Annotated in this window: 59 protein-coding genes, 1 tRNA gene and 2 pseudogenes; 25 read left to right on the top strand and 37 right to left on the bottom strand. The window is 32.7% G+C overall.

Annotated elements, in window-relative coordinates:
• Window positions 1-224 precede the first annotated feature (224 nt).
• On the bottom strand, window positions 225-656 hold the full coding sequence (tnpA, locus tag AAGD19_RS02850; RefSeq protein WP_341748254.1) for an IS200/IS605 family transposase: 432 nt from the start codon (window positions 654-656) through the stop codon (window positions 225-227).
• Window positions 657-1,017: 361 nt separating this feature from the next.
• Here tnpA and AAGD19_RS02845 point away from each other — a divergent pair.
• Window positions 1,018-1,094 (top strand) — tRNA-Asp (locus tag AAGD19_RS02845).
• Here the strand turns inward: AAGD19_RS02845 and AAGD19_RS02840 are convergent.
• The gene (locus tag AAGD19_RS02840; protein ID WP_341748253.1) at window positions 1,083-1,403 is read right to left on the bottom strand and encodes a hypothetical protein; all 321 of its coding nucleotides are present in this window, start codon (window positions 1,401-1,403) and stop codon (window positions 1,083-1,085) included. The two genes, AAGD19_RS02845 and AAGD19_RS02840, sit on opposite strands and share 12 nt — an antisense overlap.
• An 88-nt stretch (window positions 1,404-1,491) precedes the next feature.
• Complete coding sequence (locus AAGD19_RS02835; protein WP_341748252.1) at window positions 1,492-2,577, bottom strand: recombinase family protein; 1,086 nt, start codon at window positions 2,575-2,577, stop codon at window positions 1,492-1,494.
• A 354-nt stretch (window positions 2,578-2,931) separates the two neighbouring features.
• Between AAGD19_RS02835 and AAGD19_RS02830 the strand changes: the two genes are divergently transcribed.
• On the top strand, window positions 2,932-3,915 hold the full coding sequence (locus tag AAGD19_RS02830) for a transposase (protein ID WP_341747233.1): 984 nt from the start codon (window positions 2,932-2,934) through the stop codon (window positions 3,913-3,915).
• Window positions 3,916-4,119: 204 nt separating this feature from the next.
• On the opposite strand, the gene AAGD19_RS02825 is transcribed toward AAGD19_RS02830, so the two are convergent.
• Window positions 4,120-5,103: a transposase gene (locus tag AAGD19_RS02825; RefSeq protein ID WP_341747601.1), complete on the bottom strand. Its 984-nt coding sequence runs from the start codon at window positions 5,101-5,103 to the stop codon at window positions 4,120-4,122.
• Between the two features lie 211 nt (window positions 5,104-5,314).
• Between AAGD19_RS02825 and AAGD19_RS02820 the strand changes: the two genes are divergently transcribed.
• Together AAGD19_RS02820 and AAGD19_RS07465 are read left to right on the top strand one after the other, a co-directional pair.
• Window positions 5,315-5,518, top strand: coding sequence for a hypothetical protein (locus tag AAGD19_RS02820; protein ID WP_341747850.1), 204 nt, complete (start codon window positions 5,315-5,317; stop codon window positions 5,516-5,518).
• Window positions 5,509-5,871 carry a hypothetical protein gene (locus AAGD19_RS07465; protein ID WP_410520824.1) on the top strand — a complete coding sequence of 121 codons (363 nt, stop codon included), beginning with the start codon at window positions 5,509-5,511 and terminating at the stop codon, window positions 5,869-5,871. The genes AAGD19_RS02820 and AAGD19_RS07465 overlap by 10 nt, the downstream gene beginning before the upstream one ends.
• A gap of 183 nt (window positions 5,872-6,054) precedes the next feature.
• On the opposite strand, the gene AAGD19_RS02810 is transcribed toward AAGD19_RS07465, so the two are convergent.
• The 7 genes from AAGD19_RS02810 to rpsU form a co-directional block, all read right to left on the bottom strand.
• On the bottom strand, window positions 6,055-6,399 hold the full coding sequence (locus AAGD19_RS02810; protein WP_341748251.1) for a hypothetical protein: 345 nt from the start codon (window positions 6,397-6,399) through the stop codon (window positions 6,055-6,057).
• Between the two features lie 239 nt (window positions 6,400-6,638).
• Entirely contained in the window at window positions 6,639-7,082 is a 444-nt protein-coding gene (locus AAGD19_RS02805; RefSeq protein WP_341748250.1) for a transposase, read from the bottom strand.
• A gap of 29 nt (window positions 7,083-7,111) precedes the next feature.
• The gene (locus tag AAGD19_RS02800; RefSeq protein ID WP_341748249.1) at window positions 7,112-7,396 is read right to left on the bottom strand and encodes a nucleotidyltransferase domain-containing protein; all 285 of its coding nucleotides are present in this window, start codon (window positions 7,394-7,396) and stop codon (window positions 7,112-7,114) included.
• 270 nt (window positions 7,397-7,666) lie between these two features.
• A complete protein-coding gene (locus tag AAGD19_RS02795; protein WP_341748248.1) occupies window positions 7,667-8,728 on the bottom strand; it encodes a zinc-dependent alcohol dehydrogenase family protein in 1,062 nt (353 codons plus the stop codon).
• A gap of 56 nt (window positions 8,729-8,784) precedes the next feature.
• Window positions 8,785-9,768 (bottom strand): transposase, encoded by a 984-nt coding sequence (locus tag AAGD19_RS02790; RefSeq protein ID WP_341747233.1) that lies wholly within the window; start codon window positions 9,766-9,768, stop codon window positions 8,785-8,787.
• A 460-nt stretch (window positions 9,769-10,228) separates the two neighbouring features.
• Window positions 10,229-11,407, bottom strand: a complete 1,179-nt coding sequence (locus AAGD19_RS02785) for a hypothetical protein (RefSeq protein WP_341748247.1) — start codon at window positions 11,405-11,407, stop codon at window positions 10,229-10,231.
• Window positions 11,408-11,801: 394 nt separating this feature from the next.
• Complete coding sequence (rpsU, locus tag AAGD19_RS02780; protein WP_341748434.1) at window positions 11,802-12,002, bottom strand: 30S ribosomal protein S21; 201 nt, start codon at window positions 12,000-12,002, stop codon at window positions 11,802-11,804.
• Between the two features lie 97 nt (window positions 12,003-12,099).
• On the opposite strand from rpsU, the gene AAGD19_RS02775 reads away from it, so the two are divergent.
• On the top strand, window positions 12,100-12,729 hold the full coding sequence (locus AAGD19_RS02775; protein ID WP_341748246.1) for a COQ9 family protein: 630 nt from the start codon (window positions 12,100-12,102) through the stop codon (window positions 12,727-12,729).
• 16 nt (window positions 12,730-12,745) lie between these two features.
• On the top strand, window positions 12,746-15,931 hold the full coding sequence (ileS, locus tag AAGD19_RS02770) for an isoleucine--tRNA ligase (protein WP_341748245.1): 3,186 nt from the start codon (window positions 12,746-12,748) through the stop codon (window positions 15,929-15,931).
• Window positions 15,932-16,101: 170 nt separating this feature from the next.
• Here the strand turns inward: ileS and AAGD19_RS02765 are convergent, their stop codons facing one another.
• From AAGD19_RS02765 to AAGD19_RS02750, 4 genes are all read right to left on the bottom strand, one after another.
• On the bottom strand, window positions 16,102-16,545 hold the full coding sequence (locus AAGD19_RS02765) for a hypothetical protein (RefSeq protein ID WP_341748244.1): 444 nt from the start codon (window positions 16,543-16,545) through the stop codon (window positions 16,102-16,104).
• A 387-nt stretch (window positions 16,546-16,932) separates the two neighbouring features.
• Window positions 16,933-18,693 (bottom strand): class I poly(R)-hydroxyalkanoic acid synthase, encoded by a 1,761-nt coding sequence (locus AAGD19_RS02760; protein WP_341748243.1) that lies wholly within the window; start codon window positions 18,691-18,693, stop codon window positions 16,933-16,935.
• 238 nt (window positions 18,694-18,931) lie between these two features.
• Entirely contained in the window at window positions 18,932-20,422 is a 1,491-nt protein-coding gene (locus tag AAGD19_RS02755) for a UbiD family decarboxylase (RefSeq protein WP_341748242.1), read from the bottom strand.
• Complete coding sequence (locus tag AAGD19_RS02750; RefSeq protein WP_341748241.1) at window positions 20,419-21,501, bottom strand: LptF/LptG family permease; 1,083 nt, start codon at window positions 21,499-21,501, stop codon at window positions 20,419-20,421. Before AAGD19_RS02750 ends, AAGD19_RS02755 begins: the two co-directional genes overlap by 4 nt.
• A 525-nt stretch (window positions 21,502-22,026) precedes the next feature.
• On the opposite strand from AAGD19_RS02750, the gene AAGD19_RS02745 reads away from it, so the two are divergent.
• From AAGD19_RS02745 to AAGD19_RS02735, 3 genes are read left to right on the top strand one after another with little or no spacing between them, the layout of a single operon-like run.
• Window positions 22,027-22,494: a hypothetical protein gene (locus tag AAGD19_RS02745; protein WP_341748240.1), complete on the top strand. Its 468-nt coding sequence runs from the start codon at window positions 22,027-22,029 to the stop codon at window positions 22,492-22,494.
• Window positions 22,406-22,963: a tetratricopeptide repeat protein gene (locus tag AAGD19_RS02740; RefSeq protein ID WP_341748239.1), complete on the top strand. Its 558-nt coding sequence runs from the start codon at window positions 22,406-22,408 to the stop codon at window positions 22,961-22,963. The genes AAGD19_RS02745 and AAGD19_RS02740 overlap by 89 nt, the downstream gene beginning before the upstream one ends.
• The gene (locus tag AAGD19_RS02735; protein WP_341748238.1) at window positions 22,963-23,340 is read left to right on the top strand and encodes a hypothetical protein; all 378 of its coding nucleotides are present in this window, start codon (window positions 22,963-22,965) and stop codon (window positions 23,338-23,340) included. Before AAGD19_RS02740 ends, AAGD19_RS02735 begins: the two co-directional genes overlap by 1 nt.
• Window positions 23,341-23,736: 396 nt before the next feature.
• Here the strand turns inward: AAGD19_RS02735 and tgt are convergent, their stop codons facing one another.
• The 3 genes and pseudogenes from tgt to AAGD19_RS02715 form a co-directional block, all read right to left on the bottom strand.
• Window positions 23,737-24,822, bottom strand: coding sequence for a tRNA guanosine(34) transglycosylase Tgt (gene tgt / locus AAGD19_RS02725; RefSeq protein WP_341748237.1), 1,086 nt, complete (start codon window positions 24,820-24,822; stop codon window positions 23,737-23,739).
• 2 nt (window positions 24,823-24,824) lie between these two features.
• Window positions 24,825-26,055, bottom strand: a pseudogene (locus AAGD19_RS02720) (acetyl-CoA C-acyltransferase).
• A gap of 277 nt (window positions 26,056-26,332) precedes the next feature.
• Window positions 26,333-27,322, bottom strand: a complete 990-nt coding sequence (locus tag AAGD19_RS02715) for an alpha/beta fold hydrolase (protein ID WP_341748236.1) — start codon at window positions 27,320-27,322, stop codon at window positions 26,333-26,335.
• Between the two features lie 170 nt (window positions 27,323-27,492).
• Here AAGD19_RS02715 and AAGD19_RS02710 point away from each other — a divergent pair, with 170 nt between their 5' ends.
• The 6 genes from AAGD19_RS02710 to AAGD19_RS02685 all read left to right on the top strand — a co-directional run bounded on the left by AAGD19_RS02710 (window position 27,493) and on the right by AAGD19_RS02685 (window position 34,759).
• Window positions 27,493-28,992: an Npt1/Npt2 family nucleotide transporter gene (locus tag AAGD19_RS02710; protein ID WP_375331860.1), complete on the top strand. Its 1,500-nt coding sequence runs from the start codon at window positions 27,493-27,495 to the stop codon at window positions 28,990-28,992.
• Window positions 28,993-29,246: 254 nt separating this feature from the next.
• Complete coding sequence (locus AAGD19_RS02705; protein WP_341748235.1) at window positions 29,247-29,498, top strand: CopG family antitoxin; 252 nt, start codon at window positions 29,247-29,249, stop codon at window positions 29,496-29,498.
• A 17-nt stretch (window positions 29,499-29,515) separates the two neighbouring features.
• On the top strand, window positions 29,516-29,788 hold the full coding sequence (locus AAGD19_RS02700; protein WP_341748234.1) for a hypothetical protein: 273 nt from the start codon (window positions 29,516-29,518) through the stop codon (window positions 29,786-29,788).
• A gap of 361 nt (window positions 29,789-30,149) precedes the next feature.
• Window positions 30,150-31,661, top strand: coding sequence for a leucyl aminopeptidase (locus tag AAGD19_RS02695; RefSeq protein ID WP_341748233.1), 1,512 nt, complete (start codon window positions 30,150-30,152; stop codon window positions 31,659-31,661).
• Window positions 31,651-32,469 (top strand): division plane positioning ATPase MipZ, encoded by an 819-nt coding sequence (locus AAGD19_RS02690; RefSeq protein ID WP_341748232.1) that lies wholly within the window; start codon window positions 31,651-31,653, stop codon window positions 32,467-32,469. The genes AAGD19_RS02695 and AAGD19_RS02690 overlap by 11 nt, the downstream gene beginning before the upstream one ends.
• A gap of 64 nt (window positions 32,470-32,533) precedes the next feature.
• A complete protein-coding gene (locus tag AAGD19_RS02685) occupies window positions 32,534-34,759 on the top strand; it encodes a Sca4 family protein (RefSeq protein ID WP_341748231.1) in 2,226 nt (741 codons plus the stop codon).
• On the opposite strand, the gene AAGD19_RS02680 is transcribed toward AAGD19_RS02685, so the two are convergent.
• Window positions 34,756-36,000: an AmpG family muropeptide MFS transporter gene (locus tag AAGD19_RS02680; RefSeq protein ID WP_341748230.1), complete on the bottom strand. Its 1,245-nt coding sequence runs from the start codon at window positions 35,998-36,000 to the stop codon at window positions 34,756-34,758. The two genes, AAGD19_RS02685 and AAGD19_RS02680, sit on opposite strands and share 4 nt — an antisense overlap.
• Before the next feature lie 239 nt (window positions 36,001-36,239).
• Here AAGD19_RS02680 and ykgO point away from each other — a divergent pair, with 239 nt between their 5' ends.
• Window positions 36,240-36,365 (top strand): type B 50S ribosomal protein L36, encoded by a 126-nt coding sequence (gene ykgO / locus AAGD19_RS02675; RefSeq protein WP_094648811.1) that lies wholly within the window; start codon window positions 36,240-36,242, stop codon window positions 36,363-36,365.
• A 59-nt stretch (window positions 36,366-36,424) separates the two neighbouring features.
• Here ykgO and AAGD19_RS02670 read toward each other — a convergent pair whose 3' ends face one another.
• The 6 genes from AAGD19_RS02670 to grpE form a co-directional block, all read right to left on the bottom strand.
• Entirely contained in the window at window positions 36,425-38,287 is a 1,863-nt protein-coding gene (locus AAGD19_RS02670; RefSeq protein WP_341748229.1) for a pentapeptide repeat-containing protein, read from the bottom strand.
• The gene (locus tag AAGD19_RS02665; RefSeq protein ID WP_341748228.1) at window positions 38,277-38,855 is read right to left on the bottom strand and encodes a biotin transporter BioY; all 579 of its coding nucleotides are present in this window, start codon (window positions 38,853-38,855) and stop codon (window positions 38,277-38,279) included. Before AAGD19_RS02665 ends, AAGD19_RS02670 begins: the two co-directional genes overlap by 11 nt.
• A complete protein-coding gene (locus AAGD19_RS02660; protein WP_341748227.1) occupies window positions 38,839-40,254 on the bottom strand; it encodes a sigma-54-dependent transcriptional regulator in 1,416 nt (471 codons plus the stop codon). The genes AAGD19_RS02665 and AAGD19_RS02660 overlap by 17 nt, the downstream gene beginning before the upstream one ends.
• 147 nt (window positions 40,255-40,401) lie before the next feature.
• Window positions 40,402-41,064, bottom strand: coding sequence for an HdaA/DnaA family protein (locus AAGD19_RS02655; protein ID WP_341748226.1), 663 nt, complete (start codon window positions 41,062-41,064; stop codon window positions 40,402-40,404).
• A gap of 9 nt (window positions 41,065-41,073) precedes the next feature.
• Complete coding sequence (locus AAGD19_RS02650; RefSeq protein ID WP_410520823.1) at window positions 41,074-42,120, bottom strand: AI-2E family transporter; 1,047 nt, start codon at window positions 42,118-42,120, stop codon at window positions 41,074-41,076.
• 19 nt (window positions 42,121-42,139) lie between these two features.
• Window positions 42,140-42,721 carry a nucleotide exchange factor GrpE gene (grpE, locus tag AAGD19_RS02645; protein WP_341748225.1) on the bottom strand — a complete coding sequence of 194 codons (582 nt, stop codon included), beginning with the start codon at window positions 42,719-42,721 and terminating at the stop codon, window positions 42,140-42,142.
• 92 nt (window positions 42,722-42,813) lie between these two features.
• Between grpE and rph the strand changes: the two genes are divergently transcribed.
• The 7 genes from rph to AAGD19_RS02610 all read left to right on the top strand — a co-directional run bounded on the left by rph (window position 42,814) and on the right by AAGD19_RS02610 (window position 47,606).
• Complete coding sequence (gene rph, locus AAGD19_RS02640; protein ID WP_341748224.1) at window positions 42,814-43,539, top strand: ribonuclease PH; 726 nt, start codon at window positions 42,814-42,816, stop codon at window positions 43,537-43,539.
• A 20-nt stretch (window positions 43,540-43,559) separates the two neighbouring features.
• On the top strand, window positions 43,560-44,240 hold the full coding sequence (locus AAGD19_RS02635; RefSeq protein ID WP_341748223.1) for a hypothetical protein: 681 nt from the start codon (window positions 43,560-43,562) through the stop codon (window positions 44,238-44,240).
• A gap of 219 nt (window positions 44,241-44,459) precedes the next feature.
• Complete coding sequence (locus AAGD19_RS02630; protein ID WP_341748222.1) at window positions 44,460-44,783, top strand: hypothetical protein; 324 nt, start codon at window positions 44,460-44,462, stop codon at window positions 44,781-44,783.
• The gene (locus tag AAGD19_RS02625; RefSeq protein ID WP_341748221.1) at window positions 44,761-45,558 is read left to right on the top strand and encodes a patatin-like phospholipase family protein; all 798 of its coding nucleotides are present in this window, start codon (window positions 44,761-44,763) and stop codon (window positions 45,556-45,558) included. The genes AAGD19_RS02630 and AAGD19_RS02625 overlap by 23 nt, the downstream gene beginning before the upstream one ends.
• A gap of 205 nt (window positions 45,559-45,763) precedes the next feature.
• On the top strand, window positions 45,764-46,609 hold the full coding sequence (locus AAGD19_RS02620; RefSeq protein WP_341748220.1) for a transposase: 846 nt from the start codon (window positions 45,764-45,766) through the stop codon (window positions 46,607-46,609).
• A complete protein-coding gene (locus AAGD19_RS02615; protein WP_341748219.1) occupies window positions 46,609-46,746 on the top strand; it encodes a hypothetical protein in 138 nt (45 codons plus the stop codon). The genes AAGD19_RS02620 and AAGD19_RS02615 overlap by 1 nt, the downstream gene beginning before the upstream one ends.
• Before the next feature lie 47 nt (window positions 46,747-46,793).
• Window positions 46,794-47,606, top strand: a complete 813-nt coding sequence (locus AAGD19_RS02610) for an IS982 family transposase (protein WP_341748218.1) — start codon at window positions 46,794-46,796, stop codon at window positions 47,604-47,606.
• 249 nt (window positions 47,607-47,855) lie between these two features.
• Here AAGD19_RS02610 and AAGD19_RS02605 read toward each other — a convergent pair whose 3' ends face one another.
• The 9 genes and pseudogenes from AAGD19_RS02605 to AAGD19_RS02565 form a co-directional block, all read right to left on the bottom strand.
• On the bottom strand, window positions 47,856-48,836 hold the full coding sequence (locus AAGD19_RS02605; protein WP_341748217.1) for a pyruvate dehydrogenase complex E1 component subunit beta: 981 nt from the start codon (window positions 48,834-48,836) through the stop codon (window positions 47,856-47,858).
• An 8-nt stretch (window positions 48,837-48,844) separates the two neighbouring features.
• Window positions 48,845-49,825, bottom strand: a complete 981-nt coding sequence (gene pdhA / locus AAGD19_RS02600) for a pyruvate dehydrogenase (acetyl-transferring) E1 component subunit alpha (RefSeq protein WP_341748216.1) — start codon at window positions 49,823-49,825, stop codon at window positions 48,845-48,847.
• 67 nt (window positions 49,826-49,892) lie between these two features.
• A pseudogene (locus tag AAGD19_RS02595) lies at window positions 49,893-50,507 on the bottom strand (septal ring lytic transglycosylase RlpA family protein); the annotation flags it as partial.
• 72 nt (window positions 50,508-50,579) lie between these two features.
• Window positions 50,580-51,182, bottom strand: coding sequence for a BON domain-containing protein (locus AAGD19_RS02590; RefSeq protein WP_341748215.1), 603 nt, complete (start codon window positions 51,180-51,182; stop codon window positions 50,580-50,582).
• Window positions 51,183-51,718: 536 nt separating this feature from the next.
• Window positions 51,719-52,270 carry a GNAT family N-acetyltransferase gene (locus tag AAGD19_RS02585; RefSeq protein WP_341748214.1) on the bottom strand — a complete coding sequence of 184 codons (552 nt, stop codon included), beginning with the start codon at window positions 52,268-52,270 and terminating at the stop codon, window positions 51,719-51,721.
• Window positions 52,271-52,434: 164 nt separating this feature from the next.
• On the bottom strand, window positions 52,435-52,845 hold the full coding sequence (locus AAGD19_RS02580) for a hypothetical protein (protein WP_341748213.1): 411 nt from the start codon (window positions 52,843-52,845) through the stop codon (window positions 52,435-52,437).
• Window positions 52,846-52,897: 52 nt separating this feature from the next.
• Window positions 52,898-53,137, bottom strand: coding sequence for a hypothetical protein (locus AAGD19_RS02575; RefSeq protein WP_341748017.1), 240 nt, complete (start codon window positions 53,135-53,137; stop codon window positions 52,898-52,900).
• On the bottom strand, window positions 53,058-53,930 hold the full coding sequence (locus tag AAGD19_RS02570) for a transposase (RefSeq protein ID WP_341748212.1): 873 nt from the start codon (window positions 53,928-53,930) through the stop codon (window positions 53,058-53,060). The genes AAGD19_RS02575 and AAGD19_RS02570 overlap by 80 nt, the downstream gene beginning before the upstream one ends.
• 56 nt (window positions 53,931-53,986) lie before the next feature.
• Entirely contained in the window at window positions 53,987-54,220 is a 234-nt protein-coding gene (locus AAGD19_RS02565; RefSeq protein ID WP_341748211.1) for a hypothetical protein, read from the bottom strand.
• Window positions 54,221-54,228: 8 nt separating this feature from the next.
• Here AAGD19_RS02565 and AAGD19_RS02560 point away from each other — a divergent pair, with 8 nt between their 5' ends.
• Window positions 54,229-54,429 (top strand): hypothetical protein, encoded by a 201-nt coding sequence (locus AAGD19_RS02560; RefSeq protein WP_341748210.1) that lies wholly within the window; start codon window positions 54,229-54,231, stop codon window positions 54,427-54,429.
• Here the strand turns inward: AAGD19_RS02560 and AAGD19_RS02555 are convergent.
• Both AAGD19_RS02555 and AAGD19_RS02550 read right to left on the bottom strand, forming a co-directional pair.
• Window positions 54,412-54,729 carry a hypothetical protein gene (locus tag AAGD19_RS02555; RefSeq protein ID WP_341748209.1) on the bottom strand — a complete coding sequence of 106 codons (318 nt, stop codon included), beginning with the start codon at window positions 54,727-54,729 and terminating at the stop codon, window positions 54,412-54,414. The genes AAGD19_RS02560 and AAGD19_RS02555 overlap by 18 nt on opposite strands.
• 388 nt (window positions 54,730-55,117) lie before the next feature.
• Window positions 55,118-55,465 carry a hypothetical protein gene (locus AAGD19_RS02550; RefSeq protein ID WP_341748208.1) on the bottom strand — a complete coding sequence of 116 codons (348 nt, stop codon included), beginning with the start codon at window positions 55,463-55,465 and terminating at the stop codon, window positions 55,118-55,120.
• A 681-nt stretch (window positions 55,466-56,146) separates the two neighbouring features.
• Between AAGD19_RS02550 and AAGD19_RS02545 the strand changes: the two genes are divergently transcribed.
• On the top strand, window positions 56,147-56,482 hold the full coding sequence (locus AAGD19_RS02545; RefSeq protein WP_341748207.1) for a hypothetical protein: 336 nt from the start codon (window positions 56,147-56,149) through the stop codon (window positions 56,480-56,482).
• 412 nt (window positions 56,483-56,894) lie between these two features.
• Here AAGD19_RS02545 and AAGD19_RS02540 read toward each other — a convergent pair whose 3' ends face one another.
• On the bottom strand, window positions 56,895-57,308 hold the full coding sequence (locus AAGD19_RS02540; RefSeq protein WP_341748206.1) for a helix-turn-helix domain-containing protein: 414 nt from the start codon (window positions 57,306-57,308) through the stop codon (window positions 56,895-56,897).
• Window positions 57,309-57,671: the final 363 nt, after the last annotated feature.

The following is a 57,671-nucleotide window of genomic DNA, read 5'->3' as shown; positions in this document are numbered from 1 at the left end:
CTTAAGGTAGTTTGATATCTGCTCATACCAGCCGATTCCGGTGGACCTACCACCATGTTAAGTACAGCACCACTCCTCACTTCTACAGTGACTCGTACTCTTGGCACACCGAAGATAAGTCGCGAGTTTGCTAAAGATATCTAATATAAGCAATCAAGTCAGAACGCTCTCGCTAAGCGAGGGGCTTGACGGTATTGAGCAGCCCAAAGGGCTGCCATTGTTAATTAAAATTCTCCTGTTTCGTCAGAACCTAGACTATCAAGTTGCTCTTGGTTCTTAATGTAGTGTTTGATCTGATTCTCTTCAAATCCCACAGTTGAGACCGCATAACCTCTAGCCCACAACTTCTCTCCATTAAAATTACGCTTTCGTCCACCAAACTGCCTAGCAACAGCTATAGCACTTTTCCCCTTGATATAACCTATTACTTCGGCTACAGAATATTTAGGAGGAATTTTGATGAGCATATGGACATGATCTTGTACCATATGACCTTCTATGATCTTACTCCCTCGTTGAAAAGCTAACTCATGGAATACGTTTCCAAGATATTTTCTAACCTTCCCGTACAATTCTCTTTTTCGACACTTTGGAATAAACACAATATGATATTTGCAATCCCATTTAGAATGATTTAAACTTTCGTATGTTGTCATATATTTTCTCCTTTGACCGTCAAGCCAAAGAAGTTATATATGATAACTTCTTATTTTATACTAAATCTAAAGGTCAAGCCTTGATGGTCTCACTAGTCAAACTAGTGCCTTACCTATCATTGAGTTAAATTAGTTACTGATGAGTTCTTGACAGGGGAGTTGACTTTATATATATTACGGCTTACCTATATATACTCGATGAAAATCAAGAATTGCGTTGTCGTCTTCAGGGATCGTAGGTAGCCACGTACTAAATGTACTCTCCGCTCCTTGACCCTTCGACTCCTTCTACTATCATAATTTTGATCTTCGTCTATCAACTCTTCATTTACGAGTAGTATATCATAGTAAGCCTGGTAAAGGGGGTGTAGCTCAGTTGGTTAGAGCGTCTGCCTGTCACGCAGAAGGTCGCGGGTTCGAGTCCCGTCATTCCCGCCATTCGGTACAAGTTGTCGTTTTTTCAAAAATATCGAACGGGAAACGTAGGGAGGTCTCAAGTTTTTTGCCCCTTAGTTTGAGGTTCTGAAATACGAAATTTATCATTTTGCGTTTTTGAGGGCTTTCAGAACCTTTAAAAGTTTCATAGGCTTCAGATGCTAGAGTTATTAGCGTTGTAGCGGTATCAGTAAATTTATCGTCTGCTTCCTCATAAACTTTAATTAAACGAGCAATTTCATATTGGCGATCTTTTAATTGTTGTTTTTTTCTTTGAAATTCTTCTGTACTAAGTTCTCCATTGAGTCGCAAATCTATTAATGAATTTAATCTATTCTCATTTTCGGTATGTTCTTTCTTTAAAGCAGCTGTTGCTTGTCCATGCTCATCTTTCTTTAGCTCATTTGTGTTTTTTAAATAGGCTAGAGTCTCTTTTCTTTATACCTATTCTTTTAAAAACCTCTTCTACCTGCTTTAAAACCTCATCTTCTCTTACATAAATCTTCTTGTTTGGATTCTTTGGATCCCATGTACCTAAATAAGTCCATTCGTCCACTTTGCCATCTGAATATGTTTTACTATGAATTTCAGCTGTTACCATTTTGCCAGTTACTGCACAGGTGATTAATCCTCTAAAGAGGAAACCTTTCCCACCATATTTGAATGGCTTCTTCTTCCAACCTAAACGTACATCTTTACATGCCATAAAAATCTCTCTTGTTATAATAGGTTGATAACCATGTGACCACATCTCTCCTTTTACTCTCATCTCACCGTAATAAAATGGTTGTTGTATTAAACGATGTATAACAGTTTTATTTAGGTGACAATTCTTTTTACTTCTTAAGCCTAATTCTTTAGCCATGTTTACCATAGACCTAAGAGTATACATTCCTGTTGCATATTCTTCAAAGAGTTTTTTTATGATAGAACCTCTTAAAGGATCGAGAATTACTATACTGTTTCCTCTTTCATCTCGACTATTTAGGTAACCAAGAGGAGCTGGCCCTATCCACTCTCCTTTACGCAATTTATGATCTAGGCTTCTTTTAACGTTATCACTTAAACTATCAACGTAAGATTGTGCCATCAATACGTTCATCCCCCACATTAGCTTTGCATGAGACTGAGAATCTTTATCTATTATGTAACCTTCTGTTCTAAAATGTAATTCTATCTTACCAGCTTTTATTGGTTCTTCTAGTAATGAAATTTCTGAGATTCTTCTTTGTACTCGATCTACTTTATCAGCAACTATAGCAATTGTTTCTCTATGGCTTTTAGCAAATTTGATCATCTCTTTAAATTGTTTGCGATCACCTCTGCTTGAAGATTCGATAATTTCAAAAGTTTCGATAACTTCAAGATTTTTACGTTGGCAATATTCTACTAATCTATATTTTTGAGTTTCAATTGAATACCCTTCTTCTTGCTCCCTTGTTGAAACACGAACTAAAATTATTGATTTTGTTGCTTTGTCTGGCATATTTTTTCCTTTGATAATAAATTTTGCTTTAATTAGAAAGTAGTATCTACTCAAAGAGCAGAGATATATCAAGCACCGCACAAGTCAAGTTGAATTATTATTAAATTACCCCATCTCCTTCAGTATTAGAGCCAAGTGTCACATTTTTTTAGCATTAATAATTTTTGGTTATTGTAAAAATAATTGTTTTAACTCGTAGCAAGAGTAACTTTATCAAGTGGTTTATCATACAAAACTTACGCTATGAGAAAAAAAATGGTACATTATGTTGAGTATAATTTACAAATGCCAAGAGGATAAAATTGCAAGCAATACCAGTTAATAAATAGGACAGATTACTGTCAATTTCTAATAGTGAGTCAAAAGAATTATAGTTTGACCTACTATGCTGAACATGCCAAAAAATGTAGCCATGATGTTATTAATAGATTTTTAAAAAATGAAAAATATACACCTTCTTTGTTATGGGAACATATTAAGGATGATGTTATTTTATCGCCTAACGGATATACAATATTTGATGATACGGTGTTAAATAAAAGAAATACCAAGAAAATAGAAATTGCTAGATCACAGTACAGTGGGGCTACAGGTGGTATTACTACTGGTATAGGAGTAGTAAGTTTGGTATATTATAATCCGGATATTAATAAGTTTTGGGTAATAGATTACCGAATTTTTTCGCCCGAACATGATGGAGCTACAAAAGTAGAACACCTATTAAATATGTTAAATAATGCTGTGTATAGCAAAAAGATTCCTTTTCAAACTGTGCTTTTTGACACATGGTATGCTACGCATAAAATTATGCAACATGTTGATTCCTTGGGTAAATATTATTATGCTCCTATTAAAGCAAATAGAAACGTTACTAAAACTTCCTCTTCTAAGCCTTATAAAGCTGTTAGCAAGTTAACGTTTTCAGATGAGGAAATTAAGAGCGGAGTGGAGATTCATATAAAGGGCTTTGCAAAAGATAAGCATGTTAATTTGTTTAAACTTACTGTTTCTACCAACAGAGTTGATTATATTGTTACCAATAACAAAACTCAAAAATCTTCTAAAGCCGTACAAGATGAGTGTGGCTTTCGTTGGGTAATTGAGAGCATGCATAGAGAAATCAAGCAACTTACCGGTATAGAACGATGCCAATGCAGAAAACAACGCATCCAGCGTAATCACATTAGTTGTGCATTTTTAGTGTGGGCTTTTCTAAAAAGAACTGCACACAAAATAGGTAAGACGGTTTATCAAATAAAGTTAGGGCTTTTAGATCATTATATGCAACAGCAGTTACGTTCACCCTCTTTACGCTATTTAGAACCTTACATAGCGTAAGTTTTGCATAGATATCCATATTTATTATTTTAAGGCTATTACACGGCTTTTTAGTATCATTATGGTATAGGGGGGGACCTAGTTTTTGAATTATTACGCTCTAAGTCTAAATATGGGCTTTTTTATTTATATGGGTTTGCTTTAAAATAGATAAGTTAAAAACTTAACCGAATGTCATTGTTTACATCGAACACCTTACAAAACTTACGCTATGTAAGGTTCTAAATAGCGTAAAGAGGGTGAACGTAACTGCTGTTGCATATAATGATCTAAAAGCCCTAACTTTATTTGATAAACCGTCTTACCTATTTTGTGTGCAGTTCTTTTTAGAAAAGCCCACACTAAAAATGCACAACTAATGTGATTACGCTGGATGCGTTGTTTTCTGCATTGGCATCGTTCTATACCGGTAAGTTGCTTGATTTCTCTATGCATGCTCTCAATTACCCAACGAAAGCCACACTCATCTTGTACGGCTTTAGAAGATTTTTGAGTTTTGTTATTGGTAACAATATAATCAACTCTGTTGGTAGAAACAGTAAGTTTAAACAAATTAACATGCTTATCTTTTGCAAAGCCCTTTATATGAATCTCCACTCCGCTCTTAATTTCCTCATCTGAAAACGTTAACTTGCTAACAGCTTTATAAGGCTTAGAAGAGGAAGTTTTAGTAACGTTTCTATTTGCTTTAATAGGAGCATAATAATATTTACCCAAGGAATCAACATGTTGCATAATTTTATGCGTAGCATACCATGTGTCAAAAAGCACAGTTTGAAAAGGAATCTTTTTGCTATACACAGCATTATTTAACATATTTAATAGGTGTTCTACTTTTGTCGCTCCATCATGTTCGGGCGAAAAAATTCGGTAATCTATTACCCAAAACTTATTAATATCCGGATTATAATATACCAAACTTACTACTCCTATACCAGTAGTAATACCACCTGTAGCCCCACTGTACTGTGATCTAGCAACTTCTATTTTCTTGGTATTTCTTTTATTTAACACCGTATCATCAAATATTGTATATCCGTTAGGCGATAAAATAACATCATCCTTAATATGTTCCCATAACAAAGAAGGTGTATATTTTTCATTTTTTAAAAATCTATTAATAACATCATGGCTACATTTTTTGGCATGTTCAGCATAGTAGGTCAAACTATAATTCTTTTGACTCACTATTAGAAATTGACAGTAATCTGTCCTATTAACTGGTATTGCTTGCAATTTTATCCTCTTGGCATTTGTAAATTATACTCAACATAATGTACCATTTTTTTTCTCATAGCGTAAGTTTTGCTTATTGATATTCTGTATCAGATATGATACAATTGAGTCATAACAAATAAATCTTATGGCAGCTAAACGATTATTATAGCACTTAACATATATGTTCATATTAGGTAAAAGAGATTTTGTATTTGAGGCAAGTTATAGAACGTTAAAAATAATGTATGAATCCCTATCTAAAGTAGCAAAAGGTCTTATTATAACTAGTCTAGAACTTCAAGAGGACAAAATATTAGCTAAATTAGCAGATGAAAGGATAGGTAATACTAAGGAATGGATTAGTCATACGGACACTTGGAAATAATAGACCTCCTTCGAAACTCTACTTCTGCTGGTGATTTGTACGTCGATGCGGTACTCGAATCCGTAACGGAATTAGAGTACGCTGCGGTTCGAGGTGAAGCGTCTCCTTCAAATCCCTCAGCACAAGCGAGTTTCGAAAGAGGTCTATTGAAAAACGAGAAGCAAAGATTTCAATCTATTGAAATCAAGAAAATCTGGGGTTCTACGTCAGAACGCCAAATAATTATAAAGTCGTTAACAAATCATCATGTCAAAGTTTCCGAAAGATTAGCTTTTTATAGCAAAAAATTTACTCCAAAAATCAACTCCCCAAATTTTATGCAAAAATTTTTTGTTAAGGTTTTAATTTTTTGATTTATTCTTAATTCTTAGCATTTCTGACGGAAAGACTATCTACTATACTTGCAAAAATACAAGTGCCAAAAGCTATGTAGCTGATAAAAATAGGTGGTTTATTGAAGTTACAACAGCCTACTTCTTTATATCAACTTTTAAGCTAACTGTAAGTAAATGTAACAGAACTAATGAGCTTACTTACTACATATCCTTGTTGATACCGTTCCGAACAAAGGCCTTGTAAACTAGATTTTTCAATCTGCTATATACAAGAAAACATACATGAGATAACTCTGCTATTAAAGCAAATAATAATCCAATCAACATAGCTTCATTTCGATCAACATCTATTTCGTATGCATTGTGAATATAATCCTTAAATTCTTGAGAATTAGCAAACTGTCTTAAATCTATCTGTAACATACTATCGTATGTACTAGGATTAGTTTTTGCATATTCTAAACGGTTATTGAGTTCTAACTCTTTAAAAATTTCTAATCTTTTATAAGCATCATTAATTACACCACCTCCTCCAATTGCCAACACTATACCAATGATTATTATCAATATACAATAATATAAACAAGAATAGACTGGCTTTTTAAATAACAATTTTCGGAATACAAGTATTATAAATGTCGATTTCATAGCTAATATACATGACCCTGCCCCATCATTATCAGAACAAAAATTAAAAATACTATGGATCATATTTACTTTTTTAAATTACTTGTACTGACTTCTTTGTCAGTTTACTTCTTGTACAAGATTGTGTAGAAATCAAGTTATGTTGATATTAAATCACCAAATACTTCTGTTTGATATATTTCTTCTAAATGCCCTCGGATATCGCTAACTGTCATCCCTCGTCCATAAAGAGATATCACCTTCTCATCAAATCCATTAAATCTCCTTAGCCCTTTAGGGATTAATTGCGGATTATATTCTCCTTCCCGATCTCTTGGTGTTTCTACTGTCAGCTTGCGACCATCGCCATCAATAACTGTCTTCTCATAGTTACCATTACGACGATTATTATCTACTTTTGGCACTTTGCTATGTTTTGAATATCCTAATTCATGATCCAACTCACTTGCTAATATTTTCTCAACTATTTGCTTTTTAAGCTGTTGAAATAACCCATCTTGACCAAATAACTCTGATGGATATGCTTTTGATAGGAGCTCTTCTACTAACTGACTATTTACCGTCTTGATTGATTCTAGCACTAAAGTTACCCATAACTCAAAAGGACTTCTTAATGATTTTTTTCTAACCTTTTTTCTATTTTATCTTCTATTGCTAACCCGGCAAGACCGGCATGTTTGCCTTTCTTCATGACTAACATAATATCGAGATCACTTTGATAGCTATAGGTAATATGACCTTTTTTATACTCATCTTGTACCCAATCTCCTCTAGCGTAAGAGCCAAATAAAATAATCATCGCAATCTTGTGCTTTGATACAGCGAGAATTTCTTTGACGATATTATCAAGTCTTTCTTGAATTATCAGGGAGCGTTCAGGTAAAACAGTTTTCATATATTTGTAATGCAGCTATCTATAATGTAGATTACTACAATCGGCATAGATATTGCAAAAAGAATTTTGCAAATTCACCTATATACAAGAAATCTTTTCTATAATATTTAAGATTTCATTTGAGTACCGTGATATTGTTGTAAGCAAAACATGCTCTTTTCTAGTGTAATAGATACCTTTTTAATTGCATCAATATTATTTACTATTTGTAACAAGGTCTATGAATTACACAAGCCCAAACTCCCTTATGAATCATATACTTCATAGTTCTCACCAACAATAGTACATGCATTTTTCTGCGGTATCGCTACTTGTATTAAGCTCAAAATTAAGTAGGATTTTACCATTTCTTCCCTCGGATTCTGCCATAGTAACAGCTTCTGCAATTTGATCTATATTGTACTCAGTATCTATAGGCATTTTTATATCTGCCATAACAAAACTCTCTATCATTTGTTTAAATATTTGCTGTCTATAGCTTACTGGTTCACTATACACCCAATCTCGCAAATGATAAAATTCAAATTGTACATTTTTCTCCATTGCGTCAGTAAAGAAAGAGGCTGGAAGTTGTTGTCCAGACATTAAACCATATTGCAAGAATTTACCACCAGGATTAACTGCTTTTAACAGTGTTGCTCCTGCATCACCACCAATTGCATCTAAAGCATAATCAACCCCTTTGTTATTTGTAAATTTTAAAATAGCCTTAGTAATATCTTCTTCGTTTGAGTTAATCACTTTCTTCAAACCAAGTTGTTCCAGTTTAACTTTATTCTCAACACTCCTTACAATTGAAATCAAATCAAAACCCAAGCTTTTAGAAAAACCAGCAATAATATGTCCACAAATTGAATTTCCAGCATTTATTACAAGAGTGTCACTTTTATCAATTTTTAATTTATCAACTAACATTAACCAGCAAGTAAGAGGGTTAATATATAATTGTGCTGCTGTTCGATTATCAATTTCATCAGGTATTAAAATAGCTTCTTGAGCTGGAATAATGTTATATTCTTGCCAAGTACCTTTTCCTTTTAACGCCAGTACCCTTTTACTAATTAGGTGATTATTATTAGCATTACCAGCAACACAAACAGTTCCAACTCCTTCAAAACCAGCTATTTTAGGGAACTCTACTCTGTCAGGATATCTTCCTCTAATAGTTAGTAAGTCCGAAGGATTAATAGCACATGCATGCATTTGAACTAATATTTCATTATCCTGAAGTGTTGGTATTTCTAATCTAACAATTTTTAATACCTCAGACGGATTACCAAACAAATTATACATGACTGCTTTATAGGTTTGGGGTAGGTTAAAATTCTTCATAGTCAATTTCTCACTCCATTTTCTATTTAATCTCTAAATTTTAAAAGATGCAAAACTTACGCTATGTAAGGTTCTAAATAGCGTAAAGAGGGTGAACGTAACTGCTGTTGCATATAATGATCTAAAAGCCCTAACTTTATTTGATAAACCGTCTTACCTATTTTGTGTGCAGTTCTTTTTAGAAAAGCCCACACTAAAAATGCACAACTAATGTGATTACGCTGGATGCGTTGTTTTCTGCATTGGCATCGTTCTATACCGGTAAGTTGCTTGATTTCTCTATGCATGCTCTCAATTACCCAACGAAAGCCACACTCATCTTGTACGGCTTTAGAAGATTTTTGAGTTTTGTTATTGGTAACAATATAATCAACTCTGTTGGTAGAAACAGTAAGTTTAAACAAATTAACATGCTTATCTTTTGCAAAGCCCTTTATATGAATCTCCACTCCGCTCTTAATTTCCTCATCTGAAAACGTTAACTTGCTAACAGCTTTATAAGGCTTAGAAGAGGAAGTTTTAGTAACGTTTCTATTTGCTTTAATAGGAGCATAATAATATTTACCCAAGGAATCAACATGTTGCATAATTTTATGCGTAGCATACCATGTGTCAAAAAGCACAGTTTGAAAAGGAATCTTTTTGCTATACACAGCATTATTTAACATATTTAATAGGTGTTCTACTTTTGTCGCTCCATCATGTTCGGGCGAAAAAATTCGGTAATCTATTACCCAAAACTTATTAATATCCGGATTATAATATACCAAACTTACTACTCCTATACCAGTAGTAATACCACCTGTAGCCCCACTGTACTGTGATCTAGCAATTTCTATTTTCTTGGTATTTCTTTTATTTAACACCGTATCATCAAATATTGTATATCCGTTAGGCGATAAAATAACATCATCCTTAATATGTTCCCATAACAAAGAAGGTGTATATTTTTCATTTTTTAAAAATCTATTAATAACATCATGGCTACATTTTTTGGCATGTTCAGCATAGTAGGTCAAACTATAATTCTTTTGACTCACTATTAGAAATTGACAGTAATCTGTCCTATTAACTGGTATTGCTTGCAATTTTATCCTCTTGGCATTTGTAAATTATACTCAACATAATGTACCATTTTTTTTCTCATAGCGTAAGTTTTGTAAAATTATTTGAGTATAACTATAACTTCAAAAGTTGTTAAAAACAACTTTTAGAAGCATAATCTTTAGATTATTGAAAATTCTCTATCAGGAGTTTCGCACTTTATATAATTAACCTAGGTTCGATGAAACAGCTTTGATGTCATTCCTACGTAGGTAGCGGAATCTAAAAATGTTTAATAGTTTTTTAGACCCCCTACTTTCGCAGGGGTTGTAAGTTGTCATTCCTAGCCGCAGCGGAAATCTAGATACCTGCTTTCGCAGGTATGACACAAAGTTTGTATCACCTAATTCAATAGGTTTCACTATAGTAAGAGTAGGATGAAAGTATGGGACAGGTCTATTTAATAACCTTTGGGATAGTAACTGTACGAGTATGCCACAAAGTATATATCCCCTTAGCTATATTCTCACTAGCAGAATAATACTTAGCTCGCATATTATTAGGTAAATGAAGATGCATATTCTCATCAATAATTGACACTCTTCCTTCATTAAACTCATTTTTTATATGTCTTTTATGGGTTTCGTTCATTGTGGAGTTATAATACACCGTAACAGTTTTAGCAGGTAACATATCTACGGTTTCCGAGACCATAGAAGTAGACTCACCTGGTACTATAATCAAACTATGCTTGTTATATAAAACGGCTCCAAGAATAGCCTTATACATACTTGGTTGTCCTTTCTTAAAGTCAAATAATTTAAAGGGTACTCGATTTTCTTGTAAAACCCTTTGGAAACTTGATGTCACCGTGTCCATTATACTATCTTTTTCATGTACACTAAGCTCTTTATTGTTTTGGCAATCATATTTTCCTGTACGCGGTCCATTGGATACTAATACGAAATAATTATTTTTTAATGCAAGATTACTAACATATTCGGCTAACTTCTCGGCTTCTTTATTTGTGTAGCAATGATATGTACCATTTTCCGGTACATCCCCTGCTAAAATCACTGCTAAATATTTATCAAAGGAAGAGAACATTGATTTAAATGCACCATATTCTGATTCAATATCAGAGACCTGCATATTATGAGCTACCCCATTAGTAGTAAGTAGTATAGTGTTCACGCCAGTAATCTTAGTATTCTGCTTATCTAATGCATGGCTAGGCAATGCTATTATGTCTGCACCAAAAAAATTATCACGTTTTTCTTGGACAAGTTGCTTGTGTGATAAAGTGCCATTATCTAATAGTTGGTGAGAAAGATGTACTGCGATAATCTTTTTTGCCAGTTCAGGATCTGACTTTAATTTAGTTATTGATTCTATGCCGTAATAACCAACTGAAACTATAATGGCAAGATTTTTGTTACTGCTAATTTGATCCTTAACGGTTTCTAATTGAGATTTATCGTATTCCTCAACATTCAGCATAACAGACTTGCTTTTAAAGTATTTTTCGCTTTCTCTTGCTACTCCTAGCAATTGACTACGATCCCCAACAAAAGCTTTATCGCTTATAATATACAAATTAGCACTCTTTATTTCAGCTGCGTGGATGTGCATCATAAAAGATGATATTATTAAGACTATAAAAAAAATGTAGCAAAAATATGTTCTAATAATCATAAATATTTCAAATTTAGAATTGTGTCATCACCCAAATGTTATTGCTGAGGAGTTACTCAACCATTATTATTAACGAGGAGTCACTTTAGTATAGTCAATTCAGGAGGATTTGGTACTAGGAGCGATGCCTATATATAATTAGGAGAGCGACGAGTGACGACGTCACCAACTTCTCAGCAATTGACTATAGCAACGAAACAATCCAAGTAGGCATAGGTAAGCCAACATATTGGATTGCTTCGGAAGTCTTATGCCCCCTCGCTAATAAACGTTGGTTGTTTCTCCACAACTCTTAAACTGCCCTGCTTCACAGATATAATAGTTTTAAGATCGATTAACCTTCCATTAGTTGTTTACGAGCAACTTTTCTTTTTCTTCTTTCTGTTTCTTGATCTTTACGAACACGTTTTACTGAAGGGGGTTCATAGAAACGCGACATTTTCATTGAACGGAACACAAGCTCTCTTTGCATTTTTCTTTTCAAATTTTTAATTGCTTGCTCACCATTCCCAGCATGAACGTTTACTAGTATCACTTTAATTACCCCCTTTTTAATATAAACTAGACTATTGAATGATAGTAACATTATCTATATACTAAGCTTATATGTCAAGATTAAAAGATGCATTTTAATGACTACTTACGAAAAATATTATAGTTTGAAAGTACAATTTGTACAAGTTCTAGCAAAACTGCTAATCTTTGATGAGTGGAATAATGAATTATTGGCAGATGCGGAAAAGGAATGTGGTTTTGTTAAGGGGTATTGTCATATAATTTTTCCAAATGGTCTAAGAGAAATAGTTGATTTTTTTGAAAGCTGGCAAGACCAAAAAATGCTTGAGTTATTATCTCAGCAAGAAACCCCAGCTAAAATAAGGGATAAAATTGATTTAGCTTTAAGAATTAGAATAAAAGATTGTACACTTAAACTTATACATTTGAAGAATCGCAGTTATTTTACCACACCATCAAACAGTATATTCGCAACAAAAATAGCTTTTCGTACCTGTGACTTAATTTGGCGTTATGCAGGTGATAAGTCTATAGATTATAATTATTATACTAAGAGAAGTTTGTTATTTAGCGTTTATATAAGTTCGATACTCTATTACATTCAAGATGAGTCAGAGAATAATATAGATACCGATAAATATATTACCAAGTCTTTATCTGCTATCATAACTATGTTTTCTAAATGTAAGGATATTTTTAAATTACCAAATCCCGTCGATATACCAATTATTCGACTATTTTTATAATAATCAAGATTACAACATGACTAATAAATACTACCAAGATATCCAATCTAATGCCGATTTTCCAACGATTGAAAAAAAGATTTTAGCTTATTGGCAAAAGAACAATATTTTCCAAAAAACGATAGATGCTAGACCATCAATAAATAATGGGCAAAATAATGAGTTTGTATTCTATGATGGACCACCCTTTGCTAATGGTCTACCGCATTATGGTCATCTGCTAACTGGTTTTATCAAAGATGTTTATGCACGCTATCAAACTAGCAAAGGCAAAAGAGTCGAGCGACGCTTTGGTTGGGATTGTCATGGACTCCCTGCCGAAATGCAAGCAGAGAAGGAATTAAGTATTTCTGGTAGAACGGCCATTATCAATTTTGGTATTGATAAATTTAACGAACATTGTAGATCATCGGTCATGAAATATGCTGATCAGTGGCAGGAATATGTCAATAGGCAAGCAAGATGGGTAGATTTCAATAATTCCTATAAAACCATGGATAAAGCTTTTATGGAATCTGTGCTGTGGGCTTTCAAAGAATTATATAACAAAGGACTTCTATATGAATCAATGAGGGTAATGCCTTATTCTTGGGCATGTGAGACACCTTTGTCTAATTTTGAAACAAGGCTAGATAATTCATATAGAGAACGAACTGATAAGGCGGTTACGGTAAGTTTTGTACTTAATGAGAAATTGCCAAGTTCTGTACCCTATAATGAGTACAGAATGCTGGCATGGACTACAACACCATGGACTTTGCCTGCTAATTTAGCATTGGCCGTTGGACCAAATATCGAGTATGTTCTAGTGCCAAATGGCTCTGTTTGTTATATTTTGGCTAAATTTGCTTTGGCTAAATATCAGAAAGAATTAGGGCTTAGTGATGAACAAAATTATGATATAATTGAAGGTAAGTATCTATTAAATCTCACTTACAAGCCATTATTCGATTATTTTGCCAATCATCCAAGTAGCTTCAAAGTTCTCTCCGGAGATTTTGTTGTTGAAGGAGACGGTACCGGTATCGTTCATATGGCTCCAGGTTTCGGTGAGGAAGACCAAATTCTTTGTGCAGCCCATGGTATAGAACTAGTTTGTCCTGTAGATAATGCTGGAAAATACACCAAAGAAATTTTTGACTTGGCTGGTATGCAAGTATTTGATGCTAATGATCCAGTTATTATTAAGCTCAAAAATCAAGGCAATTGGTTTAAAACAGAGCAATATATTCATAATTATCCCCATTGTTGGCGTACTGACACCCCTCTTATATACAAAGCCGTTCCTTCTTGGTATATAAAAGTTACCGAATTTAAAGACAGAATGGTAAAACTAAATAAACAGATTAATTGGATTCCTTTGCATGTCAAAGATAATCTATTTGGTAAATGGCTAGAAAATGCTAGAGATTGGTCAATTAGCCGAAATAGATTCTGGGGTACACCGCTACCTGTATGGAAATCAGATGATCCGGCTTATCCTAGGATTGATGTGTATGGATCAATAGAGGAGTTAGAAAAAGATTTTGGGGTTACAGTTACCGATTTACATAGACCTTTTATTGATCAACTAACTAGAAAAAATCCGGATGATCCAACCGGTAAATCAATGATGGTTAGAGTAGAAGATGTCTTTGATTGCTGGTTTGAAAGTGGCTCTATGCCTTATGGACAAGTACATTATCCATTTGAAAATAAAGATTGGTTTGAAAAGCATTTTCCTGCCGATTTTATAGTGGAATATTCAGCACAAACACGCGGTTGGTTCTATACTTTAATGGTACTGTCAACAGCCCTTTTTGACCAACCACCTTTTTTAAATTGTATTTGCCATGGGGTTATATTAGACAACACCGGGCAAAAATTATCAAAGCGTCTGAATAATTATGCTGATCCGCTAGAATTATTTGATAAATATGGTTCTGATGCTCTAAGAGTTACCATGCTCTCTTCCAATGTAGTCAAAGGTCAGGAACTGCTGATCGACAAAGGCGGTAAAATGGTTTATGAGAGCTTACGTTTATTTATCAAGCCCATTTGGAATGCTTACCATTTCTTTACTCTGTATGCTAATAGTGATCAGATAAAAGCGGAAAGCAACTTTAATTCTCAAAATGTGCTAGATCGTTATATCTTATCAAAACTAAAAATATCAGTAGAAAAAATCCAGTATGGGTTAGATAATTTTGATACTCAAATATCTTATAATAATGTCGGCAATTTTTTTGAAGTATTAAATAATTGGTATATTAGAAGAAGTAGGAATCGTTTTTGGAAAATTGAAAAAGATCAAGATAAAGAAAATGCTTATAATACCTTATATAGTTGTCTTGAAATAATGTCTATTGCTCAATCTAGTTTACTACCATTAATTTCTGAGGAAATTTATTTAGGACTTACAAGGCTAGAAAAGCAAGGAGGCAGTGTTCATTCAGCGGATTTTCCTAAACTTGATATGATAGAAGTCGATTATGATTTAGTCAGCATCATGGATCAAGTATTAGATATTTGTAGTAATGCTTTATTCATTAGAAGTAACGAAAATATCCGGGTTCGGCAACCACTGAGCAGTTTAACGATCATTAGTAAAAATAATGAATTACTAGTAAAATTTGAAGAATTAGTTAAAGATGAGATTAATGTTAAAAAGGTAATTTATAAAGATGATGTAGAAAATCATGCTGATTACAAATTATCGATTAACTTCCCTAATTTAGGAAAACGTCTACCTCATAAAGTCAAAGATATCATAATAGCTTCTAAAAAGCATCAGTGGCAACTGATGCATGAGCATCTAGTAATAGCAGGAGAAACATTAAATCAAGATGAGTTCTCTCTAGTTTTAGAACCTAAAAATGTTAAAGGTATAAGACATGCAACTAAATCTTTAGCTAATAATCATGGACTAATATTAATATTACTGGATTTAGAAATAACAAAAGAACTATACGAAGAAGGTATTGCAAGAGATTTAGTACGCTTTATTCAACAAGCGAGAAAAGATGCCAATTTTGCCATGAATGATAGAATCTTCCTGGAAATCATAGGCAAACCGGATTTTATGCAAATAGTTGAGCAACATAGTACATTCATTCTTGAGCAAACCTTAAGTGAATTTGCTAGCGATTTCACGCCAGAATATATGACTAATATTGAATTAAATTCATACATAACTATAAGGGTAGCAAGAGTGTCTAAGTAACCATAGTATACTCGGTGAACTTCAAGAATTGGCGTCGTCATGTCTAAAGATATCCGCTGCTCACGTACTAATTACGCTCCGCTGCTCGACTTTGACACTCCTAGCTCTTCTTGAAGTTATACTATCGTCTACCAACTCTTCATTTACGAGAAGTATATTATTCATCTGTATTAAATATTTAATTGTTCATTACCAAATTTATAATGGTTTTTACAATAAGTAGCAGCCACGTATAAAAAATAATCATCCTCTATATTTACTTTTTTCAAGAGTACTTTTTTATAGGATCTTTCGTAAGTAGTAACGGTAATTAGACCGGCAGATGACAAAGTACCAAGTACAGACCAAAGTAGAGTGTTAATTGTTGTATGCCGTATATCTTCGTTAATGAGGATGGTGACAGGCTTATTATTGCAGCTCATTACTCGGCGGATTAACTTACCAAAAGTACTGTGGTCATAAGACCCTTTTAATTCGATAATTTCAACTATTATTAATCCATCTTGTTCACTAGTAGCACTAACATCATCTCTAAGTTTTATATCCTTAGGATGGTCATAAGCCGGATCAAAAAAGATGATTGCTTCAGAAGGTAAAGTTGTTGTGTATGTCATAGCAGTATCCCCTTTATGATTAAACTTAAAGTTATTAAGTTTTAACCACCAAAGAATCTTGATAGATTACTTTGGCGATTGGGGAGTTAGTAAAACCGCTTAAGAACAGTTACGATAGCCTTTAGGCTTAAGGTATAAACCTTAAGCCCTGAACATAGCTAGCATCTCCCCGACCATGAGATCGAGGAACATCATTTTTGGCTGATGACTACCATCTTAAGTTAAGGGTTACTACACCCCAAAGTAACTTTACAGTTACTTCATTTTTAATTCTAAACTATACTCCTATAAAGTCAATAATAGAAAAACTTATGCGAGGATAAAAAAGGTATTACACACAATTTACGCGAAACTCTTGAAATCATAGCAGTATACTTATATCTGAGATTAGGTAACTATTCTTTTATGAGCATATTTGCCGGGGGCAAGTTCGATGGATTTTAACCTATCATAATCTATCGATTTTATTAACTCACCACTATTATCTTCTAACCAAGTAAGCCAGTAAGACCACCATGATCCTTGATGCTCGTCAGCATTAATAAACCATGATTCACTAGTCAAGGTTAAGTCTTTATTAGTTTTATAATTATATTTAGACATTGCAGGAGGATTAACCACCCCTGCAACATGTCCAGAACTTGTAAGACAAAAGGTTTTGTTACCTTTTAATAGTTTTAATCCTTCATACACCGATCGCCACGGAGCTATATGATCGTCATTTGCAGCAAGGAAAAAAGAATTACAGTCAATCTTGCTCAAATCAATTGGCGTACCAAATAATGATAAGTTACTCGGTTCTTTTAATAAATTATTTAGATACATATTACGTAAGTAGTAGCTATACATATTAGTTGGTAAATTCGTTGGATCAGCATTCCAATATAATAAGTCAAATGGCATTGGAGTTTGACCAAGCAGATAGTTATTAACAAAAAACGACCATACTAAATCATTAGCTCTTAGCAAACTAAAGCTATTCGACAAATAACGACCATCAAAATATCCTTTAGAATTCATTTCTTGTTCGATCATGGCAATCGATGACTCATTGACAAAAATACTTACTTCCCCAGGATTTTTAAAGTCTAAAAGGGTAGTAATAAAGCTGACACTATTAATATAATTTAAATTATTTGCCTTCAGATAAGCAACAGCAGTTGCAAGAAAAGTTCCACCAATACAATAACCAATAGCATTAATATGGTTATATCCAAACCGCATTATATATTCACAAGCTTCTAAAACTCCTTCTTTTACATAGTCCTCAAAACTTTTATCAGCTAGAGTTTCATCGGGATTAACCCAAGAGACCATATATACTTGAAAATTATGTTCGACAAGAAATGCTACCATTGAATTATGTTCAGATAGATCAAGTACATAGTATTTATTAATACAGGGTGGAATTATAAGTAATGGTATCGCCCGTGTTTTTTGCTTAGGTTCATAACATATTAACTGTATTAATTGATTCTGAAAAACAATTTTTCCTTTAGTAGTAGCTATATTTTTGCCAAGTAAAAAAGCATTATTATCGGTAGTTTTTATATTTAATATATCACTAAAATTTCTTATATCTGCAAGAAAGTTCTCTAAGCCTTGAACAAGATTCTGACCACCTGTTTCCAAAATTTTACTAAGAACTATCGGGTTACCAAAAGCAAAATTTGACGGAGAGAAGGCATTAATAAATTGATGCGTCATAAATGCCAAATGTTGTTTAAGGTCAGGTGCTAGTTCATATTGTTCGATATTATCCTGTAACCATTCTGAAGACATTAAATAGAACTGCTTAACAAAATCAAAATACGCATTATCCTGCCAAGCTAAATCCTTAAACCTTCTATCTTTACTATTTGGTGAAAAAAGAGGAGTGGTTGATTTCCCTACAAATTTCTCTACTGAATTTATGACAAGATTCTGAAATTTCTCAACATACTGAATATTTAGTTGCCAAAATTTTTCAGGATTTTTTATAAATTGTTCACTTAAGCTTGATAATATAACTCTATTTTTATCCATATCAATAAGAGATGCAGGGATCATGTTCCCCCTGCCCTGCATAAGACAAAGTATTATCTCTTGGTATTTATCACTAACTTTTTTTATATTTTTGATTATTTCATCACTAGAAATATTATCCACTATATCCAATTCCAATTCTTCAAGTCATTTGAGTATACTCGGTGAACTTCAAGAATTGGCGTTCCCGCGACCAAAGATCGAATCTGCTCCGTTACTCATGTACGCTACGCCGCTCGACTTTGCTACTGCCTAGCTCTTCTTGAAGTTATACTATCGTCTACCGACTCTTCATTTACAAGCAGTATATATAATATATACTATAAATTTCTAACACTAAGTGTTTTAAGAAAAAATTATTTCAAGTTTTTGCGGATATACCAAGCATATCCCAAATTTTGTCAATCTTTTCAACGACTTCACTAGTCATTTCTATTTTCTTACCCCAAACTCTATTAGTTTCTGGGACTATTTTATTAGTTGCATCTATTCCCATTTTACTACCAAGGCTAGACACAGGTGAAGCAAAATCAAGATAATCTATTGGTGAATTATCGATAAAAGTAGTATCCCTAGAAGGATCTACCCTAGTAGATATTGCCCAAACCACTTCCTTCCAGTCACGAATATCTATATCATCATCTACCACAATAATAAATTTTGTATACATGAATTGTCTTAAAAATGACCAAATCCCCATCATTATTCTTTTTGCATGACCTGCATAAGCCTTACGAATAGATACCACAGCAACTCTGTAAGAACAACCTTCAGGTGGTAACCAAAAATCAACGATCTCTGGAAATTGCTGTTGAATTATCGGAATAAACATTGCATTTAATGCTTCACCAAGTATAGATGGCTCATCTGGGGCTTTACCAGTATAAGTACTTAAATATATAGGTTGTCTTTTCATGGTAATAGTCTTAACATTAAATACTGGAAAATATTCAACGTCATTATAGTAACCTGTATGATCGCCAAATGGTCCTTCTGGTAGATACTCATCAAAACTTACATGCCCTTCAATAACAATTTCACTATGAGCTGGCACTTTCATATCTATACTGACGCAATTTACCAGTTCAATTGACTTACCTCTTAATAATCCAGCAAAATTATACTCAGACATATTATCGGGTAACGGCATAACAGCAGCCATAGTCACGGCAGGACTTGCCCCAATAACCACTGCAGCAGGGAAAGGATCAATCTTTGCTGATTGCCAACGCTTATGTTGTTGAGCTCCACCTCGCATTTTAAGCCAGCGCATAATAAGTTTGTTACGTTCTACTACTTGCATTCGGTATATACCAAGGTTAAAATTATCTATTTTTTCTAAGCTAGGTCCTTTTGTAACAACTATTGACCAAGTAAGTAGTGGTGAAATATCAAGAGGCCAGCAGGTTTGTATCGGCAATATATCAACATCAGGATCATTAATTATCACTTCTTGACAAGGAGCTTTTGACAAAATCTTGGGTGACATAGCCAATATTCTTTTGGCGAGTGGCCACATAGCAAAGGTTTCTTTAAAGGAAGAAGGTAGTTCTGGTGCTTTAAGAAAAGCTAGCAATTCACCAAATTTCCTCAACTCTTCTGTATTTTTTAAACCAAGTCCTAAGGCAATCCGCCGCGTGCTGGCATATAAATTAGTTAAAACTGGCATATCAGACTTAGTCCCATCATCTCTAATAACATTTTCAAACAAAAGAGCAGGACCATCTTTTTTTAAAACTCTTCTACTGATTTCTGTTATTTCAAGGTTAGATGATACAGGATAAGATATACGATTTAGGAGACCATTTTGCTCTAAAATTTTTAGGAATTGTGGTAAATCTTGAAAACTCATATAATTTTACGAAAATATAAATACAGGCTTAAAATAATAGAGATAATAATGTTAGCATAACAAGCAAAGATAAAATTTGAATCTTTAGAAGCAAGATTTTGTAATACAAAGTGTAAATATGTGATAATTATTGCAGAAAGTGCTGTAATTAGAATCTGCCTCAGACTAGATTTTTTATTATAAGGCTGTCTTAAAAAAACCGACAATGTTAGAAAAACAAGTACAAAATTATACATTGGCCAAATCAATCTTTGGTGTCCCTCAGCAACTAATTTAATCTTTCTCTGCTTTGATAGATTATTGTTGGGTTTTAATAATTCATGAATATAATATTCATTGATTTCTCGACTATACTCATCCTTTACCAATCTTTTAGCATCATTACTGACTAATTCTACTGTTAGAACATCAAATGATAAATTAGTTAAATTACCATTATAGTCATATACCTGCCTAACTCCATCTTTTAGTTGAAAAAACGAAGAGCTGTTGTGTATTTTAAATATCCCCGATCTAGAAAATAAAATTGCATGATTATCATGTTTACGATTATCAAAAAGGATTAAATCTTTCATAGTACCATCAGCCAATTTTTTATCAAAATAAACTGTGATATCTTTAGAAATTGTATTAAATGTCTTCTCATCTAGTAGAGTGGATGCATAATTATTTTTCATGAAATTAAGATCTGATTTAAGCTTTGCATAAGATAATGGCAATAAACTAATCGAAATATAATAAGCAAATAACGTAACTGTCAAAGCTACAATCAATGCTGGACTAGCTAGTTGTATATTACTTAATCCCAAATTTTGCAGAATAATTATCTGACGCCTCTCACTTAAAGCATTATAAGTATAAATAATAGTGATAATAGTTGCAAAAGGTAGCAAAATAAATAGCAAAGATGGAATAACTAAAATAATTAAATTTAAGAAATCCTGAGCTTTTATTCCTTTATCAATTAAGTACAAAAACTTTAATATCTGAGTAATCCATACAAGGCTAGTGATCGAGAAAATAATTATCACCAAGGATGGTACAATATTTCTTATTATATAACGTTTATATATTAACATTCTGTAATCATTTATAGTCTTTCAAATATGTATACTCAAATGATTTGGAGAATTGGATTTGAAAATGAAGGACGAGCACACGCAAGCAGTACATGAGGTACGTGAGTATGCGAGTTCCTGATATTTTTAAAAAACAATTCTTCAAAGCAGAAGAGTATACTCGAATGAGTTATCACAGTACTATTATCTACCAAATCCATGTAGTATACTATAAAATTTCTATCCACTAAGTTAAAAAATACAATTATACCTTCTGCTTTAAAAAATTATTGTTTTATAACCCATTAAGGTTCTATATAACTCATTCGTTGCCACCTAAAATGCCTCCTCGCTAATAGCGGAGTAATGCTAGTCAGGGTAACTATAAAATATCACTATGTTATTTTTTATCAGCTAGCCAGGGTAGCTTTGCAACTAAACCTTGACTTCTATATAAAAAAGCTATTTTATCAATTTAGATAGTTTATATTAACTATTTTGTTAAACTGAATATTAATCAATATTATTAAATAGGAAACAATTTTTATGAAATATTTCGCTCCTTCTCACCTTATTACCACATCTCTTGCTCTACTTTCTTCTTTAGCCTTGCGTTTAGCTGGCACATTTCCTACAGGAGAAAATACAACTATAGCCAAAGCTAGTAATAATTCTTCCGGATTAGCTATAACACCAAATCAACATACGGATTTTACTAACCAATATTTTGACGAAGCATCTATAAAAATAATTAAAGAAGCTGCTTCACCTGCACATAGTAACAATACAGCTGAGCAACTTATGTTAGTTGCAGGATACTCATCATATACTAGAGATAATGAAACTCCAGTAAACGGAGATGACCTTGTCTCTTTATTTGCAAAACCTACAGATAACTCCGATGCAGTTCATCATAGAGGTAAACGTGGTGTGGGGGGATATATCAGAAGTACAATCCATTACTTTGTCAAATCAGAACTGTTTTGCAGTTGGAGTGGAAATACATCCCGCTAACGGGCATATAGAATGGAGCGAGTTACATAAAAAGTGTTATAATGAACCTTGCCACAAAGGTCAATTATTTGTTTCAAGCGATGAAGGAACCAGCTTTAGTTGGGGGCGTGTATTAAAAAAGCTAGAGGTAAGAAGTGTTAATAACGGACAAATGGCAGAGATAGAATTCTCACATCTGACTTCTTCTTGGACTCACAAGCAGAGTTATCCAGTTTATCACACATGTAATTTGCCACTTTCACCACGTTATCAACATTTAAATGAGTGCAATAGATTGAGTTCTGCTGGTAAATATCAAGAAGCTCTAACAGAATGCAACAAGGCTCTTGAGGTAGATCCAAATTTTATACAAGCCCTTGAACAGAAAGCTGCTCTAGAAGAATTACTAGCAGCACTTACTACCATTGAGCCATCTCCCCCCCTAGCTCTGCAGAAAATTCCACTCCTACAGCGAACTCTACCACTATAATGGAAGAAAATACACCTACCACTATAACGGAAGAAAACACACCCAACCTAGAACCTCATAATGCTCCATTTAATAGGGGTTCTGTTCCTACAGCAGCACCACACGAACAAACTACTAAAGGTCAAGGATGGTCACTGAAAGATATATTGACAGCTGCAGGTTCAGCTACGATTGCAGTAATTACGGTAGGTGGTATTGCTACTTATATTTACAACAAAGGTACTGCTATTTACCAAATTTGCCAGGAATATTGTAGTAAAACAGAAGAACTATCACTTTCAAAAGAACCATACTCTACATTTGTTTTTTTAGTACCTAATGTAGAAGACATCAATTTAATGGGTGGAGATGCAGATTCATCAGAAGCGGCACTATAAGTTGCAAAAAGAACAGTAGAAATATTAGACCTCTTTCGAAACTCGCTTGTGCTGAGGGATTTGAAGGAGACGCTTCACCTCGAACCGCAGCGTACTCTAATGTACGTGAGGATTCGAGTACCGCATCGACGTACAAATCACCAGCAGAAGTAGAGTTTCGAGAGAAGTCTATTGTTAAAAAAGCAAAGCACCAATACTATAGCTAACCCGTTAAGGTTCTAGATAGCTACTCGCTAATAGACATTTAGGAGCTTATAACAATATACTCGATGAAAATCAACAATTGCGTTGTCGTTGTCCAAGACCTGCGGTGCTCACGTACTAATGTACGCTGTGCTCCTCGGCTTGGACACTTCTAGCACTTGTTGATTTTGATCTTCGTCTACCAACTCAGAACTAATTGATAAAATCAAAGTCTTTCCCTTGCTGAATATATTGTCTTATTCTTGACATTAATTCTTGGAAATACACCAAATTATGCCACGTCATAAGTACCGCCCCTAGAATCTCTTTTACCTTTACCAAATGATGTAAGTAAGCTTTATTATAATTTTTACATGCTGGGCATGGACAATCATATTCTAGCGGTTCATGATCGCTACTATATTTACTATTGCGAATATTTACTATACCATATTTGGTAAAAGCTTGACCATTCCGACCCGAGCGGGTTGGAATAACGCAATCAAACATATCTACTCCCCTTGCAACCGCACCAATAATATCATCTGGTTTACCAACCCCCATAAGATATCTTGGCTTATATTTAGGTAACAAATCCGGAGCATAGTCTAACACATTGAACATTAGTTCTTGCCCCTCACCTACTGCTAGACCTCCGATAGCATACCCTTCAAAATCTAATTCTACCAAATTTTGTGCTGACTGAACACGTAACTCCTGATATATACTCCCCTGTACAATACCAAATTGACCATAACCTTCTCTTTGAACGAAGGCTTTTCTTGACCTCTCTCCCCATCTAGATGTCAATTCCATAGATGATTTTGCTTGCTCAAATGTTGCAGGATATGGGGTACATTCATCAAACGCCATAGTAATAGTGCTATCAAGAAGATATTGTATCTCAGTTGCACGTTCGGGAGTTAACATATGCTTACTACCATCAATATGAGAGTTAAAAATTACACCTTCTTCGGTAATTTTACGTAATTTCGATAGGGACATGACCTGAAAACCACCTGAGTCAGTAAGTACAGGCTTTGACCAGTTCATGAATTTACGCAAGCCCCCAAGCTTAGCAATTCTTTCAGCAGTTGGCTGCAGCATTAAGTGATAAGTATTACCAAGTACTATATCAGCTCCGGTAGACTCCACTACTTCGGGTAACATGGCTTTTACCGTACCTTTCGTACCGACTGGCATAAAAGCTGGGGTACGTATCTGACCGTGCCTAGTAGTAATAACACCAGCTCTTGCTTTTTTATGTTGAAACTTTAAGTCAAATGAAAATTTTTGCATTATTAATTTACCTTTTCAATACACATAGCTATCCCCATCCCCCCACCTATACAAAGTGTTGCTAGCCCTTTTTTCGCGTTAATTTTTTGCATTTGATGAATTAATGTTACCAAGATTCTTGCCCCACTTGCTCCTATTGGATGACCAAGAGCAATAGCCCCTCCGTTCATATTGACTTTATTAATATCCCAATTCATCTGTTGATTTACATAAATAGCTTGAGCGGCAAAAGCTTCATTAGCTTCTATTATGTCCAAATCTTCTACTTTCCAACCAGCTTTGTCCAAAGCCTTATTCGATGCTGGTACTGGACCTGTTCCCATAATATTTGGTTCTACCCCTACTTCAGCATATGATACAATTCTAACAAGAGGTTTTAGATTATATCTCTTTAATGCTTCTTCAGATACTACCATTAAACAAGCTGCTCCATCATTAATAGAAGAAGCATTACCAGCTGTTACAGTACCTTCTTTGTCAAAAGCTGGACGTAGTTTAGCTAGAACTTCTAATTTAATATCAGCTCTAATTCCCTCATCTTGATCAAATATTAATGTAGCTTTTTGCATCTTAACTTCTACTGGTAAGATCTCGTCTTTAAAACGACCTTCTGCTTGTGCTTCACGTGCTTTTTGGTGTGATTTTAGTGCAAACTCATCTTGCATTTCTCTAGTAATATTAAATCTTTTAGATATATTTTCGGCGGTAATTCCCATTAAATTATTAGAAAATACATCGGTCAAACCGTCATACTGCATCAAATCTACCATTTGTGTGCTACCTAACTTATGACCAGCACGAATATACGATCCATGTAAACCCAAAGACATATTTTCTTGCCCACCAGCTATCACAATATCATTATCACCTGCAATAATACTACTTGCTGCTAAACATACCGTTTTTAACCCAGATCCACATACTTTACAAAACTTACGCTATTTAGAACCTTACATAGCGTAAGTTTTGTTTATTAACTGTGAAGCCTGTAACTTCTTTAGGTAATCCAGCTTAGATTAGAGCTTGCCTAGCAGGATTTTGTCCTACGCCACCAGTGATTACCTGTCCCATTATTACTTCATTAATAATAGCTGTATCTAGTTTACTATCTTTTAAAATTGATTCTATAATGATAGCTGCAAGTTTAGTTGCTGGAATTGATCCTAAGCTTCCTAGCAGAGATCCTACTGCTGTTCTTTTTGCATGAGTTATATAAACTGCCTTTTTACTCATCGAGTATACTCCACATTCTATGATTTTAATAAGTTGGTAGACGATAGTATACTCAAATGATTTGAAGAATTGGATTTGAAAATTAATGGTGAGCAAGCGGAGCGTACATATAGTACGTGAGCATGCGAATCCATGATATTTTCAAAAAACAATTCTTCAAAGCAGAAGAGTATATAACTTCAAGAAGAGCTAGGCAGTAGCAAAGTCGAGCTGCTAGGCGTACATTAGTACGTGAGCAGCGAAGATCTTTAGACACGACGAAGCCAATTCTTGAAGTTCACCGAGTATACTCCTTAAATAAGATATCTAAATTGTTATTAATCAAATAGCTAATATGACCACTTGGTACTTCGAAGATCATAGATTCTCTAAATAATTTGTGTAAGGATAACATAGATGATTTTGGTGCTATTTTGTCATTACTTGCAATTATTTGATATACTGGTTTATTTATTAATGTCGGATCAATGGTGATATTGTTGACTTTCCATTGAAGTTTTGCAAGCATATTATTGCCTACTACATCATCCATAATTTGTATATATGTATTTCTAGACAAAGCAGTTCCAGACATCAACCAATTTTCTACTCTAAAAGATAAATCTCTTATTTTTGGTACAGTTATGGTAAAAAATTTATCAAGTTTTGTACTGAAATAATTTGGCATTAATAGGAAAAAAAGAATCTGAATATGTAGTTTAGGAATCATTGGCAAATTTCGTACATAATAATCTAGACCAAGATATTGGTATATATTCCTTGCTGTAGCAAAATGGGAGAAATCCCAAGGTGTTGAAAGTAATGTTAATGTTCTTATCATGTTTGGTACTATTATAGTGGCTGCCATTCCTATAATACCACCGATGCAGTGTCCCACTAAGTCTATTTGATACTTTTTTTGTCTTAAATTGCTAATAATTTCAACTACCCTCTTTACGTAGTCTTCTAACAAATAATCAGCTTCATCAACTTCAAACCAATCAACTAGAAACACCTCACCACAATGTCTTAAATTATCAACAAAGCTTTTTGATTTAGCTAAGAAAAGAATTTCCGGGGAGTTAAAGATCGAAGGAATAACTAAGAATATTCTTTTTTTACTAATAATGCAATCTTGCGATGCCAGTGTTTTATAATATAAAATTTGATAATATTTTGTTTTAGTTATTTTTTTACCCAAGGAACAATACTTATTACCCAATAAATATTTTGATGAATAATCACTATATTGATCAAAATATTCTTGATATTTGTCATTGTCCAACATATTTTTATACACTACTAATTACTAGGGATCAATTTAAACATCTTGACATAGGGAGGCTAATAATATATAAGTTCCTAACTTTCTTTGGTTTTCATAATAGCCTTAAGCCATTATAGAGAAACTCTTGAACATGTCCTCAAGTTTTTTTTTTGTCTTAGGGAATCCTTATTATGACTAGTATACAGTCAAACTTATTTAAAAGCAAATTCAGAACTATATTTTGGCCTATCCATAATCATGAGCTTGGAAAATTCATACCTATGTGCGGTCTGATGTTCTGTGTCCTATTCAATCAAAACATATTAAGAATTTTAAAAGATAGTATTTTAATTTCAGAGATTAGTGCTGAAGTAGTAAGTTTTACTAAAGTTTATTGTGTAACACCTGCAGCAGCTTTATTCGTTATAATCTATGCTAAGATGCTTAATCATTTTAGTTTTGAAAAGATTTTTTGCTATTTAATCACTTTTTTTGTTGGATTCTTCATTCTTTTTGCTTTCATTATTTATCCAAATGTCGATATTTTCCATATTAGTCCAAATTCACTAGAACAAATTATGGGAACTTATCCTCATCTTAAATGGTATATAGCTTTAATTGGTAATTGGAGTTATATGGTTTTCTATACATTATCTGAACTTTGGCCAAATATCTTTTATGTTTTACTTTTTTGGCAGTTTGCTAATGAACTTACTACAACAGAAGAAGCAAAAAGGTTTTACACGCTTTTTTCATTATTTGGCAATTCTTCTTTAATATTTGTGGGCTTTTTGATGATGAACTTATCATCTGAGAACAGTATTGCTAAATATTTTTTAACCGTATCGGACAACAAAACTACACTTATAAAAATATCAACAAGTCTCGTGGTAGTTTCTGCTGTTATATCATGTTTACTTGTAAAATTTATTACCAAAAATGTTTTTACAAATCCAACATTTTATGCAAATGCTAAAAGTGGTAGATCTACTAAAGAAGGCATGGGTTTAATTGAAAGTTTTAAATATATAACAAGATCAAAATATTTATGGTTAATGCTAATTTGCTCTGCTGCCTTTGGTTTATCAATGAATTTGGTAGAAGCAGTATGGAAAGCAAAAATTAAGGAATTATACCCCACTGTTAATAGTTATGCAGAATTCAATAGTCTTTACATTCTTTGGACTGGAGTTGCTATTATGGTAATGACTATAATAGGCAATAATATAATGCGTAGCCATGGCTGGTTTGTTGCTGCAGTAATTCCGCCAATTGTCATGATGATTACTGGTATATTGTTTTTTATCTTAATCGTATTTGACCACCAAGTATTATCGATATTTGATAGTAGCATTCTCATGACACCCTTAGCTCTTGCGGTGTCAATTGGTGCTTTACAAAACATTCTAGTGAAAGGTAGTAAATATTCAATTTGGGATACCTCAAGAGAAATGTTATATATTCCTCTTGACCAAGAGCTAAAGACAAAAGGTAAGGCAGCTGTAGACGTCATTAGCTCGAAGGTTGGTAAATCTTCGAGCGGGTTAATACAGTCAATTATTTTCACATTAATACCAACAGCCACTTTTAGCTCTATATCACCATTTTTAATGGTGGTATTTACCATTGTTTGTATTGTATGGATTCACTCGGTAAGAAAAATATACTTTGAGTATAAAAAAATTGCCTAGCCTACTTCACTATGCATACTCAGGTAGAACTTCAAGAATTGGCGTTCCCGCGACCAAAGATCGAAGCTACTCACGTACTAATGTACGCTCTGCTGCTCGACTTTGCTACTGCCTAGCTCTTCTTGAAGTTATACTATCGTCTACCAACTCTTCATTTACGAGCAGTACACTATTGTTCGCTTATCGAATTCGCGTATAATGTATTGACATAGTATGTACTATTTATTATTATATTAAATAAAATATATGAAACTATGAGCTACAAATTAGATAAATATGAGCAGGATATAGAGATTAATTTTGAAGAACAACCTAGTATTAAAAATCAAAATGATATTAAACTATTTCAAAATGCAGCTAAAACACACCTAAAGAGAAAGTATCCTATTACTATAAGAGTAGCTGAGCAGGATATTGAAGCTATAAAAATTAAGGCTTCAAAACTTGGGTTAGCATATCAAACATATATTAATATGTTAATTCATAAAGAAGCCACAAAATTGTAGTTGTTAGGTAGTTTAAGTTGATTAAATTTAGATATAATTATGAAAATAATTCAAAATTGTTGCTTGAAAGAGGAATAGGTTTTGAAGAAATAATTCAATCTATAGCAGATGGGAATCTATTAGATATAACTAAACATCATAATCAAGAACAATATCCTAATCAGCAAATTCTATATGTAAGGATACTAACTGAAATATATGCTATACCTTATATAAAAGAAGATGATAACACTATTTTCCTGAAAACACTATTTCCAAGTAGAAAAGCAAGAAAGAAATTTTTAGGTTAAGGTTTATAGGTAAAATTATATTCAGACAAAATTAAATCTAATTTAAAAGAAACTAATTAACCTCAAGTATCGATGTAATAAATTGATAGTAAGCTCAGTATCATCACCCTTAGAACATCGAGGACTATTATACCTACTTAAACTTGCACACTTGGCAATATTTATTTTTATATACTCTACCACAAAAAAATAATTGAAATTAATCACTTTTCTACTTAGTGGAAGATAATTTTAGAATATAATATTTAAAGACTTAAAGAATTACTTTATTAATTAGTGGGTTTTTTATATACTTCCATTATTCAGATTATTACGCTTACAAAAAGAATATATAAAATTAGCCTCTCAAAAATAGGAATTTATGCTCAATAACATTAACTTTATAAGTAAAGAATTATCAAATAATCAAGCAACTGTAGTTTTTATTAACGAACAACTAAAATTAGACAATGAGTTATTGCTACTTGACCAACAACATCATGGTTTAATTTCTAAAACTATTCAGAATAAATTAGTATTTGCTGGAAAATTTGGACAAATTAAAATTGTTAATTCTATCGGTAAGGATGGAGAGATAAGATATTTAATTATAGTTGGTATTGGTGATGAAACAAAACTAAAGACCTCTTGTATTGAGGAGATCGGGGGAAAAATTTTATCCAGTAGTACTTGCTGTAAAATTAGAACTATTGGTATAAAAATCTCTCATAATATTGGACAATATGAGCCAGCTATTGTAGCTTCTCTTATAGCTAGCGGCTGTTTGCTTGCTTCATATAGATTTGATAAATACAGAACTACCCAAAGTGAAGGAGAGAAATTTGTTGTAGATTCTCTGGAGATTTCTATAGATGACAAGTCTAAAGCAGAAGAATTATTTAATGATAAAAAATCATTGGCTGAGGCAGTATTCTTTGCTAGAGATATGATAAATGAACCATCCAACATCAAAACCCCTCAATCTTACTCCGAAAAAATATTAGAACATCTTGAACCATTGGGAGTTGAGACTATTATTATCGGTGAAAGAGAAATGAAAAATCTTGGCATGGGGGCTTTACTTGGTGTTGGACAAGGTTCGCAAAATGAATCTAAACTTGTAGTAATGCAATATAATGGTTTGGATGATGATACCCCGCCTGTAGCTTTCGTTGGTAAAGGAGTTACTTTTGATAGTGGTGGGATTTCTCTTAAACCAGCAGCCAATATGGGAGATATGAAATATGATATGGCTGGCTCAGCCGCAGTAGTTGGAGCAATCATGGCTTTGGCTAGTCGTAACGCCCAAGTTAACGTGGTCGGGGTAGTTGGTCTTGTGGAAAATATGCCATCAGGTAATGCTCAACGACCAGGAGATGTGGTAACCACTATGTCCAAAAAAACAGTGGTGGTGGATAACACTGATGCAGAAGGTAGGTTAGTCCTGGCTGATGCAATTTGGTATACTCAAGAAAAATTTAAACCTCAATGTGTCATTGATCTTGCTACCCTTACTGGATCTATCGTTGTTGCTCTTGGCAAAACTTATGCTGGATGCTTCGCTAATAATGATGAATTAGCTAATAAGCTAATAGAGGTTGGTAATAAAGTTAATGAAAAATTATGGCGTATGCCTCTGCATAAAGATTTTGATGAGATGATAAAGTCTGACATTGCTGATCTTGCCAATATTGGTAATGTCCCTGGAGCGGCTGGTAGTTGTATGGCAGCTCAATTTATAGGAAATTTTATTAAGGAAGGTATGGTTTGGGCTCATCTTGACATTGCTGGTGTTGCCTATAATAAAACAGGTAATCCTCTTGGCCCCAAAGGAGCAGTAGGTTATGGTGTAAGGCTTCTTAACCAATTTATCCAAGATCACTATGAAAAATAATCAAGCAAATCAAACAAATCGTATTTTTGTAGTTGGTAATGAAAAAGGTGGAGCGGGTAAAACTACCTGCTCCATGCATCTAATTACTGGCTTATTGTATAATGGTCATACGGTAGCTAGTATTGATACTGATTCACGTCAGGGTTCTTTAACAAATTATTTAAAGAATAGGGATGACTATAATCTAAAGAATCCGGGTAATCCGGTTAAAACCCCTCAGCATTTTCATTTGACCGAAAGTCAAGAACAAGTTGTTGGAGCTAAGGAAGAGGATGAGAAAACTAGGTTTGAACAAATAATTGAACAGACAAAAAATGCTGATTATGTAGTAATCGATACGCCAGGAAGTTACTCTTTTTTATCGAGATTAGCTCACTCTTATGCTGATACGGTGATTACCCCAATTAATGATAGTTTCCTTGATTTTGATGTACTAGGTAAAGTTAATGCTAACAATTTGTCAATTATTACTCCGTCAATCTATAGCCAAATGGTTTGGGAACAAAAAATGCAGAAGGCTAACCGTAATGGCGAAACAATTAATTGGATTGTAATGCGTAATAGATTAAGCAACTTGGATGCAGTAAACAAAAGGAATGTTGCTACTTCTCTTGAACAATTAGCAAAAAGAATTAGCTTTAAAATTGCCCCAGGCTTTAGTGAAAGAGTAATTTTTCGGGAATTATTTTTACAAGGATTAACATTACTCGACTTAACAACAGCTAATCATGGAAAAACACTTAGTATATCTCACGTAGCTGCTCGACAAGAATTACGAGATTTCTTAAACTTTCTTGAAATTATTTGAGTGTATAATCAATATAACCATTAGTTCGATATCGAACTGAAGCAAAAAAGTCCAAGAGGATAATATGACAACACCATTGATATCAAAATTTATCGGTTGGAATTATTTGGCAAAGAAATCACTTGGAGCTAATGATGGTGGAGAATTAGGAGGAATATACAAAAGTTCTGATGACCTTCTATCCATGATTAAAAGTGAAGGGGATTCTCGAAAAAATATATCAGAGTTTTTGGGTTCGCAAATTTTTCAAGCAACAAATCCAAATCATGGAGCTAAAGTTTCTCTCACTGTACCTGATCATCTTACCGAAAAAGTACATCAGGAAGGAGGACTTCAAAGTGATGGCTCTGAGGTATATGTACGGTCTGAATTTTTTAAGAATTATAGTGGTGACATGTATGTAGATATGGATAAACACATGTCTACAAAAACTAAACCAAGTGGTTGGCTTCGAAAAGATAGGGGAAGACCGATTTTCATGGGAACAAGAGAACTATTATCTAATACTTTAAGCAAAGCTTTTGAAGAACTTCATTATAGTTCTTTTGATAAAATAGCTCCAACTAGCTTATTAATAGGTGACTTTGATATTCATACAGGTAACATAGGAGTTATAAGAGACCCCGAAGATTCTACCATTCTTCCCAAACTAGTTCGTATAGATTTTGCTGGAAGTCTTGACCAATTAGAGGATAACATCCATCCATATTCTTGGTCTAGACATCTACCATTACTAGGCCCAACTAACCATTTTAGGGAATTCCCAAGTAAATTAAGTCATAATGATTCATTTGTAAAAGGTTTACTTGATACTGCACAAGTCGATTTAAATAAGACTATCGATGACAGTTTTGCAGAATTATCAAAATATTATAGTGACAAAGCACTAGCAAATTGGGCAAAAATGGCAATGAGTCAAAAATTTAAGAATATCCCCCTAGAAAACATAAAGGTTGCCGATATTAAAGATGCCTTTAAGGAAACTATGCAAAAGAGGCAACAATCATTAAAAGAGTATGGGTTGCAAATTAAATTGGGTCTTTTAGTAACAAAAGGAAAAATTAACACACCAAAATTACGAGAATTAGTCCAAGAACATCCCGATTATTTTAACAATATAATCAACCAAACCAAAAAATTAAAATTAAGAAAAGAAAATAAAATAGAGTATATTTTAGGCTATAAAGCTCGAGAAGTATTATTAATTAAAGAAATAGCAAAAATATTACAAGAAGAAAAACAGCTACTGACCAAAAAAACAAGCGATCTCGAACCATCTATGCAAATATCTAGAAAAGCACTAGACGTTATGCTGACTCACGAAACAACAACTACTAATGTTCAATCCTCAACCTCCAAAGTGGATTCTATAACATTAGCCTTTAGACAAGAAATTATTGCCAAACAACAAGCACTATTACAACACGTCCTTGCTGAAGCAAATATTAAGACGGATAAAGGAGTTGCAATTGCAGGTCTTGCTACTAATTCTCAGGAATTTAAAGAGTTTGTAGAAAATAACAACGGATTAATACAAAAGGCTTGGGCTGCCCCCAGTGTAAAAGCAAATATAGCACAAGCCATGAATGATGAAGTACAAAGTTATGCTAAAGTCCTTCAGGCTAATCATTTTAAACCTTTAACTTGGAACGAACAAGAAACAGTAACAAACACAACCTCTACTAGGTCAAGGGTTATTAAAGTCAAAGATGAAGAATTATTTAAATTAATAGAAACTAATATAAAGACCTATAAGAAAGTAATGTTAGAAGATGGTGTAACAGAGAGAGAGATTAGTAATTATCGAAATATTAATCTACCATTAACAATCAAGCCCTCTAGTACAGCTGTCCATCTTTCATTCCCGGTACAAAACGAGAAAGGTGAAAATATTGCAAGCTCGAAAGCACTTTATTTTACTGCTCACTATAACGAGCAAGGAAAACTAGTGGAAATAACCAACCCATTATCACTAAAGTTTGCTGGGGATGATAAAGATGCTATAGGATATATACAAAGAGGGAATAATATCTACACTATCCCTGTAACCAAAGGTCAATATGAAGCAATGGTACAAGAAGTAGCAAAAAATAAAGAAGGTAATATCAATATGTCACAAGCTATTATTCCCCTTGAGGCAAGCGACTCTATAGGTGAATTAACGCAGATTCAGAGTAGCTTAAAACATCATGTGAACAACACTCCACCTGAAACAAACACAGCAGTATCAAAAGCACAAAACACATTATCCCGACAGCAACAACGTAATAGAACTCATGGTTACATTTAATATTTCATTTTTGCTTTTAATAGTGAGCTGATTTTTAGTAGCAGAAGTAGAGAAGGAATTGTGATTATAATAATAAATGTAAAAAAGCTTTTCCATCCAAATTGTACGACAACATATCCTGAAAGAGCTGGAAAAATCGATCTTGAAAATCCCATCATAGAAGAGAAAAATGAATATTGAGTGGCACGAAATTTGCCTGTGCATATTGAAGCTATAAAAGCAATGTAAGCTGTCATAGCCATCCCGCAAGTTATACCTTCACAGACTGTGGTAATAAAGAATAATGGTAGATTTTTGCCATAAATCTCATGCACAATAAGTAAGGTATGTGCGATTGCATGAATTACGCCAAATATCAGCAAGCTATCTAAGATATTCTTTTTTTTCATCACTAAGCTGGCTATTAGTCCGCCAATTATTGTAGATATTATGCCAAAGAATTTCCCTGCACTGGCTATTTCAAATTCGTTATAACCAAGATGTATTAAGAAGGGGTTCATCATCATAGTAATAAAATCATCTGGTAATCTATATAAAATAAGGAAAACTATTATTAAAAAGACTAAGGAAAAAGACCCTACAGGTCTTAAGATATTCTGTACAAAGTTTGAAATATTTATTTTATGATCTGGATAAGTTTTTGAAGCTAAGTCGTGTTCTAACCGCAAGATACTTGTAACCAAAATAGCAGAACAAACAAGTACAGAAATGGCAAAAATTTTATATATATTATTCCATCCTAAATAGCTTGACAGATAGATAGCTCCAGAACTTGAAATTAGCATACCAATGCGGTAGCCAAAAATATAAATTCCAGAAGCTGCTCCTTGAGATTCTTTTGCAATAATTTCGGTTCTGAAAGCCCCTAGGATACTATCTTTAGCTGAACTTAAAAATGATATTATCAAGCCTACTAGTGCAAACAATATTAGACTGTGGTGAGGATTCATGGTACTTAAAAGAAAAATAGTAAATGCCAACAAAATCTGGATTAGACAAATCCAAGATAATCTATGACCAAGCAGTTTACTTAATTGGCCTAAATGTATAGTGTCAAAAATAGGAGCCCATAAAAAGTTAATAGAATAGGGCATTATGATAAAAGCAAACATACCAATAGATTGTAAGTCAATATTTTCCTTGGCAAACCAGTAGTTTAAAGTATTACCTGTAATCATTAAGGTAAACCCGCTAGTTAGTCCAAATAACCAAATAACGAATAATTTTAAAGGAGTTAACATAAAATTAATATTGGAAAAAAGTTAGAATATAGTAATAATTTTTTTATACAAGCTAGATTTCTCTACATCTATGCTAAGGCAAGTACATCCCAACTTTTAAATTACCCTAAAGAAGTTTTTAGGTTGACTGAATTGATAAAAAATATTATTATTACTTTTTTAAACTTAAGCTAGTGAAAGTTTGAAGGTTGATTTATCACTTTCTAGGTTTTTGCAAATAATACCAAGGATAGTTTTATATGAAAGTTGTAAGTTCGTTAAAATCTTTAAAGAAAAGAGATAAAGATTGTCAGGTTGTAAAAAGAAAAGGTAAAATCCTTGTAATAAACAAGAAAATCAAAAGATTTAAAGCTAAGCAAGGCTAAACTACTCCAATTCAGGATAAGAATTAACTAATTCTTATCCCAAATTCGCGTAGGTTATATTATTCTATATTTTTATTGCCCTGACCATCAAGGCCTTTAGTTCCATCCAGCTTTGCATTAACTAAAGATATTTTACTAACAAAGGCTTTAATGAAATTAACATTTGTTAAATCAGTATCATTAAAATTTGTATTATAAAGTTTGGCAGATTCTAATTTGCTACCGATAAGCGATGATTTACTAAAATCTGTGTTATTCAGATTTGCCATAGTTAAGTCAGTATTTTGTAATATACAACTCTGAAGCTTAGAATTAGATAAATCTACCCTTTTAAGAACAGAACCTGAAAAAATAGTTTGATTAAATACAAGATCTAGTAAATTTAAATCTTGTAAATTCATATTTGATAAGTCTTTTACCTGCTCTAAATCTTTTACAGAATATATAATATTTGTTGACTTAAGCTTATCAAAGTCTTGACTATTTAATACAATATTTCTATTAAAATCTGAATTAACAAAATTACTATCTTTATATCTCACATTATTTAGTTGAGAATTTATAATTGATGAATTATCAAAGGTTACTTCTGACAACTCTGAATTTATGATAGCCATTTGATAAAAATTACTATCAACAAATTTGGTACTATTTAAAACAGTATTCTGCATAAGCACTTTAGTGAAATTCACCTTATTAAATTGAGTACTAGAGAAATTAGAGTTTATTAACTCACTATTAGTCAAATCAGAATTAATAATAGTTGCTTGTTTGACATAGCTATTATTCAGTAATATACCAGTAAGATTACTATTCTCAATATCGCTATTAACAATGTTAATTTTATTTAACTTAAGCAAAATGCTACTGCAATTCTTTATTGATAGATCCTTTATGCTAGTGTTATTAAAGTGAGTATTATCCATAATACTCTTTTGAATTTGCACTTGCTGCAATTGTGCATTATTAAAATTGGTATTTTCAAAATTACAACTTTCAATAATTGCATTGGTAAAATTCACAGACTGAAAAGAAGAAAAAGAGAATAACGAGTTAGTAAGCTTTATATTTTTTAATTGAGCCTGATTAATAATACCATGAGTAAAATCTGAATTATTAATAATCGCTCCAGTAAAATCCACCCCTGTTAGATCTACAGATTCACAATAACAATTAGTGATACTAGCGTAATTAGCTAATATTTGCCGCAAATCTGTACCATAAAAAATAGAGTTTGATATAACTGCATTTTTGAAACTACTTTTTCCTAAATTGCTTTTCTGAAAATTAGATTTACTTATAATACTATCATCAAATACAACTTTAATAAGATTGGCATTTTCAAAATTAACATTTTCTAAATTAGCTTTGATAAAATCAGTGTCCTCAAAATTTGATTGAATAAAATTACTATTTTCCAAATTGGCATTTTCAAATATAGATGCTTGAAAATCTGAGCCATAAGCTGATATATTTTTTAATCTAGTATTAGAGAGATCACTTTCTTGAATTACAGATTTTGTTAGAACTGCATTCTCAAAATTTGCTCCCGAGAAATCCACACGTGATATTTCACAGAAACTTAAATCAACACTAGAAAGGTCTTCATCTGTCAGTTTAACACCTAATAATTTTAATCCCCTTAAATTTGAACCAAATTTACTTTTAATATTTACTCGTACCTTATTTTTATTCTGCTCTATTATATAATTCCTAATAACAAGACTTTGACTATTAGATAATAAACCATCTGCATCTCTCGGAGAATCCGAACATCCGGTAAGGAATAAAAGTAAAGCTAGAATAAAGAATTTTAGTTTAAAATACTCGCCAACAAAAGAGATGTTACTCTTGCTTCCTTTAACGTCATTTCCGCCGTAGCTCGAATGACACCGAGGCTGCTTAAAGATATTACAGAGCATTCTTTCTGTTTACCCCTGTTATATAATGATATAAAGAAGAAAATATTAATATCTTCACTAAACCAGTTGGTATAAATACTATAAACCCACTATAAATAGCTTGTTTAATTCCTATAATTGTTGTCAACCAGCTAACTCCCAAAAAGTAAATTATAACGTGACCAATAAGACAGCTAAAAAACCCTGCTAAAAATCTCTTAGTAAATTTTTCAGACAACCTACTATTAATTATACCCATAACAGGAGCTGCCAATAACATTCCTATAAGATAACCACCTGTTGTACCAAGAAGAAAATATAAACCACTGGATAATTTTGTAAACATTGGCAGCCCTACTATTCCGGCTGTAAGATAAGTTAAAATCGTAGCAAAACTAAGTCGAGGGCTATAAGTAAAAGCAATAATACTAACCACCACAGTTTGCATAGATACTGGTACTGGCTGGGTAGGAATAATAATCTGAGCTCCAGCAAAGAGAGCTATTACCCCCATCATCACTTTAATAACAACTACAGCATGCTTATTAGCTATAAAATTTGCTAGAGTTTTCTTATTCGTAACTGTCATAAATTTCCTCTTCGTTAAATTTATTATTAGGAATATGTAAATTGAGCAATTTCAATTTACGATGTAAAGCCGAACGTTCCATACCTACAAAGGATGAGGTCTTAGAAATATTATTATTAAACCTATACATTTGAGCAGCTAAATATTGTCTTTCAAAAATCTCTCTTGCCTCTCTAAGTGGCATGGTCATCATATCAACATTATCTTCCTGCTTTGCAGAACTAGCACTATTAACTAGAATTTCTGGTGGTATCATAGATGGTTTTATTACTTCATTATTATTTGAAGATAGTGGATTCATAATTAAAGTCCATTCTATCACATTGCGTAATTGCCTTATATTACTTGGCCAATTATAAACTTGCAGAGCTGCAATAGTTTCATCAGAAAATTCACGTGCTTTTAAACCAGAAAACTTAGCAAGTTGCTTAACAAAATATTTGACTAATACAGACATGTCATCTTTTCTATCATATAAAGATGGTACTTTTAAGGAAATAACATTTAGGCGATGATATAAATCTTCCAATAGTTCACCTTTACTTATTTCTTCTTGTATAACCTTAGAAGTTGCAGCAATAATCCTTATATCTAATTTTATTGCTTTGCTTCCCCCCTTATGAAACATTTGATCTTGCACAAATTTAAGCAATTTTACTTGTACCGAAACTGGCAAACCACTAATTTCATCTATGTATAAAGTACCATTATTTACTATTTCTAATATCGAAGGACGTATAACGCCTTGGTTCTCTATTCCTTCAAATAATTCTTGATGGACTCGGTCAGGATTCATGCATACTGGACTAAAGATTACGAAAGGAGCATTAGCCCTTTTTGATTTTTTATGAATTAACCGAGCAGCTAGTTCTTTACCACTACCAATTTTACCTTGAATCAATACTCTACTAGTAGCTAAAGCAGCTTTTTCAATATCAGACTTAAGCTTAGCTGTAATGTGAGAGTTACCTATAAGCTCAGTTTTATCAATAACCTTTGATTTCAGATCAAGATTTTCACGCTTTAACTTAGCTGCTTCACAGGCTCTTTTTAATAAAATCACTAACTTATCATGACTAAATGGCTTTTCTAGATAGTCATATGCACCCATTTTGATAGCATTTACTGCAGTTTCAATAGTACCATGTCCACTAATAACTATCACAGGCATTAGTGGATAGCGTTTTTTTACTATTTCCAAAATCCCAAGTCCATCAAGTTCACTACCCTGGAGCCAAATATCTAGAATAATTGCCGAGGGGGTTCTTTCCTGGAGTATTTTAAAAGTTTGAATACTATTAGCAGCGGTCTTGGTAGTAAATCCTTCCTCTTTTAAAATATCTGAGACTAAATCTCTAATATCTGCTTCATCATCAACAACAAGAACATCTATAGACATTGATTTTTCCTAAAACTAATTATTGAAATTATACGTTAATAGCTTACATAAAAGAAATCAACTAATTTTTATAACATTTTTACCACATAATCAAAATTATACATATTAAGCCCACACCAAGGCACGCGAATTCGTGATAAGACTATACTATTTAAGAACTTGTTTTATAAGAGGAACAGTAATAGCTCGTTTATGAACTAATGCAAAATGCGTTATTACCCCTAATAATTTTATCATTTGTTCAAATTGTCTCGGTAAATTAATTAATAAATATTCAATTACACAGTCAGATACTTTAAGCGATTGATCGGAAAAATACTTAAAGATTAACTTGGTCATTAATTCATCATCAGGCTGGTTTATTTCTAATCTTACAACAGCATTAATTCTTGAGGATAAATCCTGTAACGCAAAATTACTAGCTAAACTTCCTGTAGTCATCAACAAATATTTACGATACTCACTTATTAAATTAAAACAATGGAGCACTTTCCTTTCATCCCAAAATTCTATATCTTCCATAATAAAAGCATTATACTGCATTATATCTTCTGCACTAAGTATATCTAAATCTTTTTTTATAAAAAATGCATTCGACAAATTTTGCCATATTTTACTAAGATAGGTCTTACCAGAGGATGGTGGTCCGTAAATCAAAACTGTAAACTCATACGGTTTACTTCCCCAAGATACAGACCAGTTTTTGATTGAATTGTATGCAACTTGATTAGAAAGTGAATTAATAAAATTATCTAGAGCATATAGATTATTACTAAATAATGGTAATACATATTGCTGGGAGTTTGGCATAATTAATGTTTAAGTCTTATAAAACTTACTGGATTTATAAAAGTCGATAGCGGCTAAAAACAAAACTTTTATTATACTAGCAATTGGCACAGCAAAAAATATACCAATAAAGCCAAATAGGTTACCCAGTGCTAGAACCGCAAATATTATCCAAAGAGGATGTAATCCTATTTTATCACCTATGATTTTCGGTGATAAAATATACCCCTCAACTATTAGACCAATCAAATAGATAATTATTATATAAAATAATTTATTGACCATACCAAAAGAAAAATAACTAACAATCATGGTAAGAGAAAAGGATATAAAAACTCCAACGAATGGTATAATTATTGAAAAACCAGATACAAGTCCTAATAATACCCCTAGATCTACGCCAAGAATCGATAAAGAGACCCCATAATAAACTGATAATAATAAACAAACATTTAGTTGCCCTCTTATATAAGCAGATAAAGAATAATTAATTGCTGATAATATTTCTTGAATTCTCTTTTTACCTTTTAAAGGTAGCAAGAGGTCTATATTCTTTGCCATTGTTAGCCAATCCCGTAAAAAATAAAACAATATAAGCGGTATTAATAAAATTAACACAAATAAATTGATTGTTACCTTCGTCACATGCCAAATATTATTAGCAAGACCTGTGATAAGCAAAAATATGCCATTAACAAAATTACTAATAGAATCTTTTATCTTATCGGCAATATTTGGATCTATTGAATAAATTTTTGCCGTAATAACCGGTACTAATTCAGTTTGTAAGTAATCTTTATAGGTAGGAATTTTACTAATAAGTAGAGTTGTTTGTTGATATATGATAGGCAACACTACCACAACCACTATAGTAAAAATACTGAAAAACAGCAAAGAAATTACCGAAACTATTATAGTTCTAGATAGTTTATATCGTAATGAGAGATTATCAATTATAGGATGTAATATATATGATATTACCCCAGCTATAAGAAATGGCATCAATATATCAGAGATCAAAGTCAAAGTTACTATAACAGTCCCAATAACAATAACCCAAAAAATAACTTTATCCAAGATTATGCCTTTTCTTTATTCATGTTTTTTTCGATACTTGCACTATAGCAGGTCTAATTAACCTATCTTTTATCTTGTAGCCTGATTGCATAATACCTATAATACTATCTTGATCATATTCATCTGATACTACTTGTGAAATCGCATGATGTATATTGTAATCAAACTTTTCTCCTAATAATGGTTCTATTGATTCTAAACCGTGCTTTTTTAGTATGCTAGTCAACTCACTTTTAGTCATTTCTACCCCGGTAATAATACTAGCTAGATCACCTTCCGTATTTTGTGGCTTATGCTCCAAAGCTCTAGAGAGATTATCATTAACACTGAGTAGATCTTTAGCAAAAGAGAAAATTGCATAGTCTTTTGCTTCTTCAATTAATTTTTCTAAACGTTTCCTAGTATTGTCAGATTCAGCTATTGTCCTTAACAGTTTATCCTGTAAAATTTCAATTTGACTTTTCAAGCTAGCAATCTCTTGCAAACTATCTTGCAAAATCAGGGTATCTGTAGTATCTTCCTCTATTTCATTTACTAGCTGAGCATCATTATCAACTTTAATTTCTTGGTTGTCATTATTCTTCTCCTGTTGTTTTTCCATATTTACAGCCTTTTTTCTTGCAAAAATCTATTTTCTTAACATATAGTGTAAATCTTTGTATTTTCAAGTCAATTTTAATTAAGTAATAATCCATGAGAGCTTTTAATAGAAAGAATAATCAATTACGCAATATTTCAATTGAACCATCAGTTCTACTTAATGCTGGTGGTTCGTGCCTTATTAAGTTTGGCAATACCCATGTAATATGTAGTGCAACCTATGAGGCAAGTTTACCGCCATTTTTACGCGGGCAAAATCAGAGCTGGATAACTGCCGAATATGGTATGTTACCAAGTTCAACCCATCAGCGTATAAAGCGTGAATCGACGCAAGGAAAGCAGTCAGGTAGGACGCAAGAAATTCAAAGACTAATTGGTAGATCGATGCGTGCTGCAATTGATCTAAAAGCATTAGGAGAAAAACAAATTATCATTGATTGTGATGTAATTAATGCCGATGGTGGAACTAGAACAGCGGCAATTACTGGTAGCTATATTGCACTTCATTTAGCGATTAGATCATTAATTGCTAGAAAAATACTTAAAACTAATCCTTTAATTAGCCAAGTAGCCGCTATTTCATGCGGTATATATAAAGGACAGCCCATAGTTGATCTTGATTATTTAGAGGATAGCAACGCGGAAGTAGATGCCAATTTTGTTTTCTCAGGCAATGGAAATATAATAGAAATTCAAAGCACAGCAGAAAAAACCCCCTTTTCCGAAGAGCAATTTTATGATATGCTAAAATTGGCGAGGTTTGCTTCCTCTGATCTATTCAAGCTACAAAACCAAATATTATTAAATAGCACAATTTAATATTTTTACATGGAATATTTATGACTATAAAAGAATTTTTTACTAGATATTCGGAATTAAATGTTGAAGATTTAAAAAATCTTTTAGTTGATGATCGTGTTAAGGGTCTTAACATAAATCCAGCAGACAGTAAAGAAAAACTTATACATAATATAATCAAAACACCTGAAAAATCTATAGATCCAAAGGGTAGCCTTGAAAAAGCTGGTGTAATAATAGATATAATGGAAAAAGTTGTATTGCAGCATGCGGGTGATTTTCTAAAAGGAGCTCATGTAATGGTTGAGGACAATGGAGATATGTATGATACCTTAAAAGATTTAGGATTAGTTAAAGAACGAATCTCTTCACATCATAGAGGTAATAAAGCTGAGCCAGATGCATCAGTGCAAGCTGGAGAAATATTTAGGGAATTTTTAGTTGGAAAAACGAAAGACGGGAAAACATGGTTTCAGCTAGAAGCTCATTCTATAGGAGGGCTTAGCAATTTTATAAAACATATGATAGATTATGTGACTTATGTATTAACCGGCAAGAATGTTGGACAATATGGTCTTTCAGAACACGTAGACAGCAAACCTATTACACTTAATACTAAAGAAGTTACGGAAAAAACACAAAAGAAAACTCCTACTACAACTGCCAAATTTGTACAAAGAATAGGAGATGAAAAGAGAAAAACACAACATATTGAACGTTAATAGCATCGTTCGTAGTTAATACCTACTATGCACATTAACTATTGGCTGTGCAAGTCTCCCTGTAAATATACAGTTTAACGCAAATTTGGGATAAGAATTAGTTAATTCTTATCCTGAATGCTGGGGTAACCTGAATTATCTTGATGACAAAATATGTATTTTATAGTGTCTATAAAATTAAGTCTTAACTTTTTATAAATTAAATGTTCTTAGGTTATTATGAAAAATGTCATGATATTTTTACTTATATTAGTAGTATTTACTGCTTGTACTCCTAGAAAACAGATGCAATATAGCAAAAAAGACTCTCCTTTAATTTCTGCCAACTTATGTCCTTTAGTAACAAAAAATATATCTATTCTTAAAAAGAAAAAGAAAGCTGTTAGAATACTATCAATAGATGGCGGTGGGGTTAAGGGTATTATACCAGCACGTATTGTTGCAGAGTTTGAAAATCGAAGTGGTAAACCTGCCAGTGAGTTATTCGACCTTATGGTAGACTTCTACAGGTGGACTTGTGGTGTTAGCTCTCGCTACACCTAATGAATCAGGACAGCCAAAATATAAAGCTTCTGACATTTTAGATCTATATATGCAAAAGTCTAAAGATATTTTTTACGCTTCCATGTTTAGAAAAATATATACTGGTTTTGGTCTTTGGGGACCAAAATACGATCGGAATCAATATGACAAGATATTAATAGGGCTTTTTGGTAATACTAGGATGAGCCAACTAATAAACCCTACGGCTGTTACTTCCTATAATTTGGATACTAATTTACCACAGGTGTGGACTAGAAAGCAGGCACTTAAAGACCCTAATAATAATTTTTTGATAAGTAATATTGCAGCAGCTAGCAGTGCTGCCCCTATATTCTTTGCACCAAAGCTTCTAACTAATGCGTATAATAACAGCAGTTATCAAGTAGATGGGGGTATGTTTGCCAGTAATCCTGAGTTGACAGCTGCTAATTTAGCTTATGAACTAGATGATACACTAACTCAAAAAGATATCGTACTCATATCACTTGGTACAGGATTGACAAAACTAGGCATAGAGTCGAAAGATTTATGTAAATCAGGGGTTATTGGTTGGATACTAAAAGCTAATTTGATTAGCGGAATGATGCAAGCTCAAGGTTTGTATAATGCTGAATTAGGGGAAATTTATGGTAATTCCTGCCGCCTACAATTTGAGCTTGATAAAAAGACAAGTGCTATGGATAATGCTTCTAAAGCCAATCTGCTTGCATTATTAAAGTTAACTGAAGACTACATTAACCCCAGTTGCCAATTAAATAGGAGAGATGAAAGGTAGATTTTAAAAGGGACATAGGTTATTTTATCTTTTTCAACCAATAACAAAATAACCTATGAAAAAAGATTTTACCGCAATTTACTGCAAAACTTACGCTATGAGAAAAAAAAATGGTACATTATGTTGAGTATAATTTACAAATGCCAAGAGGATAAAATTGCAAGCAATACCAGTTAATAGGACAGATTACTGTCAATTTCTAATAGTGAGTCAAAAGAATTATAGTTTGACCTACTATGCTGAACATGCCAAAAAATGTAGCCATGATGTTATTAATAGATTTTTAAAAAATGAAAAATATACACCTTCTTTGTTATGGGAACATATTAAGGATGATGTTATTTTATCGCCTAACGGATATACAATATTTGATGATACGGTGTTAAATAAAAGAAATACCAAGAAAATAGAAATTGCTAGATCACAGTACAGTGGGGCTACAGGTGGTATTACTACTGGTATAGGAGTAGTAAGTTTGGTATATTATAATCCGGATATTAATAAGTTTTGGGTAATAGATTACCGAATTTTTTCGCCCGAACATGATGGAGCGACAAAAGTAGAACACCTATTAAATATGTTAAATAATGCTGTGTATAGCAAAAAGATTCCTTTTCAAACTGTGCTTTTTGACACATGGTATGCTACGTATAAAATTATGCAACATGTTGATTCCTTGGGTAAATATTATTATGCTCCTATTAAAGCAAATAGAAACGTTACTAAAACTTCCTCTTCTAAGCCTTATAAAGCTGTTAGCAAGTTAACGTTTTCAGATGAGGAAATTAAGAGCGGAGTGGAGATTCATATAAAGGGCTTTGCAAAAGATAAGCATGTTAATTTGTTTAAACTTACTGTTTCTACCAACAGAGTTGATTATATTGTTACCAATAACAAAACTCAAAAATCTTCTAAAGCCGTACAAGATGAGTGTGGCTTTCGTTGGGTAATTGAGAGCATGCATAGAGAAATCAAGCAACTTACCGGTATAGAAGATGCCAATGCAGAAAACAACGCATCCAGCGTAATCACATTAGTTGTGCATTTTTAGTGTGGGCTTTTCTAAAAAGAACTGCACACAAAATAGGTAAGACGGTTTATCAAATAAAGTTAGGGCTTTTAGATCATTATATGCAACAGCAGTTACGTTCACCCTCTTTACGCTATTTAGAACCTTACATAGCGTAAGTTTTGACTGTTTTGTCGACGATTTTATAAAGAATTTGGAAAATAATTTGCCTACAATTAATAGTAGTAAATTTAAACCTGGTGTAAGTAATTATTTATCAATAAGCGAAGTATTAACCATATTAATTGGTTACTATGATTCATATTGTGATTGTTTTAAGCATTATTACAAACAAGTAATCTTACATAATTATACAGAAGATTTTAAACTTGTTAGTTATGAACATTTTACTAAATTGATAGGTAGAAGTATGCCTTATTTAGCAATATTACTGAATCATTTGCTTGCTGAATGCACAGGTCTGTCTTTTGTAGATGCTACAGGTATAGCCGTATGTAAGAATTATCGTATAAGTTCACATAAGGTTTTTAAAGGAATAGCGGCAAGAGGAAAAACCACTAAGGGGTGGTTTTATGGACTAAAGTTACATTTAATCATAGATTCCGAAGGTAATCTGATAAAGGTATCTTTCAGCAGTGGTAATAAGGATGATAGGAAAGGACTTAAAGGAATGATATTTGGTATATATGGCAAAGTTTTTGGCGATCGCGGTTATATATCTAAAGAATTATTTGATGATTTGTATGACAAAGGCATCCAACTTATTACTCGGGTTAAAAAGAATATGAAAAATATATTAATCCCTATTATAGATAAGGTTATGTTGCTCAAAAGAACTCTGATAGAAACCGTAATAGGCAAACTTAAATTTCTTGATAAGTTAGAGCATTCTAGACATAGATCAGTTACAAATGCATTTAGTCATATGCTATCCTGCCTAATCAATTATCAGTTGCTAGAAAACAAACCTTCTATCAAAACTTTGCTTCCTATAGAACTTTTTGATATACAAAATTAATTGGCAACTGGGGTTACATTAATGCTAACTCTGATCTTATCGACCAAATTATTAGTATATTACTAAATACATCACCAAACTATTAAATGGCAGAAAGATGCCATTCCTAGCTAAAAGCGGGAATCCAAAAAATAGCCTGCAAAGGCTATTAGATATTATGGATTTCCGCCTACGAGGGAATAACATATTAGTGATCCACGCGGGAATGATATCGGTAGTGGTTAAACTGACGACCTTAATTCTTGAAGTCTAGCTAGTATAACACACTTTCTTCACAGCACTAATAACATCTTCTATAGTTGGCAGTGCTAATTTCTCTAGATTAATAGCATATGGTAGAGGAACATCCTTACCCGAGATAATCTCTATAGGAGCATCTAGATAATCAAATGCTTGGTTCATTACCATACTAGCTATAGTTGCACCAACACCTGCAAAAAACCAGCCTTCCTCTATAACAACCAACCGATTAGTTTTTTTAACCGACTCTAATATAGTTTCTATATCTAAGGGCTTGATAGTTCTTAGGTCGATTACCTCACAGTTAATACCACTATCATACAAGCTATTTGCTGCATCTAAAGCCAACTTAACTTGCAAAGAAAATGTTACTATTGTGACATCATCACCTTCAATAAGTTTCTTAGCCTGACCAAATGGAATTGGTTCTATTATTTCTGGGACTTCAAAACTATGACCATAGAGAATTTCATTTTCTAGAAAAACAACCGGGTTATCGTCACGAATAGCAGTCATTAGAAGCCCTTTGTGATCTTCTGCACTATAGGGAGCTACTACCTTAAGCCCCGGAATATGACTATAACAAGCTGTATAATTGTGACTATGTTGGGCAGCAACTCGACTTGCTGCCCCATTTGGTCCACGAAATACTATTGGACATTTAATAGTTCCACCAGACATATAATGAGTTTTAGCTGCAGAGTTAACTATTTGATCCATTGCTTGCATGGCAAAATTAAATGTCATGAATTCAACAATGGGACGAAGCCCAGCAAATGCCGCTCCAATAGCCACACCAGTAAAACCATGTTCTGTTATTGGCGTATCAATTACCCTTTTTGAACCAAACTGCTCTAATAACCCTTGGGTTATCTTATACGCTCCTTGGTACTGAGCAACTTCTTCTCCCATAATAAAGATACTATCATCTCTTAACATTTCTTCTTGCATTGCTGCGCGTAAGGCTTCCCGTACTGTCGTTTGTAACATGTTTCTACTCATTCAACGTAAATATTCGTATATAGCTCTTTTTCATCCGGTAATGCCGATCTTTCTGAGAACTCAACTGCTTCTGCAATGACCTCTTTAACCTCTTTCTCAATTTCTTTTAACTGCTCTTCGCTAGCATATTTATTAGCCAAAATTATATTTTTCACTTGTGATAATGGGTCTTGTTCTTTATAGTTTTCCACTTCTTCCTTACTACGGTATTTACCTGGATCAGACATTGAATGTCCTCTGTAACGATAAGCATCCATTTCTAATATTATTGGTCCACCATCATTTCTAACAAACTCCGCAGCCTGCCGAACATAATCATAAACTGACTCTAACGACATACCATTTAGTCTAAATCCCGTAATACCACATGACTCCCCTTTCTTGTAAAGGTCAGTCATAAAGGTAGAACGAGCTACTGAAGTACCCATTGAATATTGATTATTTTCAATAATATAAACTACAGGTAAGTGCCATAACGCCGCTAAATTAAAAGCTTCATATACTTGACCTTGATTAACTGCCCCATCTCCCAAGAAAGTAAAACATACATTATTAGTATTTCGATATTTTTCAGCAAAAGCTAGACCTGTACCTATAGGTACTTGAGCCCCTACAATACCATGTCCACCGTAAAATTTGTTTTCTACGTCAAACAGATGCATTGAACCACCCTTGCCTTTCGAGCAACCAGTCTCTTTACCCATCAGTTCTGCTAATACGTATTTTGCTTCAGTCCCTGCTGAAATAATATGAGCATGATCCCTGTAACTGGTAATAGTACTATCACCAAGCTGTTTTACTAAATCCACACCAGTAATTATCGCTTCTTGTCCAATATATAAGTGACAAAACCCACCTATTAGACCCATACCATAAAACTGCCCACATTTTTCTTCGAATCTTCTAAGCAACAACATCTTCCTATAAGACTCAAGATACTGAGGACTATTTAATTTATATTTCCCAAAAACAATCATGTATACTCCTATAAAAGCTTGAAGAATTGGTTTTCCAATTTGGGCATACACTATAATACAAAAATCATCAAGGGTTAACTGCCAATTTATGTTTTAGATTTACTAATTTAATATGACAATTAACGCTACATTTAGGATTGGCTACTTTCTTTTTTGCAATACAATTTTCCTTAGGCTTTAAAGCAATATTATTCAAAAATTCTTTAGTCTCCTTATGCATATATTGTACTCTAACCTTTGCTGTACCTTGTTTTTTAAATCCTAAAATTTTAGCAGATTTTTCCGAAACATCTATAATACGGTTCTTTTTAAAAGGACCGCGATCATTAACCATAAGAATAAGAGATTTATTATTACTTAAGTTAGTCACTTTAACCAAACTAGGTAATGGCAAACTAGGATGGGCTGCACTTAGCATATGTTTATTATATGTATCACCATTTGCTGTTTTTTTTCCATGAAATTTATGCTTAGAACCATACCAAGATGCTATACCTACTTGGTTGCAATTAATATCTTCCTTAGGTTTATAAGTCTTACCTTTGATAGTATATTTTTTACCTATCTTATAATGCCCCTTATAATGAACATTTTTAGGATCTTCCTGCGATAATTTACGATATAGACTAGGCTTAGTAGAACAAGAGCTAAGCCCTATACAATAAACTAGCAACAAAAGAATATATCTAAGTTTCACTTTCATTTATATCATATTTAACCTGAATTTGATATGACAAGTTATATCGAATTGAGATTATTTATTATCATTTTCTTCAGTTTCTTTTATTTTAACATGGCAGACAACCCTTGCCACACCATTAATCTGGGAAGCAATAGAAGTAACTTTTTCTAATTCTTCCTCAGACCTTGCTATACCAAATATATATACTATATCATTCACTGTAACAATGGTATAATTTACCCATTTTATATCTCGGTTAACAAAAGTTCTAGCCTTGATCTGACTAGTAATCATAGCATCTTTAGTATATTGCACTAAGTCAAAATGATCACTTTTTTTATCTATTATTAGTTCATTAATAACTTCACAAACTCCTTTTTCACCCCACACAATTTCTACAGCTTTTAATGCATCTTCTTTTTTGTCTATGATTCCAGTCAGTAGTACCCTACCCTGATTTACCTCAACCTTAATCTTAGTATATAATTCCCTGAAATTATTTTTTATAAAAGAAGCTTTGATTTTTGTAGCTATTTTTACGTCATCAATTGTCTCCGCAATTGATTGATCTTTTGCAACTGCAAGAGTAGAGGTAGTTGCTGCAGTAAAAACAGCTGGCAGACAACCTGTAAGCATGAAAGATAAGATTATAATAATAAAGTTAATTCTATACATAACCGTCCTTAAATCTACTAATTTAATCTCAAATATCGATGTAAGACATCGGTTTAATAGCCTAGACCTAGGGTGTCATTCCCACGTAGTCACGCGGATTCGGGATAAGAATTTGTCAATTCTTATCCTAAATTCAGTGAAACTATATTGCTTCGTCGACCTATGGTCTCCTCGCTAATAGATGTTTTTAGCTTTAGAAAGGTTTTAAATGCATTCGCGTTAGCCGCTTTAAGAATGCATTTTTCCTTATATTAAAGTCAGTAATATTCGTGCCTTAAGATAACCTTGAGTTAAAATAAAGACTTTAAATAGTTCATTATAATAAAATTCACAATAAACACAACTGATTTCCATTGTTTTAAGTTAGATTTGGGAAGTAACCTGAACTCGATATAACTTGTTATCAGTATCATCCCTATTAGGGGCGATACCACCCCTGATTCCCTTTCAACGTCAGTAGTTTCAGCAAGCTAGATTAAAATATTTTCCTGAAACTTTACTGTATTCTTTATTTTGCTATTAATTTGTACCATTGATTACAATCGCTTTACTAAAAAATGCGTTTTGCGTCCAGCAAATACACCATCTCCTTCCATAATAAAATCATCGATATATTTAAATCCTGCCTTTTCATAAACATGTCTAGCCCTTGGATTTGTGACATCTGGATCGATAAAAAAAGTATCAGCTTGGCTATCATAACTACTTTTAATAAAATCAATAAACACTTCTAAAGTTTTTGCCCCTAATCCTTTGCCAAAATAGGCTATATTACCAATGGTATAATCCATGCTATAGGTGTGACCATGCTTTGAAAGATAAGCTTTTTTGAGTAGTGGTATAGAATATTCCTGCTTTTCTTGTAGTGTCATGACCAAGCAATAAGGTTCGTTATAGATACACCCAATCCAATATGTGTATAGACCATCTGCGTAACTTGAAGGTTTTATACGACCGTTGATGAAATTTAAAATATCATCTTTATGTTCTTGGCTATTATCCCAAAATTCCTGAACATGGGGTTCTTTTAACCAGTTAAAAATAGTGTCTTTATGACTTAAGTTAGCTTTTTCAAAATGAATATTCATAACATATCCTGTAACAAGGTTTATCTTATACCATTTCCCAAGACTAAATTGCTACTCGGAGTACGAGTGTCGAGTACTGGAGCGTCACACTACTGGACAACTACTACGTGAGGAGCGGAGATCATGAAGTACGACGATATGATGATTAGTTTTCGGAAATGGTATTATTTTTTCTTGGCTATAACTTCATAATAATGATCAATTTTCCCATCCTCTTTTGGTGTAGTCTTCACTTCTTTAAAACTAATAATGTTAAACTCTTTAAAAAGATCAATTGTTTGCTCTTTTGTATGAAAAGTCATATTTTTCTTATCCTCCTCCCAAAAAGCTACAATTTCAGGATCAAAAGTGTTTCCAACAAAATAACCACCTGAATCAATCTTATTTACAATATTACTCCAAAATTTTTCAAAATATTCAGGTTTACAAAACGGTACAGAAAAGCTAGCAACTATGATGTCTGCATTTGGTAATTCTTGAGAATCTAACTCTTCAAAAGAAGATATTAAAGTTTTAAAATGATCTTTATATTTAACAATTTCTGGATACTTAATAAACATAAAATCAAAAGCCATTTTTTGGTTGTCTACTGCAATAACATTGAAACCTTTTTCTAATAACCAAAACTTACGCTATGTAAGGTTCTAAATAGCGTAAAGAGGGTGAACGTAACTGCTGTTGCATATAATGATCTAAAAGCCCTAACTTTATTTGATAAACCGTCTTACCTATTTTGTGTGCAGTTCTTTTTAGAAAAGCCCACACTAAAAATGCACAACTAATGTGATTACGCTGGATGCGTTGTTTTCTGCATTGGCATCGTTCTATACCGGGTAAGTTGCTTGATTTCTCTATGCATGCTCTCAATTACCCAACGAAAGCCACACTCATCTTGTACGGCTTTAGAAGATTTTTGAGTTTTGTTATTGGTAACAATATAATCAACTCTGTTGGTAGAAACAGTAAGTTTAAACAAATTAACATGCTTATCTTTTGCAAAGCCCTTTATATGAATCTCCACTCCGCTCTTAATTTCCTCATCTGAAAACGTTAACTTGCTAACAGCTTTATAAGGCTTAGAAGAGGAAGTTTTAGTAACGTTTCTATTTGCTTTAATAGGAGCATAATAATATTTACCCAAGGAATCAACATGTTGCATAATTTTATGCGTAGCATACCATGTGTCAAAAAGCACAGTTTGAAAAGGAATCTTTTTGCTATACACAGCATTATTTAACATATTTAATAGGTGTTCTACTTTTGTCGCTCCATCATGTTCGGGCGAAAAAATTCGGTAATCTATTACCCAAAACTTATTAATATCCGGATTATAATATACCAAACTTACTACTCCTATACCAGTAGTAATACCACCTGTAGCCCCACTGTACTGTGATCTAGCAACTTCTATTTTCTTGGTATTTCTTTTATTTAACACCGTATCATCAAATATTGTATATCCGTTAGGCGATAAAATAACATCATCCTTAATATGTTCCCATAACAAAGAAGGTGTATATTTTTCATTTTTTAAAAATCTATTAATAACATCATGGCTACATTTTTTGGCATGTTCAGCATAGTAGGTCAAACTATAATTCTTTTGACTCACTATTAGAAATTGACAGTAATCTGTCCTATTAACTGGTATTGCTTGCAATTTTATCCTCTTGGCATTTGTAAATTATACTCAACATAATGTGCCATTTTTTTTTCTCATAGCGTAAGTTTTGCTGTATAATTATGTAAGATTACTTGTTTGTAATAATGCTTAAAACAATCACAATATGAATCATAGTAACCAATTAATATGGTTAATACTTCGCTTATTGATAAATAATTACTTACACCAGGTTTAAATTTACTACTATTAATTGTAGGCAAATTATTTTCCAAATTCTTTATAAAATCGTCGACAAAACAGTAAATTGCGGTAAAATCTTTTTTCATAGGTTATTTTGTTATTGGTTGAAAAAGATAAAATAACCTATGTCCCTTTTAAAATCTACCTTTCATCTCTCCTATTTAATTGGCAACTGGGGTTAAATAGAATGTCGGATGCTATATTAAAATATGAAGCAAGTCCTCAAATTATTAAGTCTATCACTAGTTGGAACTGGATTATTAATCCTATTAATTCTTTATTGAAAGATAATTAGTATCAGACTTGCCTCAAACTGGACTTCCGGTAAAATATAATCATATAAATACGAAGCTAAATATTTATGAATATTCTGCGAAGCTATATAATGGTCTGGAATAAGCCCATGATTACATATTTTATGCCAATTCAGTTCTTTCAGTTCAGGATAACATAGTGGTAAAAACATATATCTCCAAGCTCTACCTCCAAGTAAATTAGCTCCAGTTGATTTTAATCGCCTTGCACTTGATCCACAAAGAATAAATTGTAGAGAATTATTTGCCAAAAACTTATTTGATTCTATTAAATGATGCACTTCATCAAGAAGCAAAGGTACTTTTTGTACTTCATCGATTGATAGTAGATACTTTATTTTGTGCGTTTATTTCTTCTCTTAAACGTTCCGGATGTTGGAAATAAATTTGATATATATCTGCTTGCAGTAAGTCTATATAAAGAGCGTTTGGAAAACATTTTTTTTAAATATGTTGATTTACCAGTTTTACGAGCCCCATAAAAAACAAGATTGCTTCTCTAGTAATTTTAAATTTAAAAATCTCTTGATAATCATGAATATATTCCTAATAAATCTGATATTTAGAAGATTATATTCCTAATATATCTCTTTGTCTCTTATTTTTATATATATTGAGTTAGGGTATATACTTGAATGAATCTTGAACATACAAGGATTATTATAAGAATTATTTTTCCTCCTTGGTCTGTGACGTAGTATTGCTAGATCTAGTAAGCTCTCTAAATTCATTAAGTAGCATTTCTATGCATATATGCATCTCTTCTAAACGAAACGTCATATGTAATATACCTTGCTCTTTCTTAGTAGTTAGAGTAATTAACTCTATTATTTCTTTATGCAATAGTGCTATTTCATCTTTTGCCTTGATGTAGGTATTGGGGAAGTCTTTACTGATGCTAATAATATTGTTATAGCTTAGCTGGATATTACTAAACCACCTGACAAATAATCGAATTAACAACATCTGCCCAATGATTATGCTAAATGCTAGAATGACTAATAGTGGGTAATACATATTCTACTTCTATTGTATTGTTCTAAGATTGATATCATTTACATTATAGAATTATGGTATTACCAGGATTGTGAAAATAAATGAGGTTGAAATAAGTTGATTTGGGGTTGATTTGGCTAAGAAATTTGTATATGATCACAGTAATACCTCAATAAAAAGGTTATTATTTAAATAGCAGTTGATGCTATTTGATTAATGCTACTAGTAAGTACTTAGAAATTTTGCGAACTTGAAAGTACTTACCAGTTAACTATAATATTCAATATAATACTTGAGCTTTATTTAAGAGTAGAGCTTAAGTATTATATTGGTTTTTTAGTTTGAGATTTAGCAAAGTATATTCTTTGCTTTAAAAAATTAATCAATAATCACTGATCTCTTTTTTAATAATCTCATTCTATTTTGCTAGTTTATTATAGTTATTTTGAGGTGTCAAGAAAAAATATTTCTATGGTGGGAGTATTTAAATTTTAATTGTTCTGAGTATATGACCCTTGTTCACCAAATACAAGAATTCCTCAAAAAAAAGTTTGATGAATTAAAATTAACAAGAAAAGATTTTGCTGAACAAAGTGGCATTCCTTATTCTATTATTCTACTGTAACTAATATTATGCAATGTCTGAAAGCCAACCCAACTATTAGTAATATATTGAAAATTGCTGACTACTTTAAGTGTTCTATGGATGAAGTTGTAGGAAGAAATGAATATATTTCTTTACCTAATATAGAAAGTCTAGAATTTTATAAAATTACATCAAGTGACATCACTTCTAATATAAAGAAGTTTTTGATTGATAAGGTAAAGAAACAAAATTTAAACTTATATAAATTAGGCATGACTATAGGTTTTAGTAATAACTCTTTACATAGTTTTGTTAATAGTAATAGGGAACAAAAAACTTTAAATAGTCAAATTGTAGTAGCCCTAGCAGATTATTTTGAAATATCACTAGATGAAATGATTGGCAGAATTGCCCCTACTAAAGATACTGACAATGGTAAATCTTCTGATTGAATTTTTAGTTGCTGCTGACAGACCATAGTACCCTACATTTTTTATATAACCACTATTAAAATGGCTGCTGATCGTCTATTAGCGAGGAGTCGCGAAAAAGCGGCAACGCGGCAATCTAGGATACGCGAAGCGTTACTCTAAAAAAACAGCTTCGCTGTTTACCTAGATCGCCACGGCATCTAAAGAGCCTTGCTATGACAATTATAGAAAAATGTAGGGTACTATGGACAGGCATACTCAAATGATTTGAAGAATTGATTTGAAAATGAATGGTGAGAAGGCATAGCGTATATATAGTATAGTTACGCATGCGAAAATGATATTCTCAAAAAACAATTCGTAGGATCAGAAGAGTACACTATAAATTTATTCATCTGACAATTATCTTGTAACCGTGTTTATAATAACACAATTAAGGTTTATGATATTTATCAATTATCCAATCTATAAATGTATTATCAACAGACTGCTTCTTCAAAGCATACTCATATACTTCTTTTATTAGAGTTGTAAGGTTTCTCAATGAGAAACTTAAGTTTCTTTCAATTAATATATTAATTGTTGCACTAGTAGCTTTGCTAAAAATTTTTATCTGATCAACAGTTAGTATCTCGAGGTTTATTTCATTATCAATAACAAGAGCTTCCAAGTTAATGTCTAAGGCTTTTGCAATTAATTGTAAATTATTAGCACTAGGATTTTTTGAACTACCATACAAAATGCTATAGACAGTATTTCTACTTAGTCCAGTTTTCCTCTCTATATCTATAGCATTTATGTTTTTTTGAGCCATTAACGAATTAAGTCTAGCCTGCAAATTTGCCATAAGTAATACTTTGTATATAAAATTAATATTTTTAAAATATAAGGTATAATAATCAAAAAGTAAATACCAATTACATTATTTTTTCCGTGTTAATTCTAATTGTTCCTGCTGCTCTAGCTGTTGTTTTTGTCTATATATAAATTAATAGTAGGCTCAGTATGCCATTAGGGGTGACATCCATAACTGTTGAAAGTTTACAAATACCTATACCACAACGTCATTGCGAGCGTAAACGAAGCAATCTAGGAAACAATCTATAGATAAATGATGTTACTGGATTGCTTCGTCGACCTTACGGTCTTCTCGCTAATAGACGTATAAAGAAGCTGTATTTACTAACTTTCAACAGTTGTGGGGTGACAT

The organism is Candidatus Tisiphia endosymbiont of Dascillus cervinus, assembly GCF_964026405.1.
GTDB lineage: Bacteria > Pseudomonadota > Alphaproteobacteria > Rickettsiales > Rickettsiaceae > Tisiphia.
Note: the sequence above shows the minus strand (reverse complement) of the source record. Positions and strands in the feature narration are given on the sequence as shown.

Coding starts and splice junctions, on each gene's coding strand:
- AAGD19_RS02735 (WP_341748238.1), top strand. CDS start 22,963: ATGGAAGAAAATACACCTACCACTATAACGGAAGAAAACACACCCAAC.
- AAGD19_RS02775 (WP_341748246.1), top strand. CDS start 12,100: ATGACTACTTACGAAAAATATTATAGTTTGAAAGTACAATTTGTACAA.
- ileS (WP_341748245.1), top strand. CDS start 12,746: ATGACTAATAAATACTACCAAGATATCCAATCTAATGCCGATTTTCCA.
- AAGD19_RS02545 (WP_341748207.1), top strand. CDS start 56,147: ATGGATGAAGTTGTAGGAAGAAATGAATATATTTCTTTACCTAATATA.
- AAGD19_RS02565 (WP_341748211.1), bottom strand. CDS start 54,220: ATGAAAAAAGATTTTACCGCAATTTACTGTTTTGTCGACGATTTTATA.
- grpE (WP_341748225.1), bottom strand. CDS start 42,721: ATGGAAAAACAACAGGAGAAGAATAATGACAACCAAGAAATTAAAGTT.
- AAGD19_RS02635 (WP_341748223.1), top strand. CDS start 43,560: ATGACTATAAAAGAATTTTTTACTAGATATTCGGAATTAAATGTTGAA.
- AAGD19_RS02750 (WP_341748241.1), bottom strand. CDS start 21,501: ATGTTAATATATAAACGTTATATAATAAGAAATATTGTACCATCCTTG.
- AAGD19_RS02685 (WP_341748231.1), top strand. CDS start 32,534: ATGACAACACCATTGATATCAAAATTTATCGGTTGGAATTATTTGGCA.
- AAGD19_RS02835 (WP_341748252.1), bottom strand. CDS start 2,577: ATGCCAGACAAAGCAACAAAATCAATAATTTTAGTTCGTGTTTCAACA.
- AAGD19_RS02690 (WP_341748232.1), top strand. CDS start 31,651: ATGAAAAATAATCAAGCAAATCAAACAAATCGTATTTTTGTAGTTGGT.
- AAGD19_RS02800 (WP_341748249.1), bottom strand. CDS start 7,396: ATGAAAACTGTTTTACCTGAACGCTCCCTGATAATTCAAGAAAGACTT.
- AAGD19_RS02755 (WP_341748242.1), bottom strand. CDS start 20,422: ATGAGTTTTCAAGATTTACCACAATTCCTAAAAATTTTAGAGCAAAAT.
- AAGD19_RS02745 (WP_341748240.1), top strand. CDS start 22,027: ATGAAATATTTCGCTCCTTCTCACCTTATTACCACATCTCTTGCTCTA.
- ykgO (WP_094648811.1), top strand. CDS start 36,240: ATGAAAGTTGTAAGTTCGTTAAAATCTTTAAAGAAAAGAGATAAAGAT.
- tnpA (WP_341748254.1), bottom strand. CDS start 656: ATGACAACATACGAAAGTTTAAATCATTCTAAATGGGATTGCAAATAT.
- AAGD19_RS02795 (WP_341748248.1), bottom strand. CDS start 8,728: ATGAAGAATTTTAACCTACCCCAAACCTATAAAGCAGTCATGTATAAT.
- AAGD19_RS02655 (WP_341748226.1), bottom strand. CDS start 41,064: ATGCCAAACTCCCAGCAATATGTATTACCATTATTTAGTAATAATCTA.
- AAGD19_RS02695 (WP_341748233.1), top strand. CDS start 30,150: ATGCTCAATAACATTAACTTTATAAGTAAAGAATTATCAAATAATCAA.
- AAGD19_RS02540 (WP_341748206.1), bottom strand. CDS start 57,308: ATGGCAAATTTGCAGGCTAGACTTAATTCGTTAATGGCTCAAAAAAAC.
- AAGD19_RS02680 (WP_341748230.1), bottom strand. CDS start 36,000: ATGTTAACTCCTTTAAAATTATTCGTTATTTGGTTATTTGGACTAACT.
- pdhA (WP_341748216.1), bottom strand. CDS start 49,825: ATGATTGTTTTTGGGAAATATAAATTAAATAGTCCTCAGTATCTTGAG.
- AAGD19_RS02660 (WP_341748227.1), bottom strand. CDS start 40,254: ATGTCTATAGATGTTCTTGTTGTTGATGATGAAGCAGATATTAGAGAT.
- AAGD19_RS02715 (WP_341748236.1), bottom strand. CDS start 27,322: ATGTTGGACAATGACAAATATCAAGAATATTTTGATCAATATAGTGAT.
- AAGD19_RS02550 (WP_341748208.1), bottom strand. CDS start 55,465: ATGTATTACCCACTATTAGTCATTCTAGCATTTAGCATAATCATTGGG.
- AAGD19_RS02590 (WP_341748215.1), bottom strand. CDS start 51,182: ATGTATAGAATTAACTTTATTATTATAATCTTATCTTTCATGCTTACA.
- AAGD19_RS02785 (WP_341748247.1), bottom strand. CDS start 11,407: ATGATGCACATCCACGCAGCTGAAATAAAGAGTGCTAATTTGTATATT.
- AAGD19_RS02605 (WP_341748217.1), bottom strand. CDS start 48,836: ATGTTACAAACGACAGTACGGGAAGCCTTACGCGCAGCAATGCAAGAA.
- AAGD19_RS02630 (WP_341748222.1), top strand. CDS start 44,460: ATGAAAAATGTCATGATATTTTTACTTATATTAGTAGTATTTACTGCT.
- AAGD19_RS02820 (WP_341747850.1), top strand. CDS start 5,315: ATGTTCATATTAGGTAAAAGAGATTTTGTATTTGAGGCAAGTTATAGA.
- AAGD19_RS02710 (WP_375331860.1), top strand. CDS start 27,493: ATGACTAGTATACAGTCAAACTTATTTAAAAGCAAATTCAGAACTATA.
- tgt (WP_341748237.1), bottom strand. CDS start 24,822: ATGCAAAAATTTTCATTTGACTTAAAGTTTCAACATAAAAAAGCAAGA.
- AAGD19_RS02585 (WP_341748214.1), bottom strand. CDS start 52,270: ATGAATATTCATTTTGAAAAAGCTAACTTAAGTCATAAAGACACTATT.
- AAGD19_RS02705 (WP_341748235.1), top strand. CDS start 29,247: ATGAGCTACAAATTAGATAAATATGAGCAGGATATAGAGATTAATTTT.
- AAGD19_RS02580 (WP_341748213.1), bottom strand. CDS start 52,845: ATGGCTTTTGATTTTATGTTTATTAAGTATCCAGAAATTGTTAAATAT.
- AAGD19_RS02670 (WP_341748229.1), bottom strand. CDS start 38,287: ATGCTCTGTAATATCTTTAAGCAGCCTCGGTGTCATTCGAGCTACGGC.
- AAGD19_RS02665 (WP_341748228.1), bottom strand. CDS start 38,855: ATGACAGTTACGAATAAGAAAACTCTAGCAAATTTTATAGCTAATAAG.
- AAGD19_RS02765 (WP_341748244.1), bottom strand. CDS start 16,545: ATGACATACACAACAACTTTACCTTCTGAAGCAATCATCTTTTTTGAT.
- rph (WP_341748224.1), top strand. CDS start 42,814: ATGAGAGCTTTTAATAGAAAGAATAATCAATTACGCAATATTTCAATT.